We start from the raw sequence: 56,141 nt of genomic DNA on the forward strand, positions 1-56,141 counted from the left end.
GCGAAGCTACTCGCCATCAGAGCGTGCCCAGCAGGCGGGCTGGAGAACATGGAGGTGTCAAGGACGAATATGAACACGGCCTCCGCCATGCCCAGGAATGTTATGAGGAGGACCGCGGTCCTGTTGCTTCCGTATACCAGAAGGATCACGAATATGCTGAAGGCCAGGGGCGCAATGTACGCAATGAGCCTGTTGGCTGTGAGGCCCTCCACCATAACCGCAATGAAGCAGGCTATGTCAGGTATCACGAGGAGCCCGTAGGCGTAGTAGAGCATCGCAACGAACTTTCCAGACCTGCCCCCGAACGCTATCCCTGAGTAACTGTAGTAGCCACCGTTCGTCACATATCTCTTCGAAAGGACGTACGGGGCATATACCGTGAGGAGGGAAGCGACAGTGGCAAGCAGGGCCACGAAGGGTGCGTAGTAGCCGGATGCACCTATTATGAGGGGGTAGAGGCCGGCGAAGTTCAGCATGGGGCCCATGGAGCTGAACGACTGCATGAACGTGCCTGCGAACCTGTAGCGGCGGGACACAGGGCGTAATCTGTGCGCACCATTAAAAACTTGGTCGGGAACCGTTTATCTATGCCATACCCATACGCATGCGTGATCCTGATAACTACTGACAGGATTGAGGACATCCAGCTGGGTCGAGAGGTGCCAGACTCTGATGGGGCCGTCGTGGAGTTCAGGGGTGTCGTCAGGGGGGTTGAAGGCGATGCGAGGATAGACCACCTTGAGTACGAAGCGTACAGGGAAATGGCGGAGAGGATGCTCAGTGAACTGGAGGAGAGGGTCAGGGAGACTTTCCATGTGTCCACAGTGACAATCATACACAGGGTAGGAAGCGTGCGTGTATCCGAGGCCTCGGTTTTGATCCGTGTGAGTGCACCCCACAGGAGGATGGCCTTCATGGCTGCAGAATACTGCATAGAAGAGATCAAGAGAAACATACCCATATGGAAGAAGGAGGTGGGCAGTGTGAACAGGTGGGTGCACGGTGACAGCTACACTGAATAGCCACTGTATTGCCTGCGGGCACACATGCCCAGCCACGTGCCTCTAGGCTGTGTGCAATGATCCAAATGGTGAGCGCAGCTGGAACAGCAGAAAGGGAGACCTGGCTGGGGGTGAATCTTTAGAAAGTTCATTGGCATAACATAAGCATGGACAGGATAGCTGCCAGGAACGTGCCATCCATCCTCATCACCTTCATGCTCTCAGCTTTTGCTGCCTTCTCAATATCAATGGTAGTCAACCAGCTCTCGCAGGCCCTGCACACATCGGTCTCTGGTGTCCTAGTATCTGTGCCTCTGGACTTCATAGGAGGGGCAATAGGGGGAGTGGTACTGGGAAGGCAGTCAGACAGGCTTGGGAGAAGGCCCATGCTGATGCTTGCCGTGCTGATATTCAGCGTGTCCCTGGTCGCGGCAGCCTTCATCTCGAACATTGCGGAGCTCTACGCGCTCTGGTTCATAATTGGAATAGGCGTCAACTCACAGAACGGCATATCGTACCCTCTCCTGGTTGAGACGCTGAGGAGATCCACTGGGCTGCTAGGCAGCGTGATGCAGGGCCTCTATTTCATTGGGTTCCTCCTGGACACTGGCTTCTACTTCGTATTCCACTACTGGAGGACGTACTTCCTCGCATCTGGCATCTTCGCCCTGGTTTTCTCTCTCCCACTCGCTATCATCCTTGTGGAGCCATCCAGAGTCCGCAGGTTCCAGGGGAGGGGGCAGGGCATCACCGGCAAGCTGAGGCTCTACACCGTGGCCCTCTCCCTCATCACTGTAGGTGCCTTCATGCTCAGCGTTCCACTCATGAGTGTGGTGCCCACACTCTTCCAGCAGGACGGCATACCTCCATACTACACCTTTGTCTTCGCGGTCCTGGGGTTCCTTGGATTCGCCTTTGCAGGTTTCCTTGCGGACAGGGCTCAGAAGTGGGCAGTTACCCTGGGCTTCTCTATCCTGGGCATAGCTTCGGCGTCATTGCTCCTGCAAGTGCTGAGGGCACACGCCATACTGGCGGTACTCGTGCCTTCGTATATCTCTGCAGGCTTCTTCGGCTTCATAGGCGTATGGGCTAGCCAGACATACCCGCAGGAGATCCGGGCCGCCGCCACGAACATCGTCTTCTTGGTTGGCCGTGTGCTGGGAGGTCTCGCCCCATTCCTTGCGTCTGTGCTCTCGGTCTCGCTCAAGGATGGAATGGGCACGGTGATGCTGCTGGCTGCAGCAGTGAGCGTGCTCGGCTCTCTCCTCTACCTCTCCGTCATGAGAATGGGCGATGCCACTCCAGGGACTGCACCGGCCAGGTGAGGGCCGGGAGCAAAGCTGGGCCACTCAGAAAAAGTTTGTTATTCAAAAAAATCGGAAAAGATCATGTTTCAGAGTGGGAAGTGCAGGCCAAGGGCGAAGTTCGAGGCTGCCGCGAACATCAGGTACATGAGCCAGACACCGCCAATGACCTGGAACGTGGCCTTCCCCATGCCCCATGTCCTCTTCTGGGTGAATGAAGCGGGGATGTCGAAGATGTAGATCAGGGTCAGGATTATGAAGAGCACCATGACTGGTATGTCCCCGGCCTTGTAGAATATGAACGCGCCCGTTATGCTGATCCACAGGAAGGCTATTGCCATGAACCCATCGACCCTGGTGTCCGAGCTCCTGTACTTCGATATGCCCATCGCAAACCAGTGGACACCGTAGGCGGTGAACGCAAGGCCTGCCATGTAGAGGACGGGGGAGCTCTGGAACGCGCTGAATATGGTGAGCCCCAGCATTATGTATGTGCCTGTTATGAACTGCATGAAGCCAGGCATCCAGATCATCCACTGCCCCAGCGTCCTGTTGACACTCTCGTCCTTATCCTTCGGGAAGTTGGCCAGGTAGGAACCCCCAACCACAAAGTAGCCAACTCCGAGACCGAAGAAACCTATCGCAAGGGGTGGTAACGGACTGACCATCCCCAGATTTAAGGAGAATATGTATATAAATGTATGTCAGCCATAAAAAACAGTATCAAATTCTATTCTCTCTTCACCGGAGTATACATTAAATCTATCTTGCCTTACAAACCCACAAAGTGTAAGATTGAAGCTAAGTGCAGTGTCAACAGCTAGGCTGGAGGGCGCAGAAACGGAGCTAACGAGGCTAATCCTGGCCCGGACAGCCTTCTGGACTATCTCGAAGCCAGCCCTGCCGCTGACCTGGAGCGCCTTTCCCCTGCCGTCTATGCCGTTCATCAGCATGAAGCCTATGACCTTGTCGACTGCGTTGTGCCTGCCAACGTCTTCCGCACTGAATATCGCTTCACCATTGCTGTCGAATAGCCCGGCGGAGTGTATCCCACCGGTCTCCTCGAATATCCTCTGCTCACCCCTGAGCTTTTCCGGCAGCGAGAGAACAGTGGAGGCCCTGAACCTGGCACGGTCGTTCAGGACACCGAAGCCCTCCACTACCAGGCTCTCTATGCTCGCCTTCCCGCATATCCCGCACGATGACTCGACGAGCCTCGGTGCCCTCCCCACCGGCACGCTCCTGACCCCGACCTCCAGGGCGTTCTTGGGGCTGGATTCCTTATCCGCCTCACTGCCCGCATACCTCATCCACCTCACGTCGCCCGGCACCTTCACAACGCCCTCAGAGAAAAGGAAGCCGAGGGCAAGGAGGTCATCGTGGACCGGTGTCCTCATTATGGTCGCGTAGTCCCGGCACCCCATATCGTCGCAGAGCCTTATGAGGAGGGGCTCCTCCGCCGTTACCTTCTCATCCCTCTGCTCAATGGAACCGGAGGAATAGCACTGTGCCCTGAAGGTGAAATACGGAAAGTTGTTGCCCTCGATCATATGGAACCGATGAGCCTGAGCACCTTTGTGAGCCCTGCCGAGACCTCAGGGTCGGAAAGGAGGTTTATCAGGGAGGAGAGGTTGTGTGCCAGGTCCCCGCTCCTGGCCGGTGCGCTGCCATCCCCTGCCATCTTCGATACAGCCTTCATTAGCCTGTCCGTGTCAACGCTGGAGACAATGGCAAAGACGCTCAGAGCGTTCCTTATGAACCTGGCCATCCTCTCGTCCGTGAGCTCCTCCGTTATTACCTTCATCACCCTGTCCCAGTTCTCGAGCAGGGCTGTTAGGAAGGTGAGTATCTCGCTCCTCTGCACCGCATCGAGAAGCCTGGCGAACTTCTCCATCACCTCCCCGTTGCCCAGAACTTCGATGATCTTGGCCATCGAGGCCTCAAGGTTCTCCGGCACCTGCCTCCTCTCTATGACCTCTATCTCCTTCGCCAAGCTATCAGTCCTCCGTTATGGGCACATAATCCTTCCTGGCCCATTTCTTCTCCACCTCAACACCCGGCCTCGGGTTCCTCTGGTAGAAGCGCGGGTTGTTGAGTGGCAGTGGGCTCTTCCCCTTCTTCCCTATCTTCTCGACCCTGACAGGCAGCTCCTTGTATGCTGGTGTGTGGGAGTCTGGGTCCATTATGCGCCCTGTTAGTATATTGATCGCCTCCTCTCCCCTCCCGTTCATGGGCATGTAGAGTTCCTTTCCAGAGACCCTGTCCGTGACCAGCGCCACCGTCCTGACCTGGCCCCACCTGGATATGACGCGCACCATGTCGCCTGTCTCTATGCCCCTCTCCCTTGCCAGTTCCGGTGAGATCTCGAGGAAGCTGTTCGGCACCTTCTCTGATATGCCTGGAGACCTGTAGGTCTCATTGCCCTCGTGGAAGTGCTCAAGCACGCGGCCGTTGTTCAGCATGAGGTCAAACTCGTCGTCAGGGAATAGCGGGTGCCTGTACTCCAGCGGGTAGAACCTTGCCCTGCCGTCCGGGAAGTTGAACCTCTCGGTGTACAGGAGGGGCGTATCCTTTCCGTCTGGCCCCACCGGCCACTGCAGGCTGTTGAAGCCCTCTAGCCTGTCATAGGAAACGCCTGCAAATATTGGTGCGAGCTTGGCGACCTCATCCATGACCTCGCTGGGGTGTGAATAGTTCCAGTTGGCACCACAGGCACGGGCCACCATCTGTATTATCTCGAAGTCCGGCTTCGATTCGCCCATGGGCTCCATCACCTTGTAGATCCTCTGTATCCTCCTCTCTGTGTTCACAAATGTCCCCTCCTTCTCCAGGCTCGTGCATGCGGGAAGGACAACGTCTGCGAACCTTGCCGTCTCTGAGAAGAAGACGTCCTGGACGACCAGGAACTCCAGGGAGCTAAGCATCTTCTTGATGTAGTTCGTGTCTGAGCCGGTGGTGGTGAGCTCCTCTCCCACCACATACATGGCCTTTATCTTTCCCTCTTCGATGGCTTCAAGGCAGGAGTTGTTGTCAAAACCGCCCTTCTCTGGTATCTTGCAGTTCCATGCCTTCTCGAACTTCGCCCTGGCCTCTGGATCGCTGACCTTCTGGTAGCCGGGAAGGTATGCTGACATGGCCCCGAAGTCGCTGGTGCCCTGGACGTTGTTGTGGCCCCTCAGCGGGTATGCGCCTGTCCCTGGCCTGCCGTAATTTCCAGTGACGAGAAGGAGGTTCGATATGGCGGTGGAAGTGTCGCTCCCCATCTGGTGCTGGGTAACTCCCATGGCCCAGAGTGCGCAGACCGATTTAGCCTCGTGTATCATCTCCGCAACCCTGATCAGCTGCTCCCTGGGTATGCCTGTCTCCCTCTCCGCAAAGTCGAGAGTGAATGGCTCCAGGCTCTTCCTGTACTCCTCGAACCCCGTTGTCCTCTCCTCTATGAACTTCCTGTCCTCCCAGCCCTGGTCAATTATGTACTTCGTTACAGCGGACAGCCACACGAGGTCCGTGCCCGGCCTCGGGTGTATGAACAGGTCAGCCCTCTCTGCCATCTCATGCTTCCTTATGTCAGCAACGATGAGTTTCTGTCCCCTCAGCTTGTGGGCCCTCTTTATCCTGGTGGCGATGACCGGGTGTGATTCCGCTGTGTTCGTTCCGACCGCAAGTATCAGGTCAGCGCTGTATATGTCTGAAATCGATCCGGAATCCCCACCGTAGCCCACAGTCCTCCAGAGGCCCGTTGTGGCAGGTGCCTGGCAGAACCTGGAGCTGTTGTCCACATTGTTAGTCCCGAAGACCTGCCTGGCCAGCTTCTGGAGCAGGTAAGATTCCTCGTTTGTGCCCTTCGACGAGGCGATGAACTCTATTGCGTCCCCTCCGTACTTCTCCTTTATCCTCATGAGACCCCTGGCCACCCTGTCGATGGCCTCTTCCCATGTGGCCTCCCTGAACCTATTGCCATCCCTGATGAGTGGCCTGGTGAGCCTGTCACTGCTGTTTACGAAGTCCCAGCCAAACTTGCCCTTTATGCAAGTGGATATGCCGTTCGCCGGGCCCTCCGGCACGGGCTGGACCTTCAGTATCTTCCTCCCCTTTGTCCACATCTCGAAGGAACAGCCGACACCGCAGTAGGTGCACACTGTCTTTGTCTTCTTTATCTGCGTCGATCTCAGCGCGGATTCAGCGTTGCTCAGCGCCATTATTGGCCTCATTCCTATGGCAGGCTCGAGGCTCTTCACGAAGTCGATGAGTTTCTCCTTTGTGTCCTGCGGTATCGAGGTCAGGTAGCCGGCCTCACCCAGCATGCTCTTCTCCATCAGCGCGTTTACGGGGCACACCGTGACACAGTGCCCGCAGGAAACGCACGAGGACTCGTTGATGGGCACCCCGTGGTCCCAGACGACCCTGGGCCTCTCGAGGGACCAGTCTATTGAAAGTGTCTCGTTAACCTCGACGTTCTGGCACGCCTCGACGCAGCGGCCACAGAGTATGCACTGGTTGGGATCGTAGCGGTAGAATGGGTTCGAATCGTCCACCTCATACGGCTTCTTCTCGAAAGGGTACTTCTGGCTGTCCATGTTGAGCATGTGAACTGCCTCGTGGAGCGCGCAGTCTCCGTTGTTGTTCTCGCACACCGTGCAGTAGAGGTCATGGTTGTGTAGGATCCTGTTAACCGCCTCCAGGCGCGCCTCCATGACCCTGGGGCTCTTAGTTTCCACCTTCATGCCCTCTGACAGGGGCGTTGCACATGCCCTCTTGAGCTTACCGTCCACCTCCACAATGCATGTATCGCACGTCTGTATGGGGCCCAGGCTGGGGTGGTAACACACATGCGGTATATCTACGCCAGCGCTCATCAGTGCCTGCAGGACGGTTTCTCCCTCCCTGGCCCTGAACTCCAGGCCGTTCAGCTGTATCGCGAGTTCGCCGCTCAACCAACCACCTTCTTCTCCCTGTGCTGTAAATGTAAGGGCTCAATTTATTTAACCTTGATCGGAGGCGGAAAAGTCGAGGATTCCGGGGCGCCACACGATGGGGGTGTAAACCCATTTTACAGTGATAGGCATCATGGCTGGATGGTCGATCTGATAAGTTTCCTGCACTCAGAGCCCCTGAGCCTGGCACTTAGGGAGAAGTGCAGTGTGGAGCGTTATGAGCCAGGCAGGATACTGGAACGCCTCCTTGATGGCCAGGCGAGGACGGGCATGGTATCGCTTCTCGCATACATGGAGAACAGAGATGCCCTCAGGCTGTCCAGGAGCGCAAGCATACACACGGCCCACACCACCATGAGCACGCTGCTCCTGGGGAGGGGCCAGGGGCTGAGGAAGAGCATTGAGGTTGCGGTCACAAGGTACACAAGGACAACGGAGTTCTACCTTTCCCTCATACTCAGGAGGCTCAACGTAGACTTCAGGCTCTACAGGAGCGATGGAACTGAGGCCGCAGATCTCCTCGGAGAGAGGGAGTACGCCCTTGTGATAGGTGATGAGGCCCTCAGGGCCTACAGCCAGGGATACAGCATAGTGATGGACATAGGCTCTGAGTTCAGCAGGCTCTACAACCTTGCACCGCTGTATGCCGTCACGGTCAGTTCGGATGAGGCAGAGGAGGAGATACTGAGGCAGGGTGTTAGGGATTCGGACATGCACAGGCTGGAATGCGTGCCCCTGGGGGTGGAGAGGGGCATAAGGGCCGACATAGCAAGGCGCTACCTCTCACTCATCAGGTACGACTGGTCCCCGCTGACCGAGAGGACGCTCTCATTCATCGGAGAGGTATTCAGGAAACAGGACAGGTGAACAGTCGACGAGTGCATGGAGCGGAGGGGATCGAGGGCAGTGCCAAAGCAGGACTTGGGGCAATTTTAAGCAGGTCGCCCCCGATTGGTTAGGTTTATCTATCCATTTACCCTTAACTCCCAATGTTCACGGAAAAGCTCACACAGGCAAAGGATGGAGTTACTTTTGATGACGTGCTCCTCATACCTTCAAGGACATCGGTTGAGCCCAAGGAAGTAGACATCTCGTCTAGGGTGACCAGGCATATTTCGGTCAGAGTGCCCATAGTCAGCTCCCCAATGGATACTGTGACCGAGGCTGAGATGGCCATCGCAATGGCCAGGTACGGGGCCATCGGCGTGATACACAGGAACTTGCCCACAAACCAGCAGGTGGCCATGGTGAGGAAGGTCAAGAGGGAGGAGACCATAATAATAAGGAACGTCCATACAGTTTCTCCGGAGACGCCGATATCAGAAGTGAGGAACATAATGAGGACGAAGAACATAGGCGGCCTACCGGTGGTCGTGGGCGAGAAGCTGGTCGGCATAGTGACGAGGAGGGACCTGGAGTTTGCAGGCAAGGAAATGAAGACTGTGGAGGACGTAATGGTCAGGAACGTCATCAGCGCGCGCGATAGCATATCCCTGGACGAGGCCATAGAGATCCTCTACAAGAACAGGATAGAGAAGCTGCCCCTGGTGGACGAGAGGGGAAGGGTTGTGGGCCTGATAACAGCGAAGGACATCATGACAAGGCAGAAGTTCCCACACGCCACAAGGGACGAGGACGGCCAGCTGATGGTCGGTGCGGCCGTTGGGCCATTCGACCTCGAGAGGGCAGAAGCGCTGGAGCATGAGGGTGCAGACTTCATAGTTGTTGACACGGCACATGCGCACAATGAGAATGTCATAGAGTCGCTCAAGAAGATGAGGCGCAGGGTGGGTGTGGACATAGTGGCGGGGAACATAGCCACCTCCGAGGCGGCGGAGGACCTTATATCCCTTGACATTGATGGCCTCAGGGTCGGGATAGGCCCTGGCTCCATATGCACCACGAGGATCGTGGCCGGCGTGGGCGTGCCGCAGCTCACTGCCATATCAGAGGTAGCGGATGTGGCCAACAAGTACGGGGTGCCCGTCATTGCTGACGGAGGCATTAGGTACTCGGGCGATATAGTGAAGGCCTTCGCTGCGGGCGCATCCTCTGTCATGCTCGGCTCTCTCCTTGCTGGGACTGAGGAGAGCCCTGGCTCGGAGATGATAATAAACGGCAGGAAGTACAAGGCCTACAGGGGAATGGGTTCAATAGGCGCCATCCAGAGTGGCATATCCGACAGGTACGGCAAGCTCGGTGCGAACAAGTTCGTGGCGGAGGGCGTAGAGGGTGCGGTCCCCTACAGGGGAAAGGTGGAGGAGGTCCTTTTCCAGTTGACCGGTGGCCTGAAGTCAGGTATGGGCTACGTGGGGGCGAGGACCATCGAGGACCTCCGCATGAAGGCACGCTTCATCAGGATCACGGGCAACGGCCTCAGGGAGAGCCACCCACATGACATAAAGATAATATCGGAGCCTCCCAATTACCAGATATACTCGATGTGATGCCGGATGTACAGGAGAAGGCTGGTATTGGCCACGGCAGCAGTGGTGGCACTGGTCATCCTCGGTGCCATGCCCTTCACATCGAGTGCGGCCAGCGTCCAGGTGAGCCTGAACCCGAAATCAGGCACTGCCACGGTTGACGCTTTCTCAAACACCACCATATCGGTGCAGGTCTCCAACACCAGCATAATGAGGGAGATCCTGAACATAACCCAGGGCATATTCCCAGACTTAAGTGTGGCCGCAAACCTGTCAGGGAACGCCCACCTCATGGCAATGTTCAACAGTACCCTGGAATCCCTAGACTCGAACGTATCGCTCAAGTACCTGAGCGTATCTTTCAACCAGGTTTCACGCAGGGTCAACAACACATACCTGGTGATCAACAGGACCTCGGAGCTCAGCATGCTACTCACCGGTGTCTACACAAACGGGACAGCGAACATGACCTGGAGGGCCTTCAACTTCAGGGATAACCTCTCACTCCACGGCGTTTCGGTGACCAACATTAGCCTGGGCAGCGGCAATTATGTCAACGGAACCCTGAACTTCTCAGCATTCTCCGTAGCCCTTGCCAGGTGGAACAGGACATACAATCCATCAACGAACACCACAACGTTCTTCTACAGTGCAGGGAGGACACTGGACGTGAACATAACCCTGGACGGCGGGGGCATGAGGATAAGCGTGGTTTCAGACCCGCAGTACAGCATAGTGACGCCTGGCTATGCGGTTGCAAACTCCAACACCATAGTACTGGAAAGGCCACCTACAACAGGCCCGTACTACATCGTGGCAGTCATCGTGGTCCTCATAGTCGTGGGTGCCGCACTCTACTTCTCCAGAAGGAGATACCTGAGGTGAAGGGATAACTTTTTCAAACCATTTTTCTTTTACCACTATGGCAAAGGCCCTGTTTCTGATAATGAGCGGTAAGGAGAACCCTGCAAGGGCGGATCTGGGCATAATAATGGCCGCGAGGTCCGTGAAGGCAAAGAGGTACGATGACCTCAAGGTGATGTTTTACGGCCCGAGCGAGGAGTACCTGGCACAGCTGTCAGGGACTGCGCTGGAGCACTTCAACATCCTGATGGAGAACAAGGCTGTGGATTCTGCATGCGTGGCAATTGCAAAGAACAGCGGGGTGGACAAGAAGCTGGAGGAGATGGGCGTTAGCCTGATGCCGGCAGGTGAGAGGCTAGCCTATTACGTCAACAACGGGTACAGTGTGGTCACCTTCTGATTCACGCATACAACCTTGTCCTCAAATGAAATTTCTTAATATTTGTTAGGACTTTTATGCACCATGAGGAAGGTGTGTTCGCTCTGTCTGGAGGAGTTTGAGTGCGGTGGGCCATCGTGCTGGTGTTCTAGCGTGAGTGTGGATGAAAAGGTCAGGAGCATACTTCCGCTCCTCTCCGGTGACTGTGTCTGTCCCCGGTGCCTGTCGAGGAGGCTGTAGTGCCGGGGGCAAATGCCTCATCCGCGTTAACTGTCTGTACCACTCATGGCATCACGCTTCACGGGACGCATGTTCTGATGCGGGCCATTGGGCCGCACCCAGTACTGGGAAGCACATCAGAGCAAGGACAAACAGCAGGATAACCTAGACTGTGGATAAACGAAAAGATAAATTAAAAACGCTCTCAGACCCGCATACACCACCAACGGAACCATTAGCATGGACTGTGCTTTCGGGCGATTAGTGGCCGTGGACTTAATGCCTCGCAGCAGCTCGGCACTTACATCCCGGCTCTATCAACCTCCTCTTTTAGGAGAGCCCTGATGACGGTGTCTATTTTCAGGGGCGGCTTCGAGCTTAGATGCCTTCAGCTCTTATCCGCGTATGGCGTGGCTACCCGGCAGTGCCTTGCCAGACAACCGGTAAACCAGAAGCCACGAACCCCCGTTCCTCTCGTACTAAAGGCTCCTTCCCTTCAGACACCGAGCACTCCCACGGAGAAGCAACCCTACTGTCTCGCGACGTAGTGAACCCATCTCAGGATCCCTTTTAATGGGCGAACAGCCCCACCCTTGGCACCTTGTTCAGCACCAGGATAGGAACAGACGACATCGAAGTAGCAAACCCTCGGGTCGATGTGAACTCTTGCCGAGGACGACTCAGTTATCCCTGGGGTAACTTCTCTCTTATCACCCGCCCCCACTAAGGAGGAACAGGGTGGTTCGCTAGACCCTGCTTTCGCATCTGCGTTCCTTATTGCCCGGAACACAGTCAAGCCGGCTTTTGCTCTTACACTCTACGGAGGATTTCTGACCCTCCTGAGCCGACCTTTGGGGGCCCCTGTTTGATTCTCAGGGGCGTGGCGCCCCACCCAAACTGCCCACCAATAGTTGTCCCTCTTTTAGAGGTTAGTGACGCAATTCCCGAAGGGAAGTGTTTCATTGGCGCCTCCACCTGGGCCAAAACCCAGGCTTCGACGGCTCCTTCCTACGCTACGCATCGGGAACCGTATCACAGCTACAGGCTGCAGTAAAGCTCCACGGGGACTTCGCTTTCACGTGGGAGAGACTGGATTGTGCACCAGTGCATCGATTTCACGGGGCTGAACGCGGGGACAGTGGGACCCACGTTGAACCTTCATGCAAGCCGCCAATTAAGCGGCTAGGTATTACGCTACCTTAAGAGGGTCATAGTTACCCCCGCCGTTTATCGGCCCTTCTTCCCCTTGGACGGGGCTTTCAGGTACCGACACTGGGCAGGTTTCGGCCGCTATACACATCCTTTCGAACTAGCAGCGACCTGTGTTTTTGGTAAACAGTCGGAGTCCCCTTGCCACTGCGACCTATCCCCTCCCGGGATAGGCACTCCTTCTACCGAAGATACGGAGCTATTTGGCCGAGTTCCCTCGCGTCCATTAGACCCAAACGCCTTGGACTTCTCATCCAGGGGCACCTGTGTCGGTTCTTGGTACGGTCTCTGGCTTGACCCGATGCCACCTTTCACAGGCTCCAGGAATTTCAGGGAGCCCCTTACGGGGCCTCACCTGCTTTCGCCGGCTTCTCGTCATTACGACTCTCCACCGGCTTATACAGGCAAATGCGTAGGCAAGCGCACCCCCAATATCCCGAAACAAGTGACACCGGCAGAACACCAGAGGTGCTGGAATATTAACCAGCTTCCCTTTCGACTACCTCCTGTTAGGGGCAGTCTTAGGACCGACTAACCCTCGGCTGACGAACATTGCCAAGGAACCCTTAGCCCTTTCGGCGGAACCGATTCTCACGGTTCTTTTCTGCTACTTTCACCAGGATCCGCGATACCACACGGTCCACCCCTCCTCTCGGAGAGGCTTCCGCCCATGCGGCACGCCCCCCTACCGGATCACCTTTCGGTGCCCTAGGGTCTCGGCAACTGGCTTTAGCCCCTTCCATCTTCGGGGCACATAGCCTCGGTGAGTGAGCTGTTACGCACTCTTTAAAGGATGGCTGCTTCTAAGCCAACCTCCCCACTGTCTTTGGCCATGAACCCCTTTAGATCGCACTTAGCCAGTATTTAGGGGCCTTAACCCTAGTCTAGGTTGTTCCCTTCACGGGTACAGAGCTTATCCCTATACCCTAGCACCCAGCTTCTACGATCTCGGCAAGTTCGGAGTTTGATAGGTCGGCGCGGCCTTTCGACCGCTGACCAACCAGTCGGTCGCTCTACCTCACCGAGCATCTCAGCTGAGGTCTACCTGCGGGTAGTATCGGGGGGAACCCGCTATTGCCGGCCTAGATTGGCCTTTAACCCCTACACCCAAGTCATCCAAACGATTTGCACATCAGAACTGGTTCGGTCCTCCACCTAGCTTTCGCTAGGCTTCAACCTGCTCAGGCGTAGATCGACCGGCTTCGGGTCTCCCACGAGTGACTAAACGCATTTGCTACGCTACCCCTCCATTGCTGTGCGGGTAATCGCTTTCGCTGCGGCTACTCCCTAAGGGATTAACCTCGCCACTCGTCAGAACTCCCTGGCCCGTTCTTCAACACGGACAACAGAACACCGGTCAACCGTTATTGGCGGTCTCATCCCTTAAGTGCCCTGTAAGTTTATCGCTGCTTGGTTTCAGGCTCTTTTCACCACCCTTTCGGGTTACTTTTCAGCTTTCCCTCACGGTACTTGTTCGCTATCGGACTTGGGAGGTATTTAAGGTTGGATGTTAGTGCCACCCGTATTCCCGCGCGAATTACGACGCACGGTACTCTGGATACAGTCCCTCGTAGCTTCCTGCCTTACCCCTACAGGGCTATCACCTTCTATGGCCCACCTTTCCAGGTGGTTCAGGTTCAGCAGGGAGGCATTGGAGACTGTCCAAACTCCACATCTACCACCCTTTTCAGGATGGTATTCGGTTTGCCTTGTGCCGCTTTCGGTCGCCCTTACTAACGGCATCTCTATTGATTTCTTTTCCTCCGGGTACTAAGATGTTTCAATTCCCCGGGTTCCCCCTCCTTACGGAGTGCCAAAATGGCAGGAAGTCCCATTCGGAGATCCCCGGATCTAAGGCTCCCTGCGCCTCCTCGGGGCTTATCGCAGCTTGGCACGTCCTTCTTCGGCCCCCAAGCCAAGCCATCCCCCAAGCAGCTTAGCAGACGCACAATCCATCTCGCTGGCCCATTGGTGGTGTCACAGGTCTTTTGAACCTCAAACCCTTCCCCTCTGAACATAACATTTCAGAGAGTGCATTTGTGAGAGCGTAAGAGTGTGATAACTTACCGAGATATAAGCATTTTGGTAGTCCACAAACTGCTCCCTTCCTTGCCTGGGAACTTCAAGATAGCCACACCTGTGTAAGATATGCCTTCCTTGCTTGCCTGGATGTGTGAAATGCATTCACAACCACTGCAACCTGTGGAAATATACTTATAAGTGCAGGGAGATGGCCATATCACATGGAAACCGGTGCGCCAGGCTGGAGCGAACGCCATTCGTACATAATCGTCCCGATCATGAGAGGCCTGGCCCTGTCTTCTTTCTCCCTCCTTTGGCTTTCCCTGCCTTACATGTTCACCTACTTCCGGATAGACCTTTACACGTTCGGGTTCATCGGTGCTGCCCTGGTACTTACCAACCTCATAGGCCGGCTCATCTCACGGTTTTTGTACTGGAGGATCCCCATGGCGCACCTGGTTGTATTCACGCTCTTCCTCCAGGGCATCGTGCTGAGCCTGGTTTACCTGAGGCCTGGCGTGGCCTCATCGGCCATCTCCCTCTGTGTAACTGAGTTGCTCGTTGGCATCTCACAGCCTTCAATTGCGAGGTTCTTCTCATCCACGGCATCTGCAGGCAAAGCCAGAAATGCAATCTCCAGGCTCTCCATGCTTTCAGGTTTCCTGGTAATCATGGTGCCACTTTCATTTTTCCAGGTACCGTTCCCCCTCCTCTACGGTGTGCTGTCCATTGCAACAATTTCATCGGCCATAGTGATGATGCCATTTGCACTGAAGGTCAATTACCGCCCGCAGAAGGACCAGAGGCTGAGTTTGGTAAGGGTGGATGAAATAAAGAGGTTCAGTTATTTCCAGACCGAGCAGTCCCTCAGGGCCCTTCTGGCGCCTGTTACCACTGTATTGATGGCCCTCTCCATCTTTTCAGTTGTCTTTTTCCTGCCCTCCTCATCCGCGAGGAGCGGAATTTCACTGAGGGAACTCGAGTACCTCTTTTCCCTGTTTGCTGCAGCATTCATGTTGTCGGAGCACTACATCTGGAGAGTCGTTCCGAGGTTTTCTGATAGGCTTAGGCCTGTCTACCCTCTTGTAGTTGCCATACCCGTTGTCCTGCTCTCACTAATGATGGATTCAACGACGTTCCTGGCCTCTTTCTGCGCACTCTCCCTCTGGCAGTTCCTGGACATTGGGCCCTCGATGTACCCTGTTGGTAGGTGCATCAATGACTACTACCTCAGGGACTGGACATCAGGGGATGTCATGGCTGTACCGATCGCCCTCATTGCGCCAATAATAGGGGCTGCCCTGTGGGTCTACTCACCAAAGTTACTCTTTTCCGTTGCCCTGTTCCCTGCAATAGTGTCAATACTCCTGGCATTCTTCATCGTCAGCAGCGGCAGCCCCAGCAGGACGTCGGCCTGAGGATTCACAAGTCTTATGCATACCTCACGAATCTTACATTATGATACCTGGCCGAATGAACTCAAGGGAGATCAAGAGGATGATGGCCCAGATGGGCATAAAGTCCACAGAAATGACTGATGTCAAGGAGGTCATTTTCAGGGGAAAGGAAAAGGACTATGTCATCTCGGACGCACAGGTCATAATGATAGAGGCACAGGGGCAGAAGACATTCCAGGTATCGGGCACCATCAAGGAGGTAAAGAAGGATACTGCTGCTTCAAAAGCGACCGAGCAGGCGGCACCTTTCAGTGAAGATGACATAAAGCTTGTGATGGAGCAGGCACATGTCACAAGGGAGAAGGCCATAGAGGCCCTGAAAGCCGCAGACGGAGAACCGGCACAGGCCATTGTTAACCTCACGGGCAGTTAACATGAACCTTGATCTTGTCCTCGCGTCCATAAGGCCTGACAGGGAAGAGCAGGCCACCATAGACAGGGTCGTTAGGGAACTGACGTCCAGGATATCGGATATACTGAAGAGGGACGGCATAAAGGCGGAGCCCAGGTTGGTGGGCTCCGTATCAAAGGGGACGCACCTGAAGGATGCTGACATAGACATCTTCATAGTCTTCTCCAGGGAGTACAGGGAGTGGGAGATGGAGAGCATGGGGCTGAGGGTTGGCCATGAGGTGCTCCCGGAAGGGCAGGAGAAGTACGCGGAGCACCCGTACGTTTCCGGCAGGTACCTTGGAAGGAAGGTGGACATAGTGCCCTGCTACCAGATACCCCCCGGCACAAGCATCATAAGTTCGGTTGACAGGACGCCGCTGCACACGGAGTACGTGAAGGACCATATCACTGATGTCCAGAGGGACGAGGTGAGGCTCCTGAAGGCGTTCATGAAGACTGCCGGTGTCTACGGATCTGAGGTCAAGGTCTCTGGCTTCTCGGGCTATGTCTGTGAGCTGCTGGTCCTGAACTTCGGCACCTTCATGGAGACCATAAGGTACTTCTCCACCCTCACAGGGCCGCTCACAATCCCTGAAGACAGGGAACTCCTCTCCCAATTCGATGCCCCGGCGGTAATAATAGACCCGACGGACCCGGGTAGGAACGCTGGGGCAGCTATCAGCCTTGAGTCCCTCTCGAAAATGAAGATGCTTTCGAAGATATTCCTCTCATCCCCATCAGAGAAGTTCTTCAGCATGGTGCAACCGGAGGGTGAAATTTTCGGAGGGAGCAGGGACTCCACATTTGCACTCTTCACGCTGCCGAGGCCAGATGAGATAGACGATGTTATATACCCTCAGGCCGTGCGCCTAAGGAACATCCTTATGGGCCTCCTCTCCAGGGAAGGCTTCCTGCCCATAGATTCGGAAGTTCTCGTGAATGAGCGTGTGCAGATCCTGGTCGAGTGTGAGAGGGGCACACTTCCCAGGATTAAGGTGCACGAGGGCCCACCCGTCGACAGCAAGAATGCCATGGACTTCTACGCAAAGTGGAAGGGCAGGAGGAGGCTCCGGGGGCCTTACATCAGGGGTAACAGGCTCTATGTGGACGTAGAGAGGAGCGAGGTGGGCCTTGAGGAGGTTGTTAGGAACGGCCTGAGGCAGTACAACATAGGCGCACACCTCAACAGGCTCCGCGACAGCTTGGAGATAATCATCACGGCAGAACCTGATTCAGGGATGGAGATATTCCGGAAGTACCTGTCAAGGCAGATCTGGCCGTGAGGCCTGCCCTGTAATGCGAAATTCGTATCGGGATAACTGTCAAACCTTATATGTTAGGCTGCTGTATTATGCACAAAGGGTGTGATGTTCTCCTATGCCAGAACCCAGATGGGTTGTGAAGAGGGACGGAAGCGAAGTCCCGTTCGATAGGGAGAGAATAAAGAATGCGGTCTACCGGGCCATGCTGTCGTCTAGGCTGGGGAGCATGTCTGATGCAGAGGAGGTCACAAGGCGTGTGCTTGGCCTCCTGCAATCCGATAAGGTAGATGTTGAGACGATCCAGGACAGGGTCGAAGAAGTCCTAATGGAGTACGAGCGTGACGGTGTCAGGTTCGCCCAGGTCGCGAGGGCGTATATACTCTACAGGGAGCAGAGGAGGCTCGTAAGGGAGACGAAGAGGAACCTTGGCGTGAACGATGACATGAAGCTCACGCTCAATGCAGTTGAAGTCCTAAGGGCCAGGTACCTCCTGAAGGACAGGAATGGTAACGTTGTTGAGACCCCCAGGCAGATGTTCTGGCGCGTGGCCCTGAACGTTGGCATGGTGGAGCTTGTATACGAGTTCCTGAGAGGGGGGAATACCAGGGAGGGCAAGTTTTACCAGCTCTCTCCCACACAGATCAGTGAACTGAAGAGGATATTTGAGAAGGTCTGCAGCGAGAAGGGGCTGAAGTGTGACTGGGAATCCTTCAGGGAGTTCGTGGAGAGGCCTTCCATGGCATGGACTTACATAGAGCAGTTCTACAGGGAGATGACAGAGCTCCGCTTCCTCCCCAACTCGCCCACGCTGATGAATGCGGGAACAGAGCTGGGCCAGCTCTCGGCCTGCTTTGTACTCCCTGTGGGTGACAGCATAGACGAGATCTTTGAGACCTTAAAGAACACCGCAAGGATACACAAGTCTGGTGGTGGTACAGGCTTTTCATTCTCCAGGCTCAGGCCAAAGAACGACGTGGTGGGCTCGACGATGGGGGTGGCCTCTGGCCCCGTATCTTTCATGAAGGTATTCGATGTCACAACGGACGTGATAAAGCAGGGCGGCAAGAGGCGTGGGGCGAACATGGGGGTGCTGAGGTATGACCACCCCGACATAATGGAGTTCGTCACGAGCAAGGACCCGGCAAACACGGTGCTCAGGAACTTCAACATATCGGTTGCGGTTGATGAGAAGTTCTTCGAGGCGCTCAGTAACGATGGATACATAGACCTGGTAAACCCCAGGACCGGGCAGGCCACTGGCCACCTCAGGGCACAGACGCTCTGGGACGCCATAGTGAGGAGCGCATGGGCCAGTGGTGACCCTGGGCTTATCTTCATAGACGAGATAAACAGGCACAACACCGTCCCCAACCTGGGGAGCATAGAAGCAACGAACCCATGCGTGGCTGGTGACACTTTCATATTCACCTCCAGCGGCATCATGAGGGCCAGAGACCTGGCGAGGAAAGGCGGGAGGATCAAAGTATCGATAGACAGCAGGTTCAGGAAGGGCCAGCAGAGGCAGGCCTCCAGGGTATTCACAACCGGAGTGAAGAACACCTACAGGCTCATAACCGAGGAGGGCCTCTATATTAGGCTGACACTGGACCACAGGGTCTACAGCGACGATAGGGGCTGGGTAACGGCTGGTGAGCTGAGGAGGGGCGAAAGGATCAGGATCTATTCCGGTGCGGGCTCTTTCGGGTCCCAGGGCACAAGGGAGGACGGCGCCAGGATATACAGGAGCATGAGGGGGTTAGATGGTGGGGCGCAGGCCCTTGTCCATGTCTCCCTGATTGAAGAACTCCTGCAGATGAGCAGGGAGGCACAGGAAGGTTTCATATCTTCAATGTTTGCAGAGGGGGACAATGGGGAGCAGTTGTCGGTAGACGTAAGTGACATGGATGAAGAGGCGATCAACGCCCTCCATGTACTCCTGATAAACAACGGATTCCAGGCCAGTCTATATGGCGATAAGCTCAATGTAAGGCGGCAGGGGGAAGGTGGAGTGAGTTACACTTTTGCAGGCCTGGAGTTCGAGGGGGAGGAGGAGGTCTTCGACATTACAGAGCCAGTTACCCACTCCTTCATTGCAAACGGCCTTGTGGTGCACAACTGCGGTGAGCAGCCACTGCTGGATTACGAATCCTGCAACCTCGGCTCCATAAACCTGTCGAAGTTCGTTGTGGATGGGAAGATCGACTTCGATGCCTTGGAGAAGACTGTGCGCCTTGCGGTGCGCTTCCTGGACGACGTGATAGACGCGAACAGGTACCCTGTAAAGGAGATAGAGGAGGTAACAAGAAAGACAAGGAGGATAGGCCTTGGCGTCATGGGGTTCGCAGACGCCCTGGCGCTCATGGACATTCCGTACGATTCCAACGAGGCGCTGAGCGTGGCTGAACAGGTGATGTCGTTCATACAGGAGACCTCCCACTCGGAGTCCGAGAGGCTTGCGGAGGAGAGGGGGACATTCCCGGCCTGGGAAGGCTCGCTATGGCACGCGATGGGCAGGAAGATGAGGAACTCGGCCACAACCAGCATAGCCCCCACGGGTACTATATCGATCATAGCCGGGTGCTCCTCATCGATTGAGCCGTTCTATGCCCTGGCCTTCATAAGGCACGTGCTGGACGGGAAGGAGCTCATGGAAGTCAACTGGGTCCTAGAGAGGAAACTCCGCGAAAGGGGCCTCTATTCAGAGCAGCTGGTGAACAGGATAGCATCCACGGGCACACTGGTGGGGACAAGCGTGCCTGAGGACCTCAAGAGGGTCTTCAGGACCGCTCTCGAGATAAGGCCTGAGTGGCACGTCACCATGCAGGCCACGTTCCAGAAGTACGTGGACGCAGCGGTTTCGAAGACCATAAACCTGCCAAGTGACGCCACTGTGGAGGACGTGGAGGAGGCATACAGGCTGGCCAGGCAGCTTAACTGCAAGGGTATAACTGTTTACAGGGACCGCAGCAAGAGTGAGCAGGTTCTATACGCTGGCAGGGAACAGAAGCCAAAGGCAGAGTTCATCGTGGAGGTCCCGGAGAAGTACGTGGAGGTGGACGCTACCTTTGACCCCGCCTGCCCCACCGGCAAGTGCGATGTACTCTAGCACGGTGCACCATCTGGAACGGGATCCAGAAAATTATCCACGCCGGAACCTCAACTCCATTCTGGAATGAGTACAACATATAATTTAAATAAGTTTCAGGTGATATCGGGAGCGGTGGTCATTTGGTAAAGCTTGAGACTCTAGACTACAAACCGAAGCCCATCGATGAGAACTTCCTTGAGGACACCGAGCACTACCCTGTCACCGGAAAGCACCACGATCACGAGGTCAGGGCAGAGGGCATACAGAGGTACGATGCTGATGGCAAGCCCTATCCCACAAAGAACGGAATACACGGCACAAAGGTCGCGATTGACTGGGAGGCATGCATCGCGGACGGCGCATGCATGGACGTGTGCCCGGTAACCCTGTACGAGTGGTTCCTGAACCCGGGGCAGATGGGTACCGGCAACGACAAGAACATAGCCAACGACAAGGAGCTCTGGGACAAGTACAGGACAGACAAGTGTGACCCTGTTAGGGAGAGCGAGTGCATCTTCTGCATGGCCTGCGAGAGTGTCTGTCCGACAAGGGCAATAAAGATAACGCCATAAGGCAGACTACACCACGTATAATATTTATTTTAACTCGCATTTCCCAGTAGCAAGCCCCGTGGTGTAGTGGACAAGCATTTCGGACTTTGGATCCGACGACGGCAGTTCGAATCTGCCCGGGGCTGTCCATGATAACGGTGGTGGGCCGGAGGAGGTCTGTGATCGAGAAGCACGGTCAGATGACCGTGGACTCAATGTTCGATAGGCTGGGCCTTAGCAGGGAGGCCCACATAGTCCTTGTCAACGGATTTCCAGCTACGTCCGACAGGGTTATAGACGACGGGGATAGTGTGGTCGTTATGGAGGTATTCTCTGGGGGTCAGTAGTAGCCCGACAGCTTGACACCGTACTTCGGTATCTCTATGCCGCTGCCGTTCTCCACGTGCCCTATCTCCTTGAACTGGACCTTGTTCCTCATGGCGTTTATGAAGTCGATCCTGCTCTCCGGGTCTATGACTATGACGAAACCTATGCCCATGTTGAATATCTCGTACATCTGCTCGTAGCTCAGGTTTCCCATCTCCATAAGTTTCTTGAAGACGTTTTGTGGCTCTATTGGGTCCTCTATGACATACTTCATGTCCTTCATTCTCACTATGTTCTTTATTCCGCCCCCGGTTATGTTGGCCATCCCCTTTATGTTGACGATGTTCATTATGTCCAGGACTTCCCTGACGTAGATCCTGGTTGGCTCAAGCAGGACGTCCACGGTCTTCTTGCTCTCCCCGGGGAACTGGGAAAACAGGTCAATCTCGTTCTTGTCTATTATGTCCCTCACAGTGGTGAAGCCGTTGGAATGCAGGCCGCTGCTCTGGAGACCAAAGATCAGGTCGCCATCCTGTATGTTCTCCCCCGTTACTATCTGCGACTTCTGCACAATGCCTACCACTGCCCCTGACACGTCCACGTGGTTCACCAGGTCTGGCACTATTGCCGTCTCACCGCCCACCAGGGTGACGTTGGCCATCTGCGTGCCAACGTTGAAGCCTGTGCCCAGCTGCCGTGCCACCTCGTTGTCCATCTCCTTGAGCGCTATGTAGTCCACCATGGCAATCGGGTCTGCACCAACAGTTATGGTGTCGTTGACGTTCATGGCAACGCAGTCGATGGCTATAGGCTCCCACCGGTTTGCCCTCTCCGCTATTATTGTCTTGGTGCCTACGCCGTCGTTGTTGAACGCCAGGGCCAGGTTCCCCAGGTCGATGAGTGATGTGAACCCGCCAAAGGACCCTATTGTCCTGAAGTCGCTCCTCTTGAACTTGACCTGCCTGATCAGGTTGGTTACAAAATCACCCTGCATCTTCCTGTTGATTATCTTCTGTTCAGAGGCGGGCATATGAAGTGTATCGTAGCATTTAATAAATTTTTAATCTCGGTTAACAAACTGGAAATGGTGCAGCTGGGGATATAAATGGGAGACCTGCCGGGATCCGGAATCTCCGCAGGCTGCGGTCACACGTTGCAGGGCACCATGTACCTTGAGGGGACACATCAAGGTTAAATCCCAGATACGCATGGTGCAGCTATGAAGATAGTTGCAGTTGTGGACGAAGACAGGATGCTCACCCCTCTGGATTACGGGGACACCATAGTCGAGATAGACGAGGAGAAGAATGAGATAAAGGAGTACGAGAACCCCGGCTACGGGATGCCCCACGGGGGTAAGGAGATAGCGATGAGGGGCATACTGACACTCAAGCCTGACGCCATAATAGTCAAGGAGGGCACGCTCTGCCCCGGTTCATACCACATGTCGCAGGGCAGGATGAAGTACATACCTGTGGAGGAGGACACCCTCGACGAGGTGCTCCAGAAGCTTGACCAGGTGAAGGGCAAGGCCGTTGACCAGCTGGAGTTCTTCATGTTCAGGGAGTGAGCTAGGGCCTCCCCCTACTGACACCATTTTTTAGAGCACCCGCGATGAGGTGTGCGAGCCTTAGGGGCTCCGGCGTGTGGCCCCTTATGGTCGACGCCCTGATTATCTCTCTCGCAGTATCAAGGTCTGTGCCTTCTATGTTCAAAAAGGCCGCGTGGCCATCCACCTCCACCCTATGGGTCGTGAGTGCCCTCAGGATCCCTATCTTGCCCTCAGGCCTTACCGTGTGTTTCTGAATCGCCTCTGCCATCCTCTCAACATCTGGCATGTGGTCCACGAAGCTGATCACTGGCACACCAGTGGCCTCCGCCACCTTCCTTATATCGCACACGTTCAGGCCACCGAAGGTTACCCCGTCCGTGAGCACGGCCAGCACGTTGCCTGCGGAGGAAACTATGTCCGAGATCCTCTCTGTGGAATCGTCGCCATCCACCGTGACCTCGCCAACGAATACCTTCTCTACATACCCGGAGAGCCTTGACATGACCCCAACGATATGTGTTTTCCTGTCCACCCCTCTCCTGAAGGGTGCGTCATCTATACCTATCACCCTGGAGCCAGACTTCAGCATGGGATCAAGCTAACATCTAAGGCTATCCACTTATCTCAACATTTCCCCTACTGCAAATGGTGAGGAAAATGGACAAGGCAAACTCACTCTTCATAATAGGCGTCGCCGCCCTGATCGTCGCTGGGGCGATCGGTGTGGCCTGGGTCATGACATACAACTCATCACCTTCACAGCCTCAGGCCTCGGCTGTCCAGAATGGGCCCTACCAGCTCACTCTCGTGATCACCACGAACAACTACTTCAACTCGACCGTTGGTGACCAGCCTGCATTCTTCGTGCTCGAAAACGGTAGCCTGGTGCCATCAACCACGATAACTGTTCCATCTGGAGTGGAGATAAGCATCACCATAATATGCTACGATAACGGCACGGCCCCTGTGCCCGCCTCCATGTCTAGGGTCTTCGGCACCGTGGGTAACATGGAGCAGATAGTGAACAACACCATGGTCAACATGACGCAGGCATCCGGCGGCCTGGAGATCCTGTCAGGTGCTCAGAATGTCAGTGCGGTGAACCAGAATGACATAGCGCACACCTTCACTCTCTTCAGCCAGAGCACTCCAATAGTGAATATCCCCGTGCCGCCCACCTCTGTGGTGCATGCTGTGATACCTGCAATGTCGCCAGGTGTTTACCAGTGGCACTGTGAGGCGGCCTGCGGCTCTGGGCCCAGCGGCTGGTCCGGTGCCATGGACACCCCCGGCTGGATGACCGGCGGCTTCATAGTATCATAAACGCCCGGCGTATCCATTTTTTAACACATTTACCATTACCCCCTATGGGCTGGAGGATCGTCCACTTTGGCCAGGGCCGATCGGGACAGGCCTTTATAAATGAAGTGTCCACGTCCCTCGGTGGGGTACCATCGGTGCAGCTCGAGCCTGTCAGGAACCACGGGTTCAGGACATGGCAGTTCCTGGCATCCATACCTGGCTCCTCTGTAAGGGTTAAGCAGGTCGACCTGGGCTCGGAGGACCTGGTCTTTGTCTTTCCAAAGTGGGTGTACAACTGCCCGGTAGTCAACGGGTTCCTCTCCAGCGCCGATCTGGGTGGCAGGAGGATCGCCCTGGCTGTCACCTACACATCCGGAAACATCTCCGGGTATGTTGAGAGGTTGACCAGAAAAATAGGGAAGAGGGGTGGGAAGATCCTGCTATCAATGCCGGTCAAGAGGGGTTCGGAAGAGGACAGGGAAAAGTTCATCGACGGCCTGAGGCACCTTTCCGGGGGTGATTGACTCGGATTCCGTGGTGGTCCTGGCAGCGGGGCTGTCAAGGCGCTTTGGTGACAAGAAACTGCTGCAGGACGTCTGCGGCATGCCGCTCTTCAGCCTCACGCTCCGGAACGTCAGGACTGGCCCGTGGCAGACATTCATCGTCGTATCGGAGGCGAGTGGCCTGGCCGACAGAGATACGGGTGTCCCGAAGGTGATAAACAGGGATCCGTCCCAGGGCATGTCCTCCTCCATAAGGTGTGCGGTGGAGGCACTGTCCAGTTCAGCCAGGATCGTATTCGTGAACGGAGACCAGCCACTGGTGCGTGCGGAGCACATCGAGAGGCTCATTGCCAGATGCACTCCTGGCAGGATATGCGCCACACGGGTGAATGGTGAGACGGTCACGCCGGTCTGCTTCCCCAAAGAGTTCTACGGCGAACTCAGGGCGCTGCGCGGAGACAGGGGGGCCAAGCAGATCCTGGACAGCCACCCGGAGGATGTTGTTTTCATCGACGCTGATGCCGACAGCCTCACAGATGTGGACACACCAGAGGACCTTGCCATGCTGAAAAGGAAGCTGGGGTGCCTATGAGGCCACCTCGAGCGATTTCTTCATGTCACCTATCATCTGGTCTATGTACTTCTTCGCCTGCCCCTGTATCATCCTGGCTCCCATTGTGGCTATTGTTCCCCTTATGTTAAGGTCCACATCCCAGTCAACCCTCGAGCCACCGCCTTCCTGTGCAATCCTGCAGTTCACCGTGAAATCCACGGCCCCGCCCTTTCCAGAGCCGGCCCCCGTTATTGTGACAGATTCGCCTGGCTTCGAATCCGAGACCTTGACATTAACGTTAAACGTCCCCTTTATGAACGATATGCCGACCTTGACCGTGAGGTTGAGCGAACCGTCACCAGAAACAGACTGTCCCTCCTTGTCCGGCACCACTGAGGCCAGCTTTTCCGGGTCAGTCAGGAACGAATACACCTTCTCTGGTGGCACGGATACATTGAATGAGCCCTGGAACTTCGTGATGCACCACCGTCCACACCATTGTTGCTGGGGAAATAAGGATTTTCCATCCAAAAAGAGATTTATCCTGACGAACTACGGGTAACCATGGCAGAGACCCCGCTGATATCGGTGGCGAAGTTCGTCTTCAGCCACGACAACAGGCTGAGGAGGGCCATGATCGCACTGGCCATGGCCGGGATATTCATTGATGTCTGGGATCTTACCTCCTTCTCCTTCACGCTCGCATCCTTCAGGATGGCTTTCCACCCGGGCGGCCTCCTGCTCGGGTTTGCGGTGGGTTCTGCCAACATCGGGGCAGTGGTGGGTGCACTTTTCGGAGGCCTCATGACCGACCGGCTCGGCAGGAGGACCATGCTCATCTACAACCTCCTTGTCTTCGTCGTCATGGCAGCGCTCCAGGCTTTATCGACAAGTGCTGTGGAGTTCACTGCATTTAGGGCTGTGATGGGCTTTGGCCTTGGGGCAGACGTGGCCACCGGCTTCACGTACATTTACGAGTTCATCAGCACGGCGCAGAGGAAGGAGGTCTACCCACTGTGGGCCTATGCCTTCTCCATGACTGCCCTTCTCGCAGTGGGACTGGTGCTCCTCCTGATCCACGTTGCAGGGTACGGCCCAAACACCTGGAGGTACCCTGTTGCTGTTGGAGCAGCCGCCGCCCTCGTCGTCCTCATCTTCAGGTCGAGGATACCTGAGACGCCGTTCTGGCTGGCCCGGACGGGCAGGTACAGGGAGGCTGACGAGGTACTGAGGAGCATATACGGAGAAAGCCCCAACATTTCTGGTAGTGCCGAGAGGGCCTCTGGCACACTAAGGCCATCCATCGGGGCTGCCCTCTCGTCCGGGAAGAGGGGCGTCCTAATCTTCTCCACATCCCTCAACGTGATCGTTGGGATCATCTCCTGGGGCTTCAGCTTCTACATCACCTACTCCCTCCTTGAACTGGGCCTCGGAGGCGTGACCGGCTCACTGTACTTCGACGTGCCCATATACGCTGCCGCCCTCGCGGGCGGCTTCCTGAGCTCAAGGCTGGCCTTCAGGTACGGGACAAAGCATTCTGCCACTCTGCCTTCGTTCGGCATAGTGGCATCGCTCTTCATCGCTCTACTGGCGTCTCTGGGCATTCTCCCCAGGGTTGTGTTCGTGCCCATGTCAGCACTGACCCTGTTCCTAGAGTACCTCGGCCCCATGTCCTACAACGCCATCGTGAACCACGCCTTCGGCTCCAGGTTCAGGGGCACCGTGAACGGCTTCAACTACATGGTCAACAAGGTAGTTGAGGCCCTTACGGGCATCGCCGGCGGATATGTCATATCTTATTTCCACGTCTCAGTTGACATAACCATATTCCTTGTGCTCACACTGGTCTTCTGCATCGTCGCATACACACACTCCTCGAACGTGGAGAGGATCGACCCGGTTGGCCTGGAGTCGGACTGAAGCGGAACTGGAAAACTATTCATACCATATATCACTATGAAAGCGATGCCCATCTGGAGTTCTCCAGGGGATGTGGAAGCGTCCCTGCGCTCTGCAGGGTACATACCAGACAGCAGGATATGCACATCCCTCTTCCTGTCTGAATTGCTGGGCAAGCCGCTGCTGGTTGAAGGCCCACCGGGGAGCGGGAAGACAGAGCTTGCGAAGTCCGTGGCCCAGTCAACGGGGATGAAACTCCACAGGATTCAGTGCCATGAGGGCATGGACTACAGTTCCGCTTTCTATGAGTGGAACTACCAGAAACAGCTCCTCTTCCTCAGGACCTCTGAGGCAAATGACATGGACTACAGGCGTGTCTTCTCTGAGGAGTTCCTGATAAAGAGGCCCATTCTGGAGAGCATATCCGGCGGCCAGAGGTCTGTTCTCCTCATTGACGAGATCGACAGGTCAGATGAGGAGTTCGAGGGCATGATCCTGGAGTTCCTGGGAGAGTTCCAGGTATCGATACCCGAGCTCGGTACCATAAGGGCGAGCCAGAGGCCCGTCGTTATAGTGACTTCGAACAGGACCAGGGAACTCAGCGACGCCCTGAGGAGGCGATGCATCTACCTCTTCCTGGACTACCCAGACGCTGAGAGGGAGGTCGAAATAGTCATGTCACGGGCCGCTGGCATCAGCCCCTCCCTGGCAAGGGCTGCTGTGGAGGTAACGAGGAAGGTAAGGAGGCTGGAGGGCATGGTCAAGAAGCCTGGCATATCTGAGACCATAGACCTGGCGCTCTCGATGGTGTACCTGGGTTTAGGGAACCCAGAGGTGCTGGCATCCACCATAGCGAAGAACCCTGAGGACTACCGCCTTGTTGTGGAATCGAACGTACTCGGTGCCGCAGATGGAAGAGAGGCTGTACGCTAAGGCGCTCCTCTTTTCAAGGCACCTGCAGGCCTCCCTCGGCAGGAGGGACATGGTTGCAGTATCGGACTTCATGGCAGCGATCGAGTGGTGCGGCATAACAGATAACCAGTTCGTCCTTAACGCTGCTGTCTCGCTCTTTGCCAGGAAGCCAGAGGAAATACAGGTTGTCAGGGACGCGTACCAGAGGTGCTGGCTTTTCAACAACTGCGTCGATCTCGGGCCACCGGCACAGGTACCTTACAGCAGGCCAGCAGGGCAGAGCCCATCCAATTACTTCATTAGGACGCTCTACGGCTCCCGTGGGAAGACAGTGGAAAGGAGGGTAAGCGCGGAGAACGCCTATTTCAGGATAGGGAGGGAGATGACCAGGTACCTGCCCCTGGTGGAGGGCCACAGGCCAGGGAAGGGCCGGAGGGTCATTGATATGCCCGCCGCCGTGAGGGAGGTGGCCAGGGACAGGGAAGTACTCGATTTGCCAATGAGGGGCAGGAAGAGGAGCAGGGGATCTTTCCTGGTGCTCATAGACGTCAGCGGGTCCATGCACGGCCTGGAAGGCTGGGAGGTTTCCCTGGCCCTCTCAATACTCAGGAGCTCAAGGGGGAGCCATGTCTACGCAATCTCATCCGAGTACCGGGAGATAACTGACTACCTCAGGCTGCGCTCGATGCAGGGCGAACTCTCCGCCGTGATATCCTCAATGGACACGGGCACTGCTATAGGCCCCGCGCTGGCAGGCCTCGTCAGGGAGCACCCGGAGCACGCCGAGGGAAGACATGCTGTTGTGGTGAGTGACGGCCTGGACCTGGGCGACCCAGCAAAGATGGCCGAGGGCGTGAGGGCGCTGAGGATGCTCTCCCGCTCGATCCTCTGGATCGACCCCCTGCTTGACAACCCTGGCTCCTCTGTGAGGACAGATGGCCTGCTGGCCTCTCTCCCGTTCATAGATTCGCTGGTGTCAAGGAGGGACCTGCTGACCAGGCCATTCCACGAGGCCTTCAGAAATGGCGTGTTGAGGGTCACCTCTTACCGTGTATGACCCTCCATACCTTTTCAGGCGTCACCGGCATGTCTATGTGGTCCACACCGTATTCCCTGAGGGCATCGACAACTGCATTCACGAATGCCTGCGGCGATGCTATCGTCCCTGCCTCGCCTATGCCCTTTACACCGAGGGGGTTGTGTGGCGACGGAGTAACAGTGCTGTCTGTCTCTATGTTGGGCAGTTCCATGGCACCCGGCACCAGGTACTCCATGAAACTGGAGGTGAGCAGGTTCCCGTCCTTATCATATACAGACTGCTCGTACATGGCCTGGGCCAGTCCCTGCGCGACCCCACCGTGTACCTGGCCCTCCACTATCATCGGGTTGATCTGGGGCCCGCAGTCATCCACCGCAACGTAGCGCAGAATGTGCGGCTTACCCGTCTCCCTGTCTATCTCCACCACGCACACGTGGGTCCCGAACGGGAATACGAAGTTCTCAGGGTCGTAAAACGTGGTTGCTTCCAGCATGGGCTCCACGCCCTTTGGCAGGTTCGAAGCCATGTATGCTGCGTTGGCCACCTCCTGTATGCTCACACTCTTTGTTGGAGCCCCCTTCACCGAAAACCTTCCGTTGCTGAACTCGAGGTCCCCCTCTGATACCTCCAGCAGAGAAGCGGCTATCTTCCTGGCCTTTTCCACGACCTTCCTGGCGGAGAGGGCTATGGACCCACCTTCCACAGGCGTTGTCCTGCTGCCGTATGTGCCCATGCCCATCGGTGTCAGCTCGGTGTCACCGTGCACTATCTCGACATCCTCAACGGGCACACCCAGCTCCTTTGCCACGATCTGCGCGAATGTTGTCTCCTCGCCCTGGCCGTGCGGGTGTGCACCCGTGAGCACCTGAACCTTGCCTGTGGGGTGTACCCTTATGGTTGAAGAGCCCCAGAGGCCGCCACCGAATCCGGTTGCTGTCACCACAGTGGACGGGCCCAGGCCGCACATCTCAACGTATGAGGATATGCCAATGCCGATGAGCCTGCCCTCCTTCCTTGCCTTCTCCTGCTCCTTCCTGAGCTCTTCGTATCCAACCTTCTCCAGTGCCTTCCTCAGTGCCGCCTGGTAGTTGCCGCTGTCGTACACGAGGCCCAGGGGGTTCGGGTGCGGGAAATCTTCAGGCCTTATGAAGTTCCTCATCCTCACCTCCGCGGGGTCCATCTTCAACTTTTGGGCCACCATGTCCACAACGCGCTCTATTATGTAAGAGGCCTCTGGCCTTCCGGCACCCCTGTAGGCGTCTGTGGGGGTCGTGTTGGTGAACACCCCTGTTACAGTGACGCTTGCGGCCCTGATGTCGTAGCACCCCGTTACTATGAGGCCGAAGAGTATTGTGGGCACGCCTGGGCCTGCGGTTGAGAGGTATGCACCCATGTTAGCCAGGGAACTCACCTTCAGGGCCCGTATCTTTCCATCATCGTCGAATGCAACCTCGATATCCTGCACATGGTCCCTGCCGTGTATGGTGCCCAGGAAGTTCTCGGTCCTATCCTCCACCCACTTTATGGGCCTGCCAGTCTTGATGGCAAGGTAGCACGCTATGGCCTCCCAGGGGTAGACAGGTATCTTGCTGCCGAAGCCACCCCCGACGTCAGGTGATATGACCCTTATCCTGTGCTCCGGGATTGAGAGGATCAGTGAAAGGAGGAGCCTGTGCACGTGCGGGTTCTGTGACGTGACGTACAGTGTAAGCTCCCCCCTGCCGCTGTCATAGCTGGCCAGTGCTGCCCTGGGCTCCATAGCCGCAGGCTGCAGCCTCTGGTTTACTATCCTCTTCTTCAGCACGTGCTTTGCCTTCCTGAACTCGCCGTCCACATCGCCGCCGGATACAGTCCACCTGAAGGCCACGTTGCCCGGTGCCTCCTCATGGAGCTGAGGCGCACCCTCTTTCAGTGCTTCCTCCTGCGTTGTCACCGCAAGCAGTGGCTCGTAGTCCACCTTCACCTTCTCCACAGCGTCCTCTGCGGTGTACTGGTCGGATGCCAGTACGGCGGCAACGGCCTCGCCCGCGTACCTGACCTTCCCGTTGGCAAGGGGCGGGTAGGGCACGGCCTTGATGTCGGAGTTCGGGATCACCCATGCCGTGGGTATGTTGGCCACTCCGTCCCTGATATCTTCATAGGTGAATACGCCGTAGACGCCGGGCATCTTCAGCGCTTCGGACTTGTCTATGCCCTTTATCCTGGCGTGTCCGTAGGGCGACCTCACAAACTTCAGGTACAGGGTGCGTGGCATCTCTATGTCAGCCACGTAACTCCCCCTACCCGTCACGAACCTGACATCCTCGAACCTCGGTATCCTGGCTCCAAAGGCGCTATCCAACTTATCACCTCCCCTGTGCAGCCTCCTTTATTGCCTTCACTATGTTCACGTAGCCCGTGCACCTGCAGAGGTTGCCCCCAATGTGGAACCTTATCTCCTCCTCACTCGGATTCCCGTTCCTGTTCAGTAACTCGACTGCATTCATTATGAAGCCAGGCGTGCAGTAGCCACACTGCAGGCCGTGGTTGTTCTGGAAGGCCCTCTGGAGGGGGTGCAGTTCCCCATCACGGGCCAAGCCCTCTATTGTAGTGATCTCATGGCCCCTGGCCTGCACAGCGAGCATCGTGCATGACTTGACAGCCTTCCCATCGAACAGGACTGTGCATGCGCCACAGTGGCTCGTGTCACAGCCTATGTGCGTCCCCGTGAGACCGAGGACATCCCTTATGAAGTCAACGAGCAGCATCCTGGGGGGCACCTCTGCCCTCACGGTTTCGCCGTTCACTCTCATCTCCACCGCGATCTTTCCGGACATGGTTCAGTCACCCCTGGCCCTGGAATAGGCTGAACGCAGGCTCCTCAGTGCCATAACGCCTGCCATCTCCCTCTTGTACTCCACCGAACCTCTTAGGTCCTCCTGGTACTCACCTGCCTGGCCTGCCACCTTTTTAATCTCATCCGCTGCTTCATCAGGCGTCCGGCCCTTCACCACATCGTTGATCTCCACTGCAACCGGCACCTCTCCCGCGCCTGCCAGGACAAGTGTGGCACTCTCTATTGAACCTCCTCTGCTTACCCTTACGGATACCGCGGCGCCCACTGTTGCGAAGTCGTCAGTCTTCCTCTTCAGTTTCGTGTAGGCCGTGCCCTGTCCCTCACTGAAGGGCACCTCCACGCCGACCAGGATCTCGTTCTCCCTAAGGTCTGTGCTGAATGGCCCCTTGAAGAAGTTCCTGGCCATTACCTCACGCCGGCCATCCACGCTCTCCACGATGAGCCTGGCGCCAACAGCCACTGCAGCAGGCCCCCAGTCACCTGCAGGGTCAGCATGTGCCATGGAGCCGCAGGCCGTTCCCATGTTCCTCACCTGCGTGTCGCCCAGCTGTTTCGAGACGTCCCTGAATATCTCCAGCTGTCTGGGAAGCTCCCCAAGCTCGAAGTCCCTGTGCCTGGCCAGGGCGCCGAATCTCAGGACTCCCCTCCCCGTGGTTATGTAGCTGAGTTCTGATATCCCGTTTATGTCTACCAGAGCAGCAGGGCTGGCGAGCCTTGTCTTGAGAAGAGGTATGAGGCTCTGCCCCCCGGCCAGCACCTTGCTGCCGGGCCTGCTATCCAGATACTCAAGGGCTTCCCTGAGTGTCCCGGGGCCTGAATACTCGAAGTCCGGTGGTCTCATCCTTACCGTATATCAAATGATATATACTATTAAAGCGTTGTGCGTGTCCCCTATGCCCGTGCCCTCATCTTCCATGCACGTATAATATAAGCGCAACGGATATTCAAGCCGATGCTGACCAGAGAATCGTCCCTGGATGACGTTGCGGACGAGTTTGCCAGGATGGCCAGGGGAAACAGGTTCCTTGACGTGGGGACAGGCTTCGGCATAATGCTGGACAAGCTCATGCTGATCCCGGGTGTCAGTGTGGTAAGCATTGACCCTGAGGCCTGGACGTTCGAACAGATCTCATCAAAGTACAGGGATGAGGTCTCCTCCGGCAGGCTCAGCCTTCTCAGGATGGCCGGGGAGAGGCTGGAATTTGGCGACAGTGCGTTCGATACGGTATTCTCCATAGGGGCACTTCACCACATGTCCGATCCTGTGTCGGGCCTGAGGGAGATGGTCAGGGTGGCAAGGCAGAGGGTCCTAGTCGCTGACTGGGACAGGGAATCGGCAATGTGGATGAACCCACACACGGAGGAGGAATTATCTGCTTCGAAGGAGCTCGTTGTCCCGGGGGCCAGGGAGATGGGGTTCAGGATAGAGGAATACGGGACGTTCTACACCCTTTACCTTGATGTCAGGCCCTGAGGATCCTGGATGCCTCCTCCTCCAGCTCTGACCTGAACCTGGGGTGTGCCACCGAAACCATCTCTGTGACCCTTTCCTGAATGGTCTTGCCCCTCAGTTCGGCAACACCGTACTCGGTAACCACGTACTGAACGTGGTTTCTTGTCGTAGTAACTCCAGTCCCCTGCATCAGGAACGGGACGATCTTCGACTTCCCGTCCCTGGTCGTGGACCTCAGGGCTATTATTGATTTCCCTCCCTCTGAAAGTGACGATCCACGGACAAAGTCCATCTGGCCACCGACCCCGGATATGACCCTGGGCCCTATGGACTCTGCGGACACCTGCCCCGTGAGGTCAACCTCCACTGCGGAGTTTATGGAGTGCATCATTCTGTTGCGCCTTATGACGGATGTGTCGTTCGTGTACTCCACGCTCCTCATCTGCACCGATGTGTTGTCGTCCAGGTAGTCGAAGACCTTGCGCTCTCCCTTTGCGAAGGTACCAACCGTGTGGTACCGGTCGATGGCCTTGAGCCTGTTGTTCACAACTCCTCTCTCCATGAGTTCCACAATGCCATCTGAAATCAGCTCGGTGTGCACTCCCAGGTCCCTCCTGTCGGAGAGCGAGAGCATGACAGCATCCGGCACCTTGCCTATCCCGGCCTGCACCGTGGCACCGTCCGGTATAAGCTCTGCAACGTTCCTGCCGATCTTCATGTCCACCTCATCCGGCCTCTCCCTCTTGGTGACGTGGAGGGGTTCGTCATGCCTGAGAAAGTGGCTCACCATTCCAGGTGTGATTAGCGAATCCCCGAAGGTCCTTGGGACCTCACCGTTGACCTGAGCAATGGTCCTGCGTGCAACCTCTACCGCAACCTTCGCGGCCTCGACTGTTGGGCCAAGGCTCATCATGCCCTTGCTGTCCGGCGTGCTCACATTGACTATGGCAAGATCTAACCTTATCTGCGTCCTGAGAAACCAGGGGATGTCGGAGAGGAAAATGGGTATATATCTTGTCCAGCCCTTCTGCAGGGCATCCCTTGCGTTCGCGCCCACGAAGAACGAGTAGTCCCTGAACCTGTCTGTATGGTCTTCCCTGAAGAGGAAAACATCACCGCCGAGCTCGATGTGGTAGAACGATAGGCCACCTATGTCCATCTCTCCTATCATGTCCAAGAGGTAAGTGGGTGTGGATGCACCACCCTGGATATATACGTTCTTCGCCTCCCTCAGGATCTCCCTCAGAGCAGATTGTGTTAGCTCAATCACATGGCACATAAAGCTACGTTGCTTATCTTGGTTACATGCCGGGGACTGCGTAAAATTGAAATCGGAAAAGTGCATCACACTAGGCAGGCCGTGGTAGCTCAGTTGGGAGAGCGCCAGACTGAAGATCTGGAGGTCGCCGGTTCAATCCCGGCTCACGGCATACCTCCAAGAAGGTTTATGGCTGTCATGTTTCTGCAATATTCACTTTGCCATTTCATGCATTGGAGTGTCTCATCTCTTAGCGAATGACGATCTTCATCATTTTCCTTGTCCTCCCCTTTCCTATTGTTTTGATACGATCATGGGTTATGCCCCTTACCTTCAGCCAAATTGCGTAACCGTAATCGCCGTTCCCCACATACCAGGCTTTCTCCACACACATTATTCCTTCAAGTACCAATTGCTTCATCCCCATCTGCCAACCCAGTGAACCCAAGGGGAAGTTACACTGGAGACACTGGTAGGAACAGCTACTGCGCCTATCGGTGCAGAGGAAGGTGTGCCATAAGAAACAATGAATACAATAATAGATATACATGACACTGTGGTAATTGCGGGTGCTGCGGCTCTTATGGCAGCCATAGCAGGTTACAGAGCCCCATTCCTTCTCTCTTATAAATGTACAAACAACCGGATTAAGTTCCATGCTGGGACATTCGTTTGAGTTACCGGAACGCTTCCTGAGGACTTCTGGAATGCAGGGGCTGATGGATAACCCCGTGTGTGGACTCAACCGTCCACTGACAGTAGGGGCAAATTCAATAATTTGCTGCACTGGCCAGAGGCTACCATTCCCCTGGGCACCCTTTCCCATATCCCTCACCATGACGCATGGAACCTTGGCGTGGACGAACACGATTTTAACGTATGCATCCATTACGCGCTCTGGGCCAGTCACCACACATCCCTTATGCCTTAGAGGACCCATGTGGGTGTACGTGGATCTCGCACGCGCAGTAGCAGGGAGATCCCCTGTGAGGCACCGGGTAGCCTCCAGTCAGCCCTTTGGATGAAGTGCCTGGCGCCGGTTATCTTTACACCATTCAAATCAAAAGAAATGACATTCATGGCAATACCGAAACCGTCACGATTAAGCACCTGCTTATGGTAAAATCATCCCCCCGCTCCCTCGATCCTTAGAATGTAGGCTCCCTGGCCTTCGGTTATCGGGCGGGCCAATCATGGTAAGGCACTCCTTACAAAAATTTATTTATTGTGGCTCAATCCTCAGAAGATGTCAGGCAGTCCTTACAATACTCAGGGAAGGGCTATAGTGGCGCTTTCCATGAGTATCCTGGCATCAAGCTACAACATTGCAGCAATATCGCCCCAGCTTGGCATCATCAGGCAGTTATTCAGGCCAGGCCCAGTTTACATGGATCTGCTGGCAACTTCAGTGCTGATCGGTGCCATGGTGGCTGCCGTGGTGGGAGGTCCCATGGCCGACCGTTTCGGGCGTCTCAGGATACTGCTCTTCGACCTCCTCACATTCATACTGGGCGGCGTGATCGGGGCCCTCTCATGGAACATGTGGGCCCTGCTCGCATCCAGGGTTGTTGTTGGCCTCGGTGTGGGCCTGGACTACGTTGTCGTATTTGTCTACGCATCAGAGATATTCAGGAGGGGTAGCGCACCATCCAGGATGATGCTCATAATGTTCTTCGCCAACTTCGGCATAATAATCGCATACTTCAGCGGCTTCCTGTTCGACATGGTCGGGGCAGGCCTGTCCTGGAGGCTCGAGCTGGCATCTGGAGTGGTGGTGGCGGCAATACCAATATGGCTGAGGGCCAGGCTACCAGAGTCATATGCATGGTTGCAGGCGGAGCACAGGCCTGTGAGAGATGTGGTGAGGAGGGTTATGGAAATGGGGAGGGGCCTCTTCAAGGTCTACTCCATACCATGGTTCCTGTACCAGATCGGCGACCAGGGCCTGGCAGTGTACATGCCTTACCTGCTGTCCAGCGACCTTCACGTGACATTCACTGATGGTGCTGGCTACAGCGTCATTGTGAAGGCATTCACGATCCCCGCCTCTTTCGCAGCCATAGTCCTGGTGAGGAGGCTCGGCATGCTGAGGCTCCAGTTCATCGGCTTCATTGCGAGGGGCGCGTCCCTCCTGATGCTGTCAATATTCATACTCGCCTCCCTTCACATGGACCTCGCCTTCGTGATCCTGCTCGCTCTGGCATTCTTCTTCGGGGCCATGGGCCCGGACAAGACAACCGTGATAAGGCCTACTGGCTGGTCTGACACCCAGACCAGGGGTGCATTCCAGGGTATATCAGAGGCTTCAGGCAGGCTCGGTGGAATCCTGGGCGTGCTGGCCTTCGCCGTAGCACCGGATGTCCTCCCAGGCTCCGGCTTCCTCCTGATATCTTTCACCTGCCTAGCCGGTGGGGTTGTGACCGTGTTGATCGGAAGGGCGAAGGCCAGCTCCCTGGCCTCGGTGGATCCCAGGTGACCACCGGCTCAGTCGGTGCCGGTTACTGTATCGTCGACCTCACCTATCTCCGGGCTCTTCTCGGACCCTTTGACACCCAGTTCCTTCATGCTCCTCGCGTAAGGAATCAGGTTCTCCCTGAGGCTCCTCGCCCCCTCGTTGTACTTCTTAACCACCCTGGAGATGTCCCTGCCGATCTCGGAAAAGCTTGATAGGAACCTGTTCGCACTCTCGTACACCTTTCCGCCCATTTCAATGACCCTCTCCATGTTCTGCTGGAGAGTGAACTGCTGCCAGCTCATTGCCACAGACCTCAGTATGGCCAGAAGTGTAACTGGCGAAGCAACTATGACTCCATTCTGTATCCCGAAGTCCATCAGTTCGGGGTCGAACCTCAGGGCCGCGGAGAAGAAGGACTCGCCTGGGAGGAACATAACTACAAACTCAGCTCTCCTGGGTCCGGAGGAGTATTTTTTCGACGCAAGTTCCCTTAGCCTCTCCCTGACCTGCCTTGAGTACGCTTTCAGGTGGTCTACGGCCTCATCCTCGCTCTGGGCCTCAAGCGCCCTCAGGTACTCAGATATCGGCACCTTGGCATCCACCACTATTTCCCTGTTCCCGGGGAGCCTGATCACCATATCGGGCCTGTTACCCTCGCCAGCCACCTGCTCCTCAAAGTCACAGTGCTCAAGCATTCCGGACGCTTCAACGATCCTTCTGAGCTGTATTTCCCCCCACCTGCCCCTGGCCTGGTTGTTCTTGAGCGCGCTCGCCAGGTTCCTCGTCTCCTCTGAGAGGCGCCTGCCGGCCTCTTCCAGGGCCCTCATCATCTGCGTCACCTCGCCGTAGTTCTGCTGCACACTTGACCTGAAGGCGCTCACCTCCTGCCTGTATGCTTCGAGAACCTGCCTGACGGGCTCTATCATATCCTTGATCTCTGTCTTCTCCAGCTCCAGTGCGTGCCTAGTCTCCCTGGACACATCCTCCATGGATGCTTTTGCGCTCTCTGCTATGGCCTTTGCACCCTCCTGCACCACTCTCTGGTAGAGTTCCTGTGTGGTGTCCCTGATGGCCCTCTCGTACTGCCTCCTGGACAACCTCTGGTAAAGTACCGTGCCTGCCACTATCCCCAGCGCAAACCCTGCCAGGAAGATGGAAGCATAGGTGTATGTGAGCATGCCTTTCACCCGCTCTCCAAATCTGGTGGGCCTGGAGCTCAGTCCCTCACAGCCAGGTAAACTCCATGCAGTTTCATCAGGCCACCAGGGCGTGCCAGTGGGAAGCCTTCACCCGAGAGCTTTTCCAGGTATGCCCTGCATGCCATCCCCTGGGCACTTTCAGAATCCAATGGTGAAAGCCACTGGTCGAAGTCCAGGCTGTTGACCATGATGCTATGCTCCACCTCCCTGAAGCCAGCCTCTTCAAGTTCCATAAGCATCTCTTCCTCGCTTAGTGCCCAGTGGTGGCTGCTATCCCTCATCCACTCCAGCCTGTTGAACTGCTCCTCCCAGCCTGCGGGCGCTACCATGTCAGATATGCAGAGCCTCCCGCCGGGTGCAAGCACCCTGCGGAACTCCCGCAGGGTCTCATGGACATTGTGGAAGTGGTGGAGGGCCCTTCTGCACGTAACTACAGTGAAGGCACCGTCGGGGAGTGGCAGTTCAGGGAGGGTTGAGAGCACGAAGGAACAGTTGCGTGCCTTTTTCTCCTTTACAAGTTCCATCGCCTTCCTCAGCATGCCGGGGGTGCCATCGTGTATGACTGTGCTGGAGACCATCTCCGAGAATTGAAGTGCAGTGAAGCCAGGTCCGGCAGCGGCGTCGAGCAGGACGTCGGTACCCTCTGGCCGCACAATCCTCACCATGATTTCAAGGTCTTCTCCGCGGCTATGCAGCCTGCTCCTGCTGTAATGCTCCACATTCTGTCCGAAAAATTTCTGGAAGTCCATGGTTGAAAAGGGAGGGCTTTGTAATAAATGTCGCATGTCCGGTGTCCAGTGACCTGAAAAAGGTTATTATATAGTTGAGCATTATCGGATGCCCGCATGATTTTCATGACGCTAACAAAGTTTGAAAAAGCAAGGATAATTGGGGCGAGGGCCCTCCAGATTTCAATGGGCGCCCCGGTTCTCATCGATGTGCCAAGCGGGATGGTGGATCCCGTGGACATAGCGATGCTCGAGTTCGAGAACAACCTGATCCCCATAACAATAAAGAGGAACATCCCAAGCTCGCAGGAATCGGGCAAGTGAGCGTGGCTTTCGCTCTTTCTTAATATCGCGTTTATGCAATTAAGATCGTGTCCATGGCCTGGGTAACCACGGCCCTCTCCCTGCGTCAATAGGGCATGATGCCGGTGTCTGGTAGGGATCAGAGAGGGCGTCTTCGCAGTGCTTCCGGTGCAATGCAGGGAGTACTCCATTTTGCCAAAGCAGGATCGGATGGCAGGATGTCCTTTAACCTGCACGCTTCACAGATCCACATTGGCCATGTGGCGCACCGGGCTCGCAAAAGGGTTAAATATGAAATTAACATATCCTAAATTACGCTCTAAAAGAGGAAAAGAGCGAGTATATCCAGCCTTAAAGGCGGACAGGGGACTGCCCGTTGGGGCGGGGTGAACTAATGTCATTCCGGGGCTGGTAAACATGGGGCAGTGAGTTGTTTTATGCTCACTTCCGACAAGGGTGAAATGGTGCAAACCACGGCTCGCCAGTTCCAATAATTGTGACAGGATTTAACTCCGGTTGATCCTGCCGGCGGCCACTGCTATCAGGTTCCGACTAAGCCATGCGAGTCAAGGGGCCGTAAGGCACCGGCGTACCGCTCAGTAACACGCGGATAATCTGCCCTCAGGTGGGGCATAACCTCGGGAAACTGAGGCTAATTCCCCATAGCCACTCTATGCTGGAATGCTTGGGTGGTGAAAGCTCCGGCGCCTGAGGATGAGTCTGCGGCCTATCAGGTAGTATGTGGTGTAACGGACCACATAGCCTAGGACGGGTACGGGCCCTGAGAGGGGGAGCCCGGAGATGGACTCTGAGACACTAGTCCAGGCCCTACGGGGCGCAGCAGGCGCGAAACCTGTGCAATGCGCGCAAGCGCGACACGGGGAACCTGAGTGCTCTGGCTCAGCCAGAGCTTTTCTCGAGCCTAAAAAGCTCGAGGAATAAGAGCTGGGTAAGACGGGTGCCAGCCGCCGCGGTAACACCCGCAGCTCGAGTGGTGGTCACTTTTATTGAGCCTAAAGCGTCCGTAGCCGGTTACGTAAATCTCCAGGTAAATTCTTCCGCTCAACGGAAGATTTTCTGGAGAGACTGCGTGACTTGGGACCGGGTGAGGTTGAACGTACTTCTGGGGTAGGGGTAAAATCCTGTAATCCTGGAAGGACGACCGGTGGCGAAAGCGTTCAACTAGAACGGATCCGACGGTGAGGGACGAAGGCTAGGGGAGCAAACCGGATTAGATACCCGGGTAGTCCTAGCTGTAAACACTGCCCACTTGGTGTTGCCTCTCCGATGAGGGGGGGCAGTGCCGGAGCGAAGGTGTTAAGTGGGCCGCTTGGGGAGTATGGTCGCAAGGCTGAAACTTAAAGGAATTGGCGGGGGAGCACCGCAACGGGAGGAGCGTGCGGTTTAATTGGATTCAACGCCGGAAAACTCACCGGGAGCGACCTTCGGATGAGGACCAGCCTGATGAGCTTGTCCGATAGAAGGAGAGGTGGTGCATGGCCGTCGTCAGCTCGTACCGTAGGGCGTTCACTTAAGTGTGATAACGAGCGAGACCCCTATCCCTAATTGCCATCCTTCACGTGAGTGGAGGGGCACTTTAGGGGGACCGCCAGCGCTAAGCTGGAGGAAGGAAGGGTCGACGGCAGGTCAGTACGCCCCGAATCTCCCGGGCAACACGCGCGCTACAAAGGGCAGGACAATGGGATGCGACCTCGAAAGGGGAAGCTAACCCCGAAACCTGCTCGTAGTCAGGATTGAGGGCTGTAACTCGCCCTCATGAATGTGGATTCCGTAGTAATCGCGGGTCAACATCCCGCGGTGAATATGCCCCTGCTCCTTGCACACACCGCCCGTCAAACCATCCGAGCTGGTGCTGGATGAGGGTACGTCCGGGAGGGCGAACTCGAATCTGGTGTCAGTGAGGAGGGTTAAGTCGTAACAAGGTATCCGTAGGGGAACCTGCGGATGGATCACCTCCTAAGCACGGCGGGCCGTGGGCATTATCATTTCACCTTCAAATCATAACCGTTTTTTGGGAAACTATTTAACTCGAGTTTCGATCTGTTCTTCTGGTCTGCTCTAAGTGGTATTGATGTCGTTGGATGATCGTGTGGAGGAAATACAGGAGCGCATCGAGAGGCGCATCGGGGGGATAGGCAAGGGAAAATACTCAAGGATACTCAGAATGGCCAAGAAGCCCGACAGGGATGAATACATCAAGGTGGTGCTCATCACCGGTGCAGGCATCATACTCCTTGGCCTCCTGGGTTTCTTCATATACCTCCTGATGACTGTCTACTTCCCCATACCATAGGTGATCAAGATGGTCGAGAACACATCAAGGTATCAGTGGATCGAAGTGGATCTTAAGGACGAATATGAGATGGGATGCGGAAAGGAGCTCAGCATTCCGATAACTGTCAGGAACATACAGGGAAAGAAGAGGAGCTTCACCCTCTCACTTTCAATGTCCTTTGAGCAGAAGGACAGCCAGATGGAGTGGTTGGTATCAACCGACCTTAGTAAGGGCGATAACTATTCACTCTCACCAAGGGACAACCGGAAGATAAGCGAGCAGTTCGATGTTGATGGGAACAGGCAGAAGGAGATCGCGGTCAAAGTCTCCACCCCCAGGGGTGGCTACATAGGGGATTCGTCAACTATCTCACTCTCGGTATCCTCGGATGATGGCATACACTCCTTCAGCAGGGAGGCAAGGATAAACCTGAAGCCAGTCATAGTGGCGATGAAGACAACACTCGGCTCGGAGCTTTCTGTGGCCATAGACCTGGAGAACAGGGCCATAAGGGACTACGAGGACAGGGCGGCAACCAACCCACTTGCAACCAGCGAGGTCATATCCATCATGTTCTCCCCGGAGGTCAAGGGATACGTCTTTGTGGAGACCATGCACCCTGACCGTGTATTCTACCTTGCCAGGGGAATAAAGAACTACAAGGGCATGGTGGAGGGAGAGATAAGGGCAGAGGAGATACTGCACTACCTCACGCCGAAGCCTGCTGTATCGGGCCTCGAGCTTGGAGCATTCGTCGAGTTGATAGACGGGCCGTTCAAGGGAGAAAAGGCCAAGATCATGTCCATTGACACTGCCAAGGAGGAGGTCACGGTGCAGCTGATCGAGTCCATGGTGCCTATACCTGTCACCGTGAGGGCAGAGGCAATAAGGATGCTCGAAAAGAAGTGAACGGTGCGTCCAGTTGAGGCTCAAGGCCAGGTCTGAGGAGGATGAGAGGAAGTTCATCACGCAGGTGCAGGAAATCCTCGCAGACCCGGGGGTACTCGTGCCCCAGTGCCTTGACCCGGGTCTCTTCTGCCCATTTGAAGGCTACAGGAAGAAGCTGAGGGCAGTCGATTCACCCGGCGACCTGCTCAGGTTCTCAAGGTCTGCTGACCAGTTCCTCTCAGGGCTGGCCGAGAGTGCGCGGGCTGTGGAGAGCGGTGGTGCAAGGCTCACTGCCATGCTGAAGACGCAGTACGGGAGCGTCGAGTACATACAGAGGGGCGGGGGGACAGACCCCCCGGTGCTCGCTGGTATCCAGAACGGCAGGGACGTGGTATGGAGGATGCTGGCCTTCACCTCCCTCTCTAAGACGAGGGGTGTTAAGGTGTATTCCTCAAGCAACTACTACCTGGCTTCGTGCAAGTCCACACCGCCACCGCCTGAGTTCTTCCAGGACGCGCTCAGGGACGAGGGTATAGCCACAGGGGTGTCTGATGGCATTGTCGAGGTTGGCACCTCCGGCCTTTCGGTATTGGTCGGCTTCCTGGGCAAGCCTGTACTGAGGATAAGGGAGGATTCGTCCTGGAGGTCCGGGGCTGCACTCATGAAGCACATACTCGTGGGCGAGGCAGGGGCGTTCTCATTCATGCCCGAGTTCCTGGATGAAGTGCAGGTGGACGTGCAGCAGCACCTCCTTTCTTACCTGGCGGGCCAGGCGGATGACAGGGCGGTGGTGAGGAAGGTATACGATTCAAAGGTGGAGAGCGCTGTAAGGAGTGGCTTCTACGTCTCCAGGATGAAGGTGTACAGTGACCCCGAAGCATTCCTGAAGAGCCTGGACCCGGTGGACGTGCCCGCTGAGGTCCTGATCAAGTACATGAGGAAGTACGGCAGGGGTATGCAGGCGGACACCGGCAGGAAGGTGCTTGAGGCCCTGTGGCCCCAGTTCTCCAGGGAAATACTGGCTGATACAGTGCCTGGCCTGGGAGAGGACGCGGGAAAGTTCTCGAAGGGACAGCCCCTGGAGATGATAGCAGCAGCAAGGGAGTATGTGATGAGGAAGGGGGCCGGATTACCCTTCGAACCCTGGTCAGAGGATAGCAGGTTTTTAGCCGATATAATTGTGGAGTACAGGCTGTTCGGGAAGGAGAGGGCTGCGGATTTCGCACTCAGGAACATGGGGTACTCCGAGATGAGGCGCGTCATATCTCTCTCATTCCTCTATTTCACCGGTGCGGTGTCTGCGGGTGAGTGGAAGTTCTCGGAGCATGAGGCGGCCCTTGCCAGGATCCTTGAGAAGAGCCTCAGGGCCTTGATTGAGGGCAACGACATTTCTGCTCTCAGGGACATAAGGGCGGTGATAGGCTAGTGTCCAGGCACTTCGTTTCAAAGAAAGAGGCGCGTATGGTATCGCAGAAGATAAGGGAATTAGGCCTGCAACTCTCCGACGGCCCAACAGAGGTGGAGGAAGGCAGGGGAGTGAAGGTCTACTTCATCTCCGGCATGCCGGTGCTCTTCTCCTCAGGCATAGAGGTGCCGACACTGCACCTCATAAACAGGAGCAGGCCGCAGAGGTCATGGATAGAGGTGGACGACGGTGCAGTGCCAAGGATATCATCCGGTGCGAACCTCTTCGCACAGGGGATCGTGTCCATGGACACCGCCATAAGGAAGGGTGATGTGGTCTACATCAGGGACGGGAAGGGTACCTACGTGGCTGTGGGCATAGCCGAGCGTGACGGCCAGGAGATCATGGCAAACAAGGTTGGCCTCGCCGCCAGGGTGATCCACCACGTAGGCGACAGCATCTTCAAATCGTACCAGAGGGAATGATGAAAGCGTTATAAGCATGCTCCTGTTATTCATTCATGGAACTACTCCAGGTTGGTGCACAGGCACCTGACTTTGAGTTCACCGATACGGACGGAAAGAGGAAGAGGCTCTCCGACCTCAGGGGCAGGCCCGTGGTCGTTTACTTCTACCCCAAGGACAACACACCGGGCTGCACAACGGAAGCCTGCGGCTTCAGGGACAGCATGCAGGCGTATGAGAGCAGGGGAGTTAAGGTCATAGGAATAAGCGTTGACAGCGAGGAGTCTCACAGGAAGTTCAGGGAAAAGTTCGGCCTTAACTTTCCACTCGTGCCGGACCCGGAGAAGAGGATAGTGAGCGCCTATGGCGTCCTGGGCGACCGCTCTGCAAAGCGCATAACCTACATCATAGGCCCGGACGGGAAGGTAGCATATGTCTATGGGAAGGTGTCGCCAAAAGACCACCCGGCCGAGGTGCTCGAAAAGCTCAGGGAACTGGGCTTCGCAACGTGAGGCTTAGGGTAGGCCACCCCTGCCACACGGGATACCCCTTCAGAGCGGTGCCTCCTGCCCCAGTCCAGTTACGGGAATTTTCAAAAAATGCCCGGTATAGATTTCCACTCTCCAGTTCACGTGGAGGTGTTGCCTCTCCTGCCACCGCTATCGGATTCCATGGTCAGGAGCGTTATCAATATGGAGCCCATGGCCCATATGACAGATATGATAATGAGTACAGGTATGAAGAACACGACGGAGAGGACAAATAGGGTTGCTGGTAGGATATATTTAAATATCCCCCAGAAAAACTGGTAAAAATCCATCCAAGATCATCCGAAGAGCGAGCTGAGGCCAGCCATTGCATCTTCCTCAGATGCGGCCTTTTCCTCCTCCTCTTTCTTCTCCTCCTTCTTCTTTTCCTCCTTCTTCTCAGCCTGAGGAGCAGCTGGGGCCGCCGCCACCGGCGCGGCTGCAGCGTTCTTCAGCACCTCTTCGATGTTTATCTCCTTCAGGCTCGAGACCAGCGCCTTCAGCCTGGCCTCGTCGGCCTGCACCCCGGCCTCTGTGAGCACCTTCTTCAGCTTCTCCTCGTCTATCTCCTGGCCCGCTGCGTGTAACAGCAGGGCACCATACACATACTCCATTCCTTTCAACCTCCTTCATCCAAACAGGGCACTCAGCCCCGCAGACGCATCCTCTTCACCGCTCTTCTCCTCTTCCTTCTTCTCCTCTCCCCTGGCCTCTTCGGCCGCTGGAGACTCACTGCCGCCCTGCAGGGCTGCGTTGAGCGCGTTTGCTTCCCTAATAGCTTTGAGTATAAATAATTGCACGTTGCTCTCGGTCAGGAAGCCAGCCGCTAGGGCCAGGGCGTCCGCCTCCAGCTTTGCCTTGGCAAGGAGCTCTGGCACCACCTCAGGCACCATGAACGTCGCCCTGAGGGCCAGCGCCTTGGCCCTGGCAAAGGCCGTGGCCACATCAGCCGCCACCTGCTCGGGCGTTATGGACAGTGATTCCTTTGTGAATATGATCCCGTCTTCGTAGGCACCCAGGACATCGAGGCCCACTATGAGGGGAAAGATCTCCAGCCTCTCGAGCACCTTCGCCTTCTCTGGCGTTATGACCTCTCCCTTCTTCACTAGGACTGCTTCCTTCTTTATGACTATCTTGCCCTTCTCTATCGCAGTCTGGAGGCCCACCTTCTGGAACTCACTTATCATGGGGCCTGGCGGGAACGATGTCTCCTTGGCCTCTACCACTATGTCATGGTCCGCTATCTCCCCTCCCCTGGCAGGTGCCCTCTGCTTGGTCCCCTCCAGCCTCCTGTAGAGAACGGGTGCCCCTATGTTTCCGGTCACCACTGCCACCTGGCCAGAGACGAACTGTTCCAGACCCTTTATGTCCTTCTTCTGTGCTTTTTCAAGCGCCTTCTTTATCAGTGTGCCCCTCATCACCCTGATCTTGACTTCTCCCCTCAGGCTCTTCCTTATGTCCTGGAACTGCTTGTTCCTGAGCCCCTTTATGCTCACTATGGCTGTTACGTTGGAGCTGCTGATCTCCTTCGCGACCTGGTCAACAAGCTCAACCTTCCACTGGGCCGGTTTCCTCATTTGATCGCCTCCACATCTATCTTCACAGCCTTACCCATGGTCGTCTTGATGTACACAGATTCAATGTTCGACATGCCCTTCTCGAGCTTGCTTGCAACCCTCTTTATGACTGCAGTCACGTTCTCTCCTATTTCTTCGTCCTTCATGCTCTTCGTCCCCACGGGCACGTGGAAGGTCCTCCTGTCCCTTGTCCTTATCCTCACGGTCTTCCTGAGTGCAGATATCATAGGCGCAGGGTCCTGCCCTGGCGGTATGGGCTTCGGGATCTTGCCCCTGGGGCCAAGCACAGGGCCCAGGGTCCTGCCTATGTTCGCCATGAGGGTGGACTCCGCTATGAAGAAGTCAACCTCGTTTGCTACCTTCTTGAACTCCTTCTTGTTCTCCGCGAACTTGGAGAGGTCTTCTGGGCCGAATATGAGGTCTGCGGACCCCCTCGCCTTGGCCTTGAGTTCCTCGCTTCCTATGACTGCTATTTTGGTCTCCTTTCCCCTGCCGTTGGGCAGAACAAGCTCATCATTGATCCTGTTCTTGGGATCGGAGAGGTCCACGTCCTTGAGGTTTATGGCAAGTTCAAGGCTCTCCAGGAACTTCCTCTCCTTCGACTGCTTCTTCGCTTCTGCGACAAACTTTGAGACGCTGTCAGCCATTCACAACACCCCTGTAGTGACCGAGATGCCCTCTCCTACAGGACTATATCTCGATTTCGCCTGACTTAATAAGCCTTTGTACCTCCTTCGGGTCCTTTCCATCAACATTTATACCCATTGAAACGCAGGTTCCTAGGACCTCAAGCACAGCGGCCCTGAGGTCATAGGACATAGTAGAGCCCAGCTTCATCTTGGCAACCTTCTTTATCTGTTCGAGGGAGGCGTTCGCGGCTATGGCCTCCTTCCTTTTCGATGCGCCCTTCTCTATCTTGAGTTCCTTCTTGAGAAGGGCCGATGTGGGCGGTATGCCTATCTGTATCTCGTACTTCTTCGATGCAGGATCCGTCACAATGACGGTGACCGGCACCTGCATGCCCTGAAAGTCTTTGGTCTTCTCGTTGATCTCCTTGACCAGCTGGCCAAGGTTAAGCCCCAGGGGGCCAAGGGCTGGGCCCAGGGGTGGCCCTGTAGTGGCCTTGCCGCCCTCAACCATGGTCTTGACCGTCTGTGCCATGAATCGTAACACCTTTCGGGGAATATGGCACGATTCTATATTTACCTTTCACAAAGGCATGGCGGTTCCCGGGAAGGTCACATATTTTATCCACAGAATCCATAGAGAAGCGGATGGAAGTTGTCATAGAGGACGGCAGGAACCAGAAGGACTTCGAGGAGGGAACGAGGGTGCTCGTTGACATATTCAGGTCGACGACCTCAATCCCGATAATCCTGCACAGGGGAGCAACCAGGGTGATACCGACTGGCAGCGTTTCTGTGGCCAGGGCGATGAAGAGGGAGGATCCGAAGAGGGTGCTCGTGGGCGAGAGGTTCGGCCTGAAGGTACCTGGCTTCGATTACAACAACTCCCCATCAGAGCTCATGGGCGCGGACTTGCAGGGGCGGGAGGTCATTTTCACCTCCACCAACGGCACAAAGGTCCTGGAGAGGATACGCAACAGGGGAAGGGTCTTCCTGGGGTCATTTGTGAACTTCAGCAAGACTGTTGACGCAGTGAGCGGTGGCGATAGGGTCTTCATAACCCTGTCCAACAGGCCAGACGGGGAGGCTGATGAGGACAGGATATTCGGCGAGTTCATCAGGGAGAAGCTGGAGGGGGGAGACCCTGACTTCGGGCGCTACGCTGAGATGGTCAGGAGGGGCAGGGGCTCCAGGAGGCTTGCCATGATGGGTGGCCGGATGGACATAGAGGTAGCCCTCTCCCTAGATTCTGTGCCCGTGACGGTTGCACTCAGCGGTGACTATCTCGTGAGCAAGTAGCCGTCCAGTCTGGCTAATTGCCATCACTGTGTGGGCATTTCCTCACCTGACCTCGTTGCTGAAATGGGGTGTGAGGGTAGATGTGGCTGGATATTGTGTTCGCCGGTGAGTTTTCAGGCCCCGATTCACTGCTTCGCTGGCGCATGCTGTGCCGTTCCAGATGGCCCCATGAGGGGGTGAACTGGCCTGCCTAGATGTCAATGAAATCGCCTTCGATAAGTTCTCCGCCCCGCTCCTGGGCGAGGGCTGAGAGGAGGGCCCTAGCCCACTTCAGCTTCGCCTTCTTCCTCTCCGGGTTACCCTTGTGCACCGGGTGCTCGAAGTCAAAGCCCACAAGTGTAATCCTCCTTGCGCCGAAAGCGGCGGCTATGAATGCTGCCCTGTCGCCGTCCGTGAAACCGTAAAAGTTGTGGACGAATCCAACAGGCCTGTTCTGCGTGGTGCCCACAGCGCCCGGGAAGAGGAATGGCGCCAGCCTTTCCACCTTCTCCACATTATCCCCGTGGGCATGGACGAAGACGATTGAACCCTTCCTGGCGCACTCCATTATTCCGTCAGTGTCACCGTCAAGGTCTGTCACTATGAAATCTGGGCACCCCATGATGGAGTGGAATGTGCCTATGGCAGAATCGGCAACGAATACCTTGCCTTCTCCCACAGAGTGTAGTAACTCAGCCAGGCCAGGCCCGTTTCCTATTACATAGACATCACCGCCCCTGAGGCCGGACAGGCGATGGTCCGATAGCCTCAGGCAGCCCCTCTCACCTATTATGTCCGAAAGGCGCAGCGACGACACGAGATCCATTGCAGGGTCAATGCCAAGCTCCCCAGTTATCGCCATGTAGTAACGGGACCATGAATTCCAGTCCATGCTTACTTGTTGGTCATGTCGTTGGATATCTTCGCACCCTGCTCCCTCTCCTCACCCCTTGATTCCCTGGCCTCTGAATAGTACCTGTTGATCATGGAGGAGAACATCGCTATCACGAGGCCGAGTATCAGGAAGAAGACACTGGCGATGGCTACCCTGAGGGTTATGAACCCGAGGATGTACCTGATGTAGTTCATCATACCATACACGATGAACGCTATGGAGAGGGAGAAGAGCAGGCCGTACCACACGCTGTGGGTTATGGGCTTCTTGTAAACAGCCATCTCAATTGCCGAGCCAACCTCCCTTGTGAAGAAGGCACCGTAAAGCCACCAGGTGAACATTGAGAGGAAAACCAGGATCGCGTCCACCGGGCTCTTCGTTGTGTCCCTTGTTATGACATAACTGGATGCTATTCCCACCAGGATAAGCATCGAGGCCACAACGTACGATAGGAAGAGCACCCTGGTCTCCTGTGCGTACCTGTAAACCGAGTGGAACAGGCCGTTGACCTTTGCCCCGACCTCGAAGCCCCTCTCAAGAAGGTACCCTCCAAGGACTATGGTAACGAAGGTTATGGCACCTATGCTCGGGTCTATGGTTGTTATCCTCGCGCTGACCAGTTCGTACAGTATAAAGGCAAGAGAGACCACACCGTAGGTCAGGAAAACTATGCCCAGGGGTATTATGAACTTGTTCACCACTTTCTTGTCCTTAAGCGCCTTTACTATGTAGTAATACAGGGATTCTATGTTCTGGTTGTGCCTCACGATAATATGCTTCACATACCTTATCTTTCTCCTAGAGACCAGGACAGGCACTATGTAGTCGTCCTCTGCTCCGTCTGATACAAGGATCATGTCATCATAGTTTCCCCTGGACAGGACGTCATCTATCTGCCTTCCCAGCTCCGTGTCAGAGGTCTCGCCCACGTCCTGGTCTCCCGTTATAAGGCATATCTCAACGTCCTCTCCCCTCTCCCGGAGCTCCTCATAGTGCTTTATTGCGCCGAAGAGGGCATTTGCATCTGAATCCTCAGGGTCTGTGGTGATGAGCTTTACTGCAGCATTGTAGCACTCGGAGTACCCAACGACCGGCCCTTTTATACCAGCCTTCTCTCCAAAGTCGTTGTCCCTGTCTATGTTCACTATGAGGGTGGTCATCGGCTACTCTCCTCTTGATACATGTGTCGCATTTTAATAACCTTTGCACGCATAAATATATGTAGGTATTAATTAATGTCAGGTGTTAAAAAATTGAACTTCTGGCAGCTGCCACACGTGGGGGCGTGCCTACTTTAAGGCGTAGTAGCCAGCACTCTTCTGCCTGGCCACCCTCTTGACCAGGCCCTTGCTCTGTAGCTCCTGCAGGGAGCTTGTGACAATGGCCTTTCCAACACCTGCAGCCTTCATTATGTCATCTGCAGACTTCAGCTTGTCTTCCGAGGTTGCCCCCAGCTTCTTTATGGCCTCATAAACCTTCTTGGCATTTGGACTAAGCTCGTCCGCCATGTTTACCCTCGCCGATACATAATATTTCTGTATATATATTTATAGGAGGCAGGCCCGCACGCCTCTCTCGTCGGTGCAGACGTGGAAAACATGGCCCTGGCATGAATGGTCCCGCCTCAAAGTAAAACGCAGTTTTACACTCCTTTATATCCATGGGGTGCATAATGTTCATATATGGGAGATCCCGTCGTCGTGGCAGGCGGTACAGGCGCAATTGGCAGGAATCTCGTGAGGTCACTTGCCGAGTCCGGCCACAGGGTGGTGATCCTCACAAGGGGCACCTCCAGGGAGGTTGGTGGCACCTCAGTGCAGTACAGGCAGTGGGACCCATACAGTGGCAAGGTGCCTATAGATGCCCTGGACGGGGCCTACGCTGTTGTGAACCTAGCCGGTGCCCAGATCTTTGCACCCTGGAAGGCAGGCTACGAAGAAGAAGTGGTCAGGAGCCGCGTGCTGAGCACCAAGGCAATAGTTGATGCCATGAAGGCGTGCAAGGATCCTCCAGATGTCCTCGTAAATGCGTCTGCATCGGGGTACTACGGTGCCGATGGATGGGATGACCAGCCGGTGACGGAGGACGCCCCGGCAGGGAGCGACTTCTGGGGAGACCTGGTATCGAGATGGGAAGCAGAGGCCATGAGGGCTGCCGACACCGGCAGGCGTGTGGTCCTGCTGAGGACGTGCCCCATCCTGATGGCTGACGCTGGCCCCATGGCAGTCCTCCTCCCGCTCTTCAGGAGGGGCCTGGGAGGCTATGTGAGGCCGGGCAACCAGTGGTTCCCATGGATACACATCACCGATGAAGTGGAGGCCATACGCTTCCTAATGGAGAGGGAAGCTTCGAAGGGACCCTACAACCTCTCGGCACCAGGGATAGTCAGGTTCAGGGAGTTCACAGACCTACTGGCATCAAAGCTGGGCGGGAAGGCCAGGATACCAGCTCCAATGTTTATACTACGGCGCAGGTTCGGCAGGGCAGCCGAAATGCTCCCCAACGGGAAGAGGGTGGTGCCGAAGAGGCTCAATGAGGAGGGCTTCACCTTCAGGTTCCCGGGGCTCAGTGAGGCCCTGGACGACATACTCCGATCCACATAGGCAATTGACGATTTTCATTTCGTGAATAATTATATATAGAATAGCTTTCAACTACGCTGGATGTCCGGTATAGTAACTTATGGATCCTACATTCCCAGGTACAGGATAAAGCCTGAGGAAATAGCAAGGGTGTGGGGTGAGGACGCAGAATCCATCAAGAATGGCATATATATTCTGAGCAAGTCCGTACCTGCACCAGACGAGGACGTGGCCACCATTGCGGTGGAGGCCGCGAGGAACGCACTGAGGAGAAAGAGGATAGACCCTAAGCGGATCGGAGCAATATACGTGGGCTCTGAATCCCATCCGTACGCGGTAAAGCCGACGGCAACGATTGTGGCAGCAGCCATCGGCGCGGACTTCAGGCTCTTCTCGGCGGACTATGAGTTTGCCTGCAAGGCAGGCACTGCGGGTATGCAGAACGTGAAGGCGATGGTCGACTCCGGCTTCATTGAGTACGGAATGGCCATCGGAGCAGACACGTCACAGGGTGCCCCAGGAGACGTCCTTGAGTACACAGCATCCGCCGGTGGCACCGCTTTCATACTCGGCAAGAAGGACGTAATAGCAGAGATAAACGACACAGTCTCTGTTACTTCTGATACCCCGGACTTCTGGAGGAGGGAGGGGCAGCCGTACCCCAGCCACGGCGAGCGTTTCACGGGAGAGCCGGCCTACTTCAGGCATCTCACATCTGCGGCGAAGATGATGATGGAGAAGGCTAACACAACGCCCAAGGACTACAACTATGTGGTGTTCCACCAGCCGAACGGGAAGTTCCCGACGAGGGCCGCGAAGATGCTGGGCTTTGAGGAGTCGCAGTTCAGGGAGGGGCTGCTCACGCCGGTGATCGGTAACACGTATTCCGGCTCCATGATGACCGGCCTCTCAGCGATCCTCGACATAGCGAAGCCAGGTGACAGGATCCTTGCGGTTTCTTTCGGCTCAGGTGCTGGTTCCGACGCATTCGACATAACGGTGACCGACAGGATAGAGGAGATGGAGAGGCATGCGGCACCAACCATAAAGGAACAGCTGAGCAAGGTGAAGTGGCTGGACTACGCGATGTATGCGAAGTTCAAGAAGAAAATAGTGGTGGGTGACGGCATTGAGTGATGTCTACATCATAGGTGCAAGCGAGACAAAGTATGGTGAGCTCTGGGACAGGTCATTGAGGGAACTGGCTACCGAGGCCGGCTTAAAGGCTGTGGAGGAGGCCGGCATCACTGCCAAGGACATACAGATCCTCTACGGGAGCAACAGCCTTGCGGGCTCCATAAGCGGCCAGGAGAACATCGGTGCCCTGATATCTGACTATGCGGGCATAGCGGAGAACCACATACCGTCCGTGAGGGTCGAGGCCTCAACTGCATCGGGTGCCGCTGCTGTGCGGGAAGCATACCTGGCCATAAAATCGGGGGAGTACGACCTGGTCATGGTTGGCGGCGTGGAGAAGATGACAGATATCTACGGTAACGAAGTGGTTGACATAACCTCGTCCATACTCGACAGGGAATGGGAGGCCTTTTTCGGTGCCACTCCAGCGGCAATGGCTGCCATATCCGCCAGGAGATACATGCATGACTTCAATGTGCCAAAGGAAACACTCTCTCTGATATCTGTGAATGACCACCTAAACGGCTCCATGAACCCGAACGCACACTTCAGGAACAGGATAACCCTTGAGCAGGCCATGTCATCAACGCCCATAGCGGAGCCCCTGAACCTTATGGACTGCAGCCCCATGAGCGATGGGGCCTCCGCAATAGTGCTTGCCTCTGAGTCATACGTGAAGAGGAACAGGCTGGACGGCATCAGGATAGTGTCGTCAGGCATATCGCAGGACTACCTGGCTGTACACAGCAGGAAGAGCGTTTACTCCATTGAATCCGCAAAGCTGGCTGCCAGGGATGCACTCAGGCGCTCCGGGAGGAGCCTGAAGGACATCTCCTTCGTGGAGCTGCATGATTCCTATTCGATATACGGTATCCTGCTGCTAGAGGAGCTGGGATTCGCCCAGCCAGGAAAGGCAAGGGAACTCGTGGAGCAGGGCATCGGCATCTCAGACCCCCTCCCGGTGAACCCCTCAGGGGGCCTGAAGGCCAAGGGAAACCCCCTGGGAGCCACGGGCGTTGGCCAGTTCGTGGAGGCTTACCTGCAGCTCAAGGGCAAGGCCGGGCAGAGGCAGGTCAAGGGAGCGGATCTCTGCATGCTGCACAGCATGGCAGGAACAGGCACGACATCCATCGTGCACCTGGTGGGTGAGTGAGCATGGGACAGGTTTCTAGGATATGGAGGGAGAGCGAGCACAGGTACAGGCTCACGGGGCGCAGGTGTGGAAACTGTGGGAGGACCTACTTCCCGCCCAGGGACGTGTGCCCGGTGTGCCACAGGGAATCTATAGGCAAGATGGAACCTCTCGAGCTATCCGGGGACGGCGAGATAGTCTCGTTCACGGTGGTGCATGAGGCGCCGCCCGCCTTCCAGAGGCAGAAGCCTTACATACTGGCCGTGATCAGGCTGGACGAGGGGCCATGCCTCACCGGGCAGATAGTGGACTGTGACCCAGGCGATGTCCAGATAGGTTCCAGGGTCAGGTCAGTCTTCAGGCGCATCTCACAGGAGGGCGAAAGCGGCATAATCCACTATGGCTACAAGTTCACCCTCATGTGATCGCCATAGTGCAGGGGCTCAGAACCTCATATTTTTATCCCATTTTGCTGTAACTTTCATCCGATCCGCATGGAGAGGGAACCATTCTACTTTCGGTCCTACTACCACTGCGTGAAGGGGATGGCCCGGAACCCCAGGGAACTGGCGGATGAGATGGAGAGGATATCGAGGTTCGATCCGGCCTGTGTGCTCTGGCACCTGCAGCAGGGCCACTTTGTGAATTGGCTCTACTACATAGGCGAGGAGCAGCTTGCCAGGTCTATATCAGGGGCGTCGAGCATAGAGGAAGCCATGTCAGTCCTCAGGCAGGGCAGCCCTGAGAAACCCGGGCAGAGGAGGAAGAGAACCGTGGCAGGCACCAGGAAGGCGTCCACCAGGGCCACGGGAAGGGGTGGCGCCAGGAGCACTGAGGGCTCCGGTGGACAGAAGGCGAGGAAGCCAAGGAAGTCCTAGGATCATGGGTCCCTGGAAGCGATCTCCTCTGAGATCTTCCTGGACTTAATGGTGGCACTCTCTATTGCCCTCATGAACGCAGTCCTTATGCCTGAGTCCTCGAGTTCGTAGATCGCGTCTATCGTCACGCCACCGGGCGTCACGACCAGGTCTTTGAGAACAGATGGGTGGTTCCCGCTCTCACTCACAAGCTTCGCAGAGCCCAGGATTGTCTCATAGGACGCTTTAAGGGCAAGGTCCCTGGGCAGGCCAACCTTGAGGCCAGCATACATCATGGCCTCCATCACGGTGAGGATGTATGCAGGCCCGCTCCCGCTTATGGCAGTGAGCGCGTCCATGTACTTCTCCTCCACCTCCATGACCTCACCGAAGCACTCCAGTATCTTCCTGCACTCCCGCTTCTCCCGCTCCTGCATGCCTGGGGCACAGAATACCGTGAAGCCACCGCCGACCCTGGCCGCTATGTTGGTCATGGCCCTCATCAGCCTCCCGTCCCCGGTGTAGCGGGCCATTGCAGAGATGGGGAGCGCAGCTGCCATTGATATTGTCGTCCTCTCCGCTAGCACTCTGGCGTTCCTCTTCACGAACGCAAGGACGTCGTATGGCTTGAGCGAGAGGATAACCACGTCCGCATCCAGTATTGCCTCCTCGCTCTTCGAAGAGACACGGATGCCGAGCCCAGCCAGCGTCTCTATCTTCGATACGTTCCTCCTTGTGGCGGTCACATCGTAGCCCCTGTTTTTCAGCGCCACAGATATGGCCTCACCTATTGTGCCAGCACCCACAACCGTGATATTCATTGTCAGGCAAGTGTGATGCCTGCATGCATTTTTAAATTTTTGGCACCAGGGCACTTTCAGTATTCCCCCACGGGGAATGAGACCCGGATGCTCTTTCTCCGAACCATGGGCAGGCAGCCTGCCATGGCCGTAGGTGGCCTTACCGGCGACCTACACGGTGCATCCGAGGCGCCTCAGGAGACCTTTCTTAGGACGATCCTCTCGCCGTCCCAGAAGAAGCCCAGGATG

At 55.9% G+C, this 56,141-nt stretch carries 57 protein-coding genes, 2 tRNA genes and 2 rRNA genes (2 of these 61 cut by a window edge); 37 read left to right on the forward strand and 24 right to left on the reverse strand.

Annotated features, from left to right (window positions below; translation table 11 throughout):
- Positions 1–536, reverse strand: the 5' end (the start) of a protein-coding gene (locus IEW66_RS03130) for an APC family permease (protein ID WP_188680227.1). The gene continues 754 nt to the left of window position 1, outside the view; only the first 536 of its 1,290 coding nucleotides appear in the window; the start codon lies at positions 534–536; its stop codon lies off the left edge, out of view.
- 51 nt (positions 537–587) lie between these two features.
- Here IEW66_RS03130 and IEW66_RS03135 point away from each other — a divergent pair, with 51 nt between their 5' ends.
- Together IEW66_RS03135 and IEW66_RS03140 are read left to right on the forward strand one after the other, a co-directional pair.
- The gene (locus IEW66_RS03135; protein WP_188680229.1) at positions 588–1,022 is read left to right on the forward strand and encodes a molybdenum cofactor biosynthesis protein MoaE; all 435 of its coding nucleotides are present in this window, start codon (positions 588–590) and stop codon (positions 1,020–1,022) included.
- A 146-nt stretch (positions 1,023–1,168) separates the two neighbouring features.
- Positions 1,169–2,326, forward strand: coding sequence for an MFS transporter (locus tag IEW66_RS03140; protein ID WP_188680231.1), 1,158 nt, complete (start codon positions 1,169–1,171; stop codon positions 2,324–2,326).
- 68 nt (positions 2,327–2,394) lie between these two features.
- Here IEW66_RS03140 and IEW66_RS03145 read toward each other — a convergent pair whose 3' ends face one another.
- The 4 genes from IEW66_RS03145 to fdhF are packed head-to-tail and all read right to left on the reverse strand — an operon-like array spanning position 2,395 to position 7,239.
- Positions 2,395–2,973, reverse strand: coding sequence for a hypothetical protein (locus IEW66_RS03145; protein ID WP_188680233.1), 579 nt, complete (start codon positions 2,971–2,973; stop codon positions 2,395–2,397).
- Positions 2,974–3,009: 36 nt separating this feature from the next.
- Complete coding sequence (gene fdhD / locus IEW66_RS03150; protein ID WP_188680234.1) at positions 3,010–3,855, reverse strand: formate dehydrogenase accessory sulfurtransferase FdhD; 846 nt, start codon at positions 3,853–3,855, stop codon at positions 3,010–3,012.
- Positions 3,852–4,298 (reverse strand): DUF1641 domain-containing protein, encoded by a 447-nt coding sequence (locus tag IEW66_RS03155; protein WP_188680236.1) that lies wholly within the window; start codon positions 4,296–4,298, stop codon positions 3,852–3,854. The genes fdhD and IEW66_RS03155 overlap by 4 nt, the downstream gene beginning before the upstream one ends.
- A gap of 4 nt (positions 4,299–4,302) precedes the next feature.
- Positions 4,303–7,239 carry a formate dehydrogenase subunit alpha gene (gene fdhF, locus IEW66_RS03160; protein WP_229657467.1) on the reverse strand — a complete coding sequence of 979 codons (2,937 nt, stop codon included), beginning with the start codon at positions 7,237–7,239 and terminating at the stop codon, positions 4,303–4,305.
- Positions 7,240–7,380: 141 nt separating this feature from the next.
- Between fdhF and IEW66_RS03165 the strand changes: the two genes are divergently transcribed.
- From IEW66_RS03165 to IEW66_RS03185, 5 genes are all read left to right on the forward strand, one after another.
- Positions 7,381–8,106 carry an MqnA/MqnD/SBP family protein gene (locus IEW66_RS03165; protein ID WP_188680238.1) on the forward strand — a complete coding sequence of 242 codons (726 nt, stop codon included), beginning with the start codon at positions 7,381–7,383 and terminating at the stop codon, positions 8,104–8,106.
- A gap of 122 nt (positions 8,107–8,228) precedes the next feature.
- The gene (gene guaB, locus IEW66_RS03170; protein ID WP_188680240.1) at positions 8,229–9,686 is read left to right on the forward strand and encodes an IMP dehydrogenase; all 1,458 of its coding nucleotides are present in this window, start codon (positions 8,229–8,231) and stop codon (positions 9,684–9,686) included.
- Positions 9,687–9,692: 6 nt separating this feature from the next.
- Positions 9,693–10,550 (forward strand): hypothetical protein, encoded by an 858-nt coding sequence (locus tag IEW66_RS03175; protein ID WP_188680242.1) that lies wholly within the window; start codon positions 9,693–9,695, stop codon positions 10,548–10,550.
- Between the two features lie 37 nt (positions 10,551–10,587).
- Complete coding sequence (locus IEW66_RS03180; protein WP_188680244.1) at positions 10,588–10,929, forward strand: DsrE family protein; 342 nt, start codon at positions 10,588–10,590, stop codon at positions 10,927–10,929.
- A gap of 63 nt (positions 10,930–10,992) precedes the next feature.
- Positions 10,993–11,148, forward strand: a complete 156-nt coding sequence (locus IEW66_RS03185) for a cysteine-rich CWC family protein (protein WP_188680246.1) — start codon at positions 10,993–10,995, stop codon at positions 11,146–11,148.
- A 220-nt stretch (positions 11,149–11,368) separates the two neighbouring features.
- On the opposite strand, the gene IEW66_RS03190 is transcribed toward IEW66_RS03185, so the two are convergent.
- A 23S ribosomal RNA gene (locus tag IEW66_RS03190) occupies positions 11,369–14,291 on the reverse strand.
- 288 nt (positions 14,292–14,579) lie between these two features.
- Between IEW66_RS03190 and IEW66_RS03195 the strand changes: the two genes are divergently transcribed.
- The 7 genes from IEW66_RS03195 (at position 14,580) to IEW66_RS03225 (ending at position 21,456) form a co-directional block, all read left to right on the forward strand.
- Positions 14,580–15,776 carry a hypothetical protein gene (locus tag IEW66_RS03195; RefSeq protein WP_188680248.1) on the forward strand — a complete coding sequence of 399 codons (1,197 nt, stop codon included), beginning with the start codon at positions 14,580–14,582 and terminating at the stop codon, positions 15,774–15,776.
- A gap of 40 nt (positions 15,777–15,816) precedes the next feature.
- Positions 15,817–16,188 (forward strand): nascent polypeptide-associated complex protein, encoded by a 372-nt coding sequence (locus tag IEW66_RS03200; protein WP_188680250.1) that lies wholly within the window; start codon positions 15,817–15,819, stop codon positions 16,186–16,188.
- 1 nt (position 16,189) lies between these two features.
- Entirely contained in the window at positions 16,190–17,491 is a 1,302-nt protein-coding gene (gene cca, locus IEW66_RS03205) for a CCA tRNA nucleotidyltransferase (protein WP_188680252.1), read from the forward strand.
- Positions 17,492–17,585: 94 nt separating this feature from the next.
- Positions 17,586–20,576 carry a ribonucleotide reductase N-terminal alpha domain-containing protein gene (locus tag IEW66_RS03210; RefSeq protein WP_188680254.1) on the forward strand — a complete coding sequence of 997 codons (2,991 nt, stop codon included), beginning with the start codon at positions 17,586–17,588 and terminating at the stop codon, positions 20,574–20,576.
- Between the two features lie 122 nt (positions 20,577–20,698).
- Positions 20,699–21,130, forward strand: a complete 432-nt coding sequence (gene zfx / locus IEW66_RS03215) for a zinc-containing ferredoxin (RefSeq protein WP_188680256.1) — start codon at positions 20,699–20,701, stop codon at positions 21,128–21,130.
- A gap of 52 nt (positions 21,131–21,182) precedes the next feature.
- Positions 21,183–21,255 (forward strand) — tRNA-Gln (locus tag IEW66_RS03220).
- A gap of 3 nt (positions 21,256–21,258) precedes the next feature.
- Positions 21,259–21,456 (forward strand): MoaD/ThiS family protein, encoded by a 198-nt coding sequence (locus IEW66_RS03225; RefSeq protein ID WP_075057406.1) that lies wholly within the window; start codon positions 21,259–21,261, stop codon positions 21,454–21,456.
- Here IEW66_RS03225 and purM read toward each other — a convergent pair.
- The gene (gene purM, locus IEW66_RS03230; protein ID WP_188680258.1) at positions 21,450–22,466 is read right to left on the reverse strand and encodes a phosphoribosylformylglycinamidine cyclo-ligase; all 1,017 of its coding nucleotides are present in this window, start codon (positions 22,464–22,466) and stop codon (positions 21,450–21,452) included. The genes IEW66_RS03225 and purM overlap by 7 nt on opposite strands.
- 189 nt (positions 22,467–22,655) lie before the next feature.
- Here purM and IEW66_RS03235 point away from each other — a divergent pair, with 189 nt between their 5' ends.
- Entirely contained in the window at positions 22,656–23,006 is a 351-nt protein-coding gene (locus tag IEW66_RS03235) for a hypothetical protein (RefSeq protein ID WP_188680260.1), read from the forward strand.
- 1 nt (position 23,007) lies between these two features.
- Here IEW66_RS03235 and IEW66_RS03240 read toward each other — a convergent pair whose 3' ends face one another.
- Complete coding sequence (locus IEW66_RS03240) at positions 23,008–23,577, reverse strand: endonuclease dU (protein WP_188680262.1); 570 nt, start codon at positions 23,575–23,577, stop codon at positions 23,008–23,010.
- Between the two features lie 68 nt (positions 23,578–23,645).
- Here IEW66_RS03240 and IEW66_RS03245 point away from each other — a divergent pair, with 68 nt between their 5' ends.
- From IEW66_RS03245 to IEW66_RS03255, 3 genes are read left to right on the forward strand one after another with little or no spacing between them, the layout of a single operon-like run.
- Positions 23,646–24,311: a hypothetical protein gene (locus tag IEW66_RS03245; RefSeq protein ID WP_188680264.1), complete on the forward strand. Its 666-nt coding sequence runs from the start codon at positions 23,646–23,648 to the stop codon at positions 24,309–24,311.
- Positions 24,312–24,355: 44 nt separating this feature from the next.
- The gene (locus IEW66_RS03250; protein ID WP_188680266.1) at positions 24,356–24,814 is read left to right on the forward strand and encodes a hypothetical protein; all 459 of its coding nucleotides are present in this window, start codon (positions 24,356–24,358) and stop codon (positions 24,812–24,814) included.
- A complete protein-coding gene (locus tag IEW66_RS03255; protein WP_188680268.1) occupies positions 24,807–25,385 on the forward strand; it encodes a nucleotidyltransferase family protein in 579 nt (192 codons plus the stop codon). The genes IEW66_RS03250 and IEW66_RS03255 overlap by 8 nt, the downstream gene beginning before the upstream one ends.
- Here the strand turns inward: IEW66_RS03255 and IEW66_RS03260 are convergent.
- Positions 25,380–25,877, reverse strand: a complete 498-nt coding sequence (locus IEW66_RS03260) for an SRPBCC family protein (RefSeq protein WP_306789756.1) — start codon at positions 25,875–25,877, stop codon at positions 25,380–25,382. The two genes, IEW66_RS03255 and IEW66_RS03260, sit on opposite strands and share 6 nt — an antisense overlap.
- 33 nt (positions 25,878–25,910) lie before the next feature.
- Here IEW66_RS03260 and IEW66_RS03265 point away from each other — a divergent pair, with 33 nt between their 5' ends.
- From IEW66_RS03265 to IEW66_RS03275, 3 genes are read left to right on the forward strand one after another with little or no spacing between them, the layout of a single operon-like run.
- Complete coding sequence (locus IEW66_RS03265) at positions 25,911–27,266, forward strand: MFS transporter (protein ID WP_188680272.1); 1,356 nt, start codon at positions 25,911–25,913, stop codon at positions 27,264–27,266.
- 45 nt (positions 27,267–27,311) lie between these two features.
- The gene (locus IEW66_RS03270) at positions 27,312–28,178 is read left to right on the forward strand and encodes an AAA family ATPase (protein ID WP_188680274.1); all 867 of its coding nucleotides are present in this window, start codon (positions 27,312–27,314) and stop codon (positions 28,176–28,178) included.
- Positions 28,156–29,214, forward strand: coding sequence for a VWA domain-containing protein (locus tag IEW66_RS03275; RefSeq protein WP_188680276.1), 1,059 nt, complete (start codon positions 28,156–28,158; stop codon positions 29,212–29,214). Before IEW66_RS03270 ends, IEW66_RS03275 begins: the two co-directional genes overlap by 23 nt.
- On the opposite strand, the gene IEW66_RS03280 is transcribed toward IEW66_RS03275, so the two are convergent.
- From IEW66_RS03280 to IEW66_RS03290, 3 genes are read right to left on the reverse strand one after another with little or no spacing between them, the layout of a single operon-like run.
- The gene (locus tag IEW66_RS03280) at positions 29,195–31,537 is read right to left on the reverse strand and encodes a xanthine dehydrogenase family protein molybdopterin-binding subunit (protein WP_188680278.1); all 2,343 of its coding nucleotides are present in this window, start codon (positions 31,535–31,537) and stop codon (positions 29,195–29,197) included. The genes IEW66_RS03275 and IEW66_RS03280 overlap by 20 nt on opposite strands.
- A 4-nt stretch (positions 31,538–31,541) precedes the next feature.
- The gene (locus tag IEW66_RS03285) at positions 31,542–32,012 is read right to left on the reverse strand and encodes a (2Fe-2S)-binding protein (RefSeq protein WP_188680280.1); all 471 of its coding nucleotides are present in this window, start codon (positions 32,010–32,012) and stop codon (positions 31,542–31,544) included.
- A 3-nt stretch (positions 32,013–32,015) separates the two neighbouring features.
- Entirely contained in the window at positions 32,016–32,873 is an 858-nt protein-coding gene (locus IEW66_RS03290) for an FAD binding domain-containing protein (protein ID WP_188680282.1), read from the reverse strand.
- A gap of 111 nt (positions 32,874–32,984) precedes the next feature.
- On the opposite strand from IEW66_RS03290, the gene IEW66_RS03295 reads away from it, so the two are divergent.
- Positions 32,985–33,506, forward strand: coding sequence for a class I SAM-dependent methyltransferase (locus tag IEW66_RS03295; RefSeq protein WP_188680285.1), 522 nt, complete (start codon positions 32,985–32,987; stop codon positions 33,504–33,506).
- Here the strand turns inward: IEW66_RS03295 and IEW66_RS03300 are convergent.
- Positions 33,496–34,755, reverse strand: a complete 1,260-nt coding sequence (locus IEW66_RS03300; protein ID WP_229657468.1) for an acetyl-CoA hydrolase/transferase family protein — start codon at positions 34,753–34,755, stop codon at positions 33,496–33,498. The genes IEW66_RS03295 and IEW66_RS03300 overlap by 11 nt on opposite strands.
- A gap of 87 nt (positions 34,756–34,842) precedes the next feature.
- On the opposite strand from IEW66_RS03300, the gene IEW66_RS03305 reads away from it, so the two are divergent.
- A tRNA-Phe gene (locus IEW66_RS03305) sits at positions 34,843–34,915 on the forward strand.
- Positions 34,916–35,989: 1,074 nt separating this feature from the next.
- On the forward strand, positions 35,990–37,219 hold the full coding sequence (locus IEW66_RS03310) for an MFS transporter (RefSeq protein WP_188680288.1): 1,230 nt from the start codon (positions 35,990–35,992) through the stop codon (positions 37,217–37,219).
- An 8-nt stretch (positions 37,220–37,227) separates the two neighbouring features.
- On the opposite strand, the gene rmuC is transcribed toward IEW66_RS03310, so the two are convergent.
- Positions 37,228–38,376 (reverse strand): DNA recombination protein RmuC, encoded by a 1,149-nt coding sequence (gene rmuC / locus IEW66_RS03315; protein ID WP_188680289.1) that lies wholly within the window; start codon positions 38,374–38,376, stop codon positions 37,228–37,230.
- A 38-nt stretch (positions 38,377–38,414) separates the two neighbouring features.
- Positions 38,415–39,146 (reverse strand): class I SAM-dependent methyltransferase, encoded by a 732-nt coding sequence (locus IEW66_RS03320; protein WP_188680290.1) that lies wholly within the window; start codon positions 39,144–39,146, stop codon positions 38,415–38,417.
- 105 nt (positions 39,147–39,251) lie between these two features.
- On the opposite strand from IEW66_RS03320, the gene IEW66_RS03325 reads away from it, so the two are divergent.
- The 7 genes from IEW66_RS03325 (at position 39,252) to IEW66_RS03355 (ending at position 44,993) form a co-directional block, all read left to right on the forward strand.
- On the forward strand, positions 39,252–39,449 hold the full coding sequence (locus IEW66_RS03325) for a DNA-directed RNA polymerase subunit K (RefSeq protein WP_188681202.1): 198 nt from the start codon (positions 39,252–39,254) through the stop codon (positions 39,447–39,449).
- A gap of 488 nt (positions 39,450–39,937) precedes the next feature.
- Positions 39,938–41,407, forward strand: a 16S ribosomal RNA gene (locus IEW66_RS03330).
- A gap of 113 nt (positions 41,408–41,520) precedes the next feature.
- Positions 41,521–41,742: a protein translocase SEC61 complex subunit gamma gene (locus tag IEW66_RS03335; protein WP_188680291.1), complete on the forward strand. Its 222-nt coding sequence runs from the start codon at positions 41,521–41,523 to the stop codon at positions 41,740–41,742.
- 9 nt (positions 41,743–41,751) lie between these two features.
- Complete coding sequence (locus IEW66_RS03340; protein WP_188680292.1) at positions 41,752–42,633, forward strand: transcription elongation factor Spt5; 882 nt, start codon at positions 41,752–41,754, stop codon at positions 42,631–42,633.
- A 13-nt stretch (positions 42,634–42,646) separates the two neighbouring features.
- The gene (locus tag IEW66_RS08790) at positions 42,647–44,038 is read left to right on the forward strand and encodes a hypothetical protein (RefSeq protein WP_229657470.1); all 1,392 of its coding nucleotides are present in this window, start codon (positions 42,647–42,649) and stop codon (positions 44,036–44,038) included.
- On the forward strand, positions 44,038–44,502 hold the full coding sequence (locus IEW66_RS03350) for a DUF1947 domain-containing protein (RefSeq protein WP_188680294.1): 465 nt from the start codon (positions 44,038–44,040) through the stop codon (positions 44,500–44,502). The genes IEW66_RS08790 and IEW66_RS03350 overlap by 1 nt, the downstream gene beginning before the upstream one ends.
- Positions 44,503–44,537: 35 nt before the next feature.
- Entirely contained in the window at positions 44,538–44,993 is a 456-nt protein-coding gene (locus IEW66_RS03355) for a peroxiredoxin (protein WP_188680296.1), read from the forward strand.
- A 314-nt stretch (positions 44,994–45,307) separates the two neighbouring features.
- Here IEW66_RS03355 and rpl12p read toward each other — a convergent pair whose 3' ends face one another.
- Genes rpl12p through IEW66_RS03375 form a run of 4 tightly spaced genes read right to left on the reverse strand, consistent with a single transcriptional unit; the run spans position 45,308 to position 47,746 of the window.
- Complete coding sequence (gene rpl12p, locus IEW66_RS03360) at positions 45,308–45,622, reverse strand: 50S ribosomal protein P1 (RefSeq protein ID WP_188680298.1); 315 nt, start codon at positions 45,620–45,622, stop codon at positions 45,308–45,310.
- Between the two features lie 15 nt (positions 45,623–45,637).
- Entirely contained in the window at positions 45,638–46,585 is a 948-nt protein-coding gene (rplJ, locus tag IEW66_RS03365) for a 50S ribosomal protein L10 (RefSeq protein ID WP_188680301.1), read from the reverse strand.
- A complete protein-coding gene (locus IEW66_RS03370) occupies positions 46,582–47,232 on the reverse strand; it encodes a 50S ribosomal protein L1 (RefSeq protein WP_188680303.1) in 651 nt (216 codons plus the stop codon). Before IEW66_RS03370 ends, rplJ begins: the two co-directional genes overlap by 4 nt.
- A 43-nt stretch (positions 47,233–47,275) precedes the next feature.
- Positions 47,276–47,746 carry a 50S ribosomal protein L11 gene (locus IEW66_RS03375; RefSeq protein WP_188680305.1) on the reverse strand — a complete coding sequence of 157 codons (471 nt, stop codon included), beginning with the start codon at positions 47,744–47,746 and terminating at the stop codon, positions 47,276–47,278.
- A 113-nt stretch (positions 47,747–47,859) separates the two neighbouring features.
- On the opposite strand from IEW66_RS03375, the gene IEW66_RS03380 reads away from it, so the two are divergent.
- A complete protein-coding gene (locus tag IEW66_RS03380; protein ID WP_188680307.1) occupies positions 47,860–48,510 on the forward strand; it encodes a 2-phosphosulfolactate phosphatase in 651 nt (216 codons plus the stop codon).
- Between the two features lie 190 nt (positions 48,511–48,700).
- On the opposite strand, the gene IEW66_RS03385 is transcribed toward IEW66_RS03380, so the two are convergent.
- From IEW66_RS03385 to IEW66_RS03395, 3 genes are all read right to left on the reverse strand, one after another.
- Positions 48,701–49,381, reverse strand: a complete 681-nt coding sequence (locus IEW66_RS03385) for a 6-hydroxymethylpterin diphosphokinase MptE-like protein (RefSeq protein WP_188680309.1) — start codon at positions 49,379–49,381, stop codon at positions 48,701–48,703.
- Positions 49,382–49,383: 2 nt separating this feature from the next.
- Entirely contained in the window at positions 49,384–50,544 is a 1,161-nt protein-coding gene (locus IEW66_RS03390; RefSeq protein ID WP_188680310.1) for a DUF373 family protein, read from the reverse strand.
- A gap of 129 nt (positions 50,545–50,673) precedes the next feature.
- Positions 50,674–50,892, reverse strand: coding sequence for a GntR family transcriptional regulator (locus IEW66_RS03395; protein WP_188680312.1), 219 nt, complete (start codon positions 50,890–50,892; stop codon positions 50,674–50,676).
- A 174-nt stretch (positions 50,893–51,066) separates the two neighbouring features.
- On the opposite strand from IEW66_RS03395, the gene IEW66_RS03400 reads away from it, so the two are divergent.
- The 5 genes from IEW66_RS03400 to IEW66_RS03420 all read left to right on the forward strand — a co-directional run bounded on the left by IEW66_RS03400 (position 51,067) and on the right by IEW66_RS03420 (position 55,113).
- On the forward strand, positions 51,067–51,987 hold the full coding sequence (locus tag IEW66_RS03400; RefSeq protein ID WP_188680314.1) for a TIGR01777 family oxidoreductase: 921 nt from the start codon (positions 51,067–51,069) through the stop codon (positions 51,985–51,987).
- A 60-nt stretch (positions 51,988–52,047) separates the two neighbouring features.
- Positions 52,048–53,103, forward strand: coding sequence for a hydroxymethylglutaryl-CoA synthase (locus tag IEW66_RS03405; RefSeq protein WP_188680317.1), 1,056 nt, complete (start codon positions 52,048–52,050; stop codon positions 53,101–53,103).
- Complete coding sequence (locus IEW66_RS03410; RefSeq protein ID WP_229657471.1) at positions 53,087–54,256, forward strand: thiolase domain-containing protein; 1,170 nt, start codon at positions 53,087–53,089, stop codon at positions 54,254–54,256. Before IEW66_RS03405 ends, IEW66_RS03410 begins: the two co-directional genes overlap by 17 nt.
- 2 nt (positions 54,257–54,258) lie before the next feature.
- Entirely contained in the window at positions 54,259–54,660 is a 402-nt protein-coding gene (locus tag IEW66_RS03415) for a Zn-ribbon domain-containing OB-fold protein (RefSeq protein ID WP_188680321.1), read from the forward strand.
- 69 nt (positions 54,661–54,729) lie between these two features.
- On the forward strand, positions 54,730–55,113 hold the full coding sequence (locus IEW66_RS03420; protein WP_188680323.1) for a hypothetical protein: 384 nt from the start codon (positions 54,730–54,732) through the stop codon (positions 55,111–55,113).
- A 2-nt stretch (positions 55,114–55,115) separates the two neighbouring features.
- On the opposite strand, the gene proC is transcribed toward IEW66_RS03420, so the two are convergent.
- A complete protein-coding gene (gene proC, locus IEW66_RS03425) occupies positions 55,116–55,913 on the reverse strand; it encodes a pyrroline-5-carboxylate reductase (RefSeq protein WP_188680325.1) in 798 nt (265 codons plus the stop codon).
- A 173-nt stretch (positions 55,914–56,086) separates the two neighbouring features.
- On the reverse strand, positions 56,087–56,141 hold the 3' end of the coding sequence (locus tag IEW66_RS03430) for an AbrB/MazE/SpoVT family DNA-binding domain-containing protein (protein ID WP_188680327.1). The gene runs 110 nt beyond the window's last position; only the last 55 of its 165 coding nucleotides appear in the window; its start codon lies off the right edge, out of view; it ends in the stop codon at positions 56,087–56,089.

The organism is Thermogymnomonas acidicola (genome assembly GCF_014646795.1).
Taxonomy (GTDB): Archaea; Thermoplasmatota; Thermoplasmata; order Thermoplasmatales; family Thermoplasmataceae; genus Thermogymnomonas; species Thermogymnomonas acidicola.

Bases quoted from the DNA above. Each gene is read 5' to 3' on its own strand.
- IEW66_RS03135 (WP_188680229.1), top strand. From the start codon at position 588: ATGCCATACCCATACGCATGCGTGATCCTGATAACTACTGACAGGATT.
- IEW66_RS03140 (WP_188680231.1), top strand. From the start codon at position 1,169: ATGGACAGGATAGCTGCCAGGAACGTGCCATCCATCCTCATCACCTTC.
- IEW66_RS03145 (WP_188680233.1), bottom strand. From the start codon at position 2,973: ATGGTCAGTCCGTTACCACCCCTTGCGATAGGTTTCTTCGGTCTCGGA.
- fdhD (WP_188680234.1), bottom strand. From the start codon at position 3,855: ATGATCGAGGGCAACAACTTTCCGTATTTCACCTTCAGGGCACAGTGC.
- IEW66_RS03165 (WP_188680238.1), top strand. From the start codon at position 7,381: ATGGTCGATCTGATAAGTTTCCTGCACTCAGAGCCCCTGAGCCTGGCA.
- guaB (WP_188680240.1), top strand. From the start codon at position 8,229: ATGTTCACGGAAAAGCTCACACAGGCAAAGGATGGAGTTACTTTTGAT.
- IEW66_RS03175 (WP_188680242.1), top strand. From the start codon at position 9,693: ATGTACAGGAGAAGGCTGGTATTGGCCACGGCAGCAGTGGTGGCACTG.
- IEW66_RS03180 (WP_188680244.1), top strand. From the start codon at position 10,588: ATGGCAAAGGCCCTGTTTCTGATAATGAGCGGTAAGGAGAACCCTGCA.
- IEW66_RS03185 (WP_188680246.1), top strand. From the start codon at position 10,993: ATGAGGAAGGTGTGTTCGCTCTGTCTGGAGGAGTTTGAGTGCGGTGGG.
- IEW66_RS03195 (WP_188680248.1), top strand. From the start codon at position 14,580: ATGGAAACCGGTGCGCCAGGCTGGAGCGAACGCCATTCGTACATAATC.
- IEW66_RS03200 (WP_188680250.1), top strand. From the start codon at position 15,817: ATGATACCTGGCCGAATGAACTCAAGGGAGATCAAGAGGATGATGGCC.
- cca (WP_188680252.1), top strand. From the start codon at position 16,190: ATGAACCTTGATCTTGTCCTCGCGTCCATAAGGCCTGACAGGGAAGAG.
- IEW66_RS03210 (WP_188680254.1), top strand. From the start codon at position 17,586: ATGCCAGAACCCAGATGGGTTGTGAAGAGGGACGGAAGCGAAGTCCCG.
- IEW66_RS03225 (WP_075057406.1), top strand. From the start codon at position 21,259: ATGATAACGGTGGTGGGCCGGAGGAGGTCTGTGATCGAGAAGCACGGT.
- purM (WP_188680258.1), bottom strand. From the start codon at position 22,466: ATGCCCGCCTCTGAACAGAAGATAATCAACAGGAAGATGCAGGGTGAT.
- IEW66_RS03235 (WP_188680260.1), top strand. From the start codon at position 22,656: ATGAAGATAGTTGCAGTTGTGGACGAAGACAGGATGCTCACCCCTCTG.
- IEW66_RS03240 (WP_188680262.1), bottom strand. From the start codon at position 23,577: ATGCTGAAGTCTGGCTCCAGGGTGATAGGTATAGATGACGCACCCTTC.
- IEW66_RS03245 (WP_188680264.1), top strand. From the start codon at position 23,646: ATGGACAAGGCAAACTCACTCTTCATAATAGGCGTCGCCGCCCTGATC.
- IEW66_RS03250 (WP_188680266.1), top strand. From the start codon at position 24,356: ATGGGCTGGAGGATCGTCCACTTTGGCCAGGGCCGATCGGGACAGGCC.
- IEW66_RS03265 (WP_188680272.1), top strand. From the start codon at position 25,911: ATGGCAGAGACCCCGCTGATATCGGTGGCGAAGTTCGTCTTCAGCCAC.
- IEW66_RS03270 (WP_188680274.1), top strand. From the start codon at position 27,312: ATGCCCATCTGGAGTTCTCCAGGGGATGTGGAAGCGTCCCTGCGCTCT.
- IEW66_RS03275 (WP_188680276.1), top strand. From the start codon at position 28,156: ATGGAAGAGAGGCTGTACGCTAAGGCGCTCCTCTTTTCAAGGCACCTG.
- IEW66_RS03285 (WP_188680280.1), bottom strand. From the start codon at position 32,012: ATGTCCGGAAAGATCGCGGTGGAGATGAGAGTGAACGGCGAAACCGTG.
- IEW66_RS03290 (WP_188680282.1), bottom strand. From the start codon at position 32,873: ATGAGACCACCGGACTTCGAGTATTCAGGCCCCGGGACACTCAGGGAA.
- IEW66_RS03295 (WP_188680285.1), top strand. From the start codon at position 32,985: ATGCTGACCAGAGAATCGTCCCTGGATGACGTTGCGGACGAGTTTGCC.
- IEW66_RS03310 (WP_188680288.1), top strand. From the start codon at position 35,990: ATGTCAGGCAGTCCTTACAATACTCAGGGAAGGGCTATAGTGGCGCTT.
- rmuC (WP_188680289.1), bottom strand. From the start codon at position 38,376: ATGCTCACATACACCTATGCTTCCATCTTCCTGGCAGGGTTTGCGCTG.
- IEW66_RS03320 (WP_188680290.1), bottom strand. From the start codon at position 39,146: ATGGACTTCCAGAAATTTTTCGGACAGAATGTGGAGCATTACAGCAGG.
- IEW66_RS03325 (WP_188681202.1), top strand. From the start codon at position 39,252: ATGACGCTAACAAAGTTTGAAAAAGCAAGGATAATTGGGGCGAGGGCC.
- IEW66_RS03335 (WP_188680291.1), top strand. From the start codon at position 41,521: ATGTCGTTGGATGATCGTGTGGAGGAAATACAGGAGCGCATCGAGAGG.
- IEW66_RS03340 (WP_188680292.1), top strand. From the start codon at position 41,752: ATGGTCGAGAACACATCAAGGTATCAGTGGATCGAAGTGGATCTTAAG.
- IEW66_RS03355 (WP_188680296.1), top strand. From the start codon at position 44,538: ATGGAACTACTCCAGGTTGGTGCACAGGCACCTGACTTTGAGTTCACC.
- rpl12p (WP_188680298.1), bottom strand. From the start codon at position 45,622: ATGGAGTATGTGTATGGTGCCCTGCTGTTACACGCAGCGGGCCAGGAG.
- rplJ (WP_188680301.1), bottom strand. From the start codon at position 46,585: ATGAGGAAACCGGCCCAGTGGAAGGTTGAGCTTGTTGACCAGGTCGCG.
- IEW66_RS03370 (WP_188680303.1), bottom strand. From the start codon at position 47,232: ATGGCTGACAGCGTCTCAAAGTTTGTCGCAGAAGCGAAGAAGCAGTCG.
- IEW66_RS03375 (WP_188680305.1), bottom strand. From the start codon at position 47,746: ATGGCACAGACGGTCAAGACCATGGTTGAGGGCGGCAAGGCCACTACA.
- IEW66_RS03380 (WP_188680307.1), top strand. From the start codon at position 47,860: ATGGAAGTTGTCATAGAGGACGGCAGGAACCAGAAGGACTTCGAGGAG.
- IEW66_RS03385 (WP_188680309.1), bottom strand. From the start codon at position 49,381: ATGGACTGGAATTCATGGTCCCGTTACTACATGGCGATAACTGGGGAG.
- IEW66_RS03390 (WP_188680310.1), bottom strand. From the start codon at position 50,544: ATGACCACCCTCATAGTGAACATAGACAGGGACAACGACTTTGGAGAG.
- IEW66_RS03395 (WP_188680312.1), bottom strand. From the start codon at position 50,892: ATGGCGGACGAGCTTAGTCCAAATGCCAAGAAGGTTTATGAGGCCATA.
- IEW66_RS03400 (WP_188680314.1), top strand. From the start codon at position 51,067: ATGGGAGATCCCGTCGTCGTGGCAGGCGGTACAGGCGCAATTGGCAGG.
- IEW66_RS03405 (WP_188680317.1), top strand. From the start codon at position 52,048: ATGTCCGGTATAGTAACTTATGGATCCTACATTCCCAGGTACAGGATA.
- IEW66_RS03415 (WP_188680321.1), top strand. From the start codon at position 54,259: ATGGGACAGGTTTCTAGGATATGGAGGGAGAGCGAGCACAGGTACAGG.
- IEW66_RS03420 (WP_188680323.1), top strand. From the start codon at position 54,730: ATGGAGAGGGAACCATTCTACTTTCGGTCCTACTACCACTGCGTGAAG.
- proC (WP_188680325.1), bottom strand. From the start codon at position 55,913: ATGAATATCACGGTTGTGGGTGCTGGCACAATAGGTGAGGCCATATCT.